General features: G+C 43.8%; 48 protein-coding genes and 1 pseudogene. 20 read left to right on the top strand and 29 right to left on the bottom strand.

The features are described from left to right. Nucleotides 1–54: 54 nt before the first annotated feature. From LIN78_RS00005 to LIN78_RS00015, 3 genes are all read right to left on the bottom strand, one after another. Nucleotides 55–1572, bottom strand: a complete 1518-nt coding sequence (locus LIN78_RS00005; RefSeq protein ID WP_227177284.1) for a SpoVR family protein — start codon at nucleotides 1570–1572, stop codon at nucleotides 55–57. Between the two features lie 11 nt (nucleotides 1573–1583). Next, entirely contained in the window at nucleotides 1584–2858 is a 1275-nt protein-coding gene (locus tag LIN78_RS00010; RefSeq protein ID WP_227177285.1) for a YeaH/YhbH family protein, read from the bottom strand. A gap of 84 nt (nucleotides 2859–2942) precedes the next feature. Continuing rightward, nucleotides 2943–4865 carry a PrkA family serine protein kinase gene (locus LIN78_RS00015; RefSeq protein ID WP_227177286.1) on the bottom strand — a complete coding sequence of 641 codons (1923 nt, stop codon included), beginning with the start codon at nucleotides 4863–4865 and terminating at the stop codon, nucleotides 2943–2945. A gap of 262 nt (nucleotides 4866–5127) precedes the next feature. Between LIN78_RS00015 and LIN78_RS00020 the strand changes: the two genes are divergently transcribed. The 4 genes from LIN78_RS00020 (at nucleotide 5128) to LIN78_RS00035 (ending at nucleotide 9436) form a co-directional block, all read left to right on the top strand. After that, nucleotides 5128–7482 (top strand): heavy metal translocating P-type ATPase, encoded by a 2355-nt coding sequence (locus LIN78_RS00020; protein ID WP_227177287.1) that lies wholly within the window; start codon nucleotides 5128–5130, stop codon nucleotides 7480–7482. A gap of 40 nt (nucleotides 7483–7522) precedes the next feature. Continuing rightward, the gene (locus LIN78_RS00025; protein WP_227177288.1) at nucleotides 7523–7732 is read left to right on the top strand and encodes a heavy-metal-associated domain-containing protein; all 210 of its coding nucleotides are present in this window, start codon (nucleotides 7523–7525) and stop codon (nucleotides 7730–7732) included. Further along, complete coding sequence (locus LIN78_RS00030; protein ID WP_227177289.1) at nucleotides 7719–8051, top strand: metal-sensitive transcriptional regulator; 333 nt, start codon at nucleotides 7719–7721, stop codon at nucleotides 8049–8051. Before LIN78_RS00025 ends, LIN78_RS00030 begins: the two co-directional genes overlap by 14 nt. A 113-nt stretch (nucleotides 8052–8164) precedes the next feature. Next, the gene (locus LIN78_RS00035) at nucleotides 8165–9436 is read left to right on the top strand and encodes an O-acetylhomoserine aminocarboxypropyltransferase/cysteine synthase family protein (RefSeq protein ID WP_227177290.1); all 1272 of its coding nucleotides are present in this window, start codon (nucleotides 8165–8167) and stop codon (nucleotides 9434–9436) included. Between the two features lie 63 nt (nucleotides 9437–9499). On the opposite strand, the gene mnmC is transcribed toward LIN78_RS00035, so the two are convergent. Beyond that, complete coding sequence (mnmC, locus tag LIN78_RS00040) at nucleotides 9500–11500, bottom strand: bifunctional tRNA (5-methylaminomethyl-2-thiouridine)(34)-methyltransferase MnmC2/FAD-dependent 5-carboxymethylaminomethyl-2-thiouridine(34) oxidoreductase MnmC1 (protein ID WP_227177291.1); 2001 nt, start codon at nucleotides 11498–11500, stop codon at nucleotides 9500–9502. A gap of 231 nt (nucleotides 11501–11731) precedes the next feature. On the opposite strand from mnmC, the gene LIN78_RS00045 reads away from it, so the two are divergent. Together LIN78_RS00045 and LIN78_RS00050 are read left to right on the top strand one after the other, a co-directional pair. After that, on the top strand, nucleotides 11732–13675 hold the full coding sequence (locus LIN78_RS00045) for an LTA synthase family protein (protein ID WP_227177292.1): 1944 nt from the start codon (nucleotides 11732–11734) through the stop codon (nucleotides 13673–13675). Nucleotides 13676–13735: 60 nt separating this feature from the next. Next, the gene (locus tag LIN78_RS00050; protein ID WP_227177293.1) at nucleotides 13736–14458 is read left to right on the top strand and encodes a phosphatase PAP2 family protein; all 723 of its coding nucleotides are present in this window, start codon (nucleotides 13736–13738) and stop codon (nucleotides 14456–14458) included. Here LIN78_RS00050 and LIN78_RS00055 read toward each other — a convergent pair. The 7 genes from LIN78_RS00055 to LIN78_RS00085 all read right to left on the bottom strand — a co-directional run bounded on the left by LIN78_RS00055 (nucleotide 14455) and on the right by LIN78_RS00085 (nucleotide 22264). Beyond that, nucleotides 14455–14943 carry a hypothetical protein gene (locus LIN78_RS00055; protein ID WP_227177294.1) on the bottom strand — a complete coding sequence of 163 codons (489 nt, stop codon included), beginning with the start codon at nucleotides 14941–14943 and terminating at the stop codon, nucleotides 14455–14457. The two genes, LIN78_RS00050 and LIN78_RS00055, sit on opposite strands and share 4 nt — an antisense overlap. 28 nt (nucleotides 14944–14971) lie before the next feature. Continuing rightward, a complete protein-coding gene (locus tag LIN78_RS00060) occupies nucleotides 14972–15466 on the bottom strand; it encodes a dihydrofolate reductase (protein ID WP_227177295.1) in 495 nt (164 codons plus the stop codon). A 158-nt stretch (nucleotides 15467–15624) separates the two neighbouring features. After that, a complete protein-coding gene (locus tag LIN78_RS00065; RefSeq protein WP_227177296.1) occupies nucleotides 15625–17241 on the bottom strand; it encodes a methyl-accepting chemotaxis protein in 1617 nt (538 codons plus the stop codon). A 283-nt stretch (nucleotides 17242–17524) separates the two neighbouring features. Continuing rightward, entirely contained in the window at nucleotides 17525–19141 is a 1617-nt protein-coding gene (locus LIN78_RS00070) for a methyl-accepting chemotaxis protein (protein ID WP_227177297.1), read from the bottom strand. 348 nt (nucleotides 19142–19489) lie between these two features. Beyond that, nucleotides 19490–20410 (bottom strand): LysR family transcriptional regulator, encoded by a 921-nt coding sequence (locus tag LIN78_RS00075; RefSeq protein WP_227177298.1) that lies wholly within the window; start codon nucleotides 20408–20410, stop codon nucleotides 19490–19492. Nucleotides 20411–20472: 62 nt separating this feature from the next. Continuing rightward, nucleotides 20473–21279, bottom strand: coding sequence for an alpha/beta hydrolase (locus tag LIN78_RS00080; RefSeq protein ID WP_227177299.1), 807 nt, complete (start codon nucleotides 21277–21279; stop codon nucleotides 20473–20475). A gap of 100 nt (nucleotides 21280–21379) precedes the next feature. Further along, complete coding sequence (locus LIN78_RS00085) at nucleotides 21380–22264, bottom strand: LysR family transcriptional regulator (RefSeq protein WP_227177300.1); 885 nt, start codon at nucleotides 22262–22264, stop codon at nucleotides 21380–21382. Nucleotides 22265–22711: 447 nt separating this feature from the next. Here LIN78_RS00085 and LIN78_RS00090 point away from each other — a divergent pair, with 447 nt between their 5' ends. The 6 genes from LIN78_RS00090 (at nucleotide 22712) to LIN78_RS00115 (ending at nucleotide 31231) form a co-directional block, all read left to right on the top strand. Continuing rightward, the gene (locus tag LIN78_RS00090) at nucleotides 22712–24454 is read left to right on the top strand and encodes a CBS domain-containing protein (RefSeq protein ID WP_227177301.1); all 1743 of its coding nucleotides are present in this window, start codon (nucleotides 22712–22714) and stop codon (nucleotides 24452–24454) included. Continuing rightward, complete coding sequence (locus LIN78_RS00095; protein WP_227177302.1) at nucleotides 24445–25164, top strand: 3'-5' exonuclease; 720 nt, start codon at nucleotides 24445–24447, stop codon at nucleotides 25162–25164. The genes LIN78_RS00090 and LIN78_RS00095 overlap by 10 nt, the downstream gene beginning before the upstream one ends. 488 nt (nucleotides 25165–25652) lie before the next feature. Beyond that, entirely contained in the window at nucleotides 25653–25973 is a 321-nt protein-coding gene (locus LIN78_RS00100) for a DUF485 domain-containing protein (RefSeq protein ID WP_227177303.1), read from the top strand. After that, a complete protein-coding gene (locus tag LIN78_RS00105; RefSeq protein ID WP_227177304.1) occupies nucleotides 25973–27973 on the top strand; it encodes a sodium/solute symporter in 2001 nt (666 codons plus the stop codon). The genes LIN78_RS00100 and LIN78_RS00105 overlap by 1 nt, the downstream gene beginning before the upstream one ends. Nucleotides 27974–28195: 222 nt before the next feature. Then, entirely contained in the window at nucleotides 28196–30163 is a 1968-nt protein-coding gene (gene acs, locus LIN78_RS00110) for an acetate--CoA ligase (RefSeq protein WP_227177305.1), read from the top strand. Between the two features lie 288 nt (nucleotides 30164–30451). Further along, a complete protein-coding gene (locus LIN78_RS00115) occupies nucleotides 30452–31231 on the top strand; it encodes a hypothetical protein (protein WP_227177306.1) in 780 nt (259 codons plus the stop codon). 1 nt (nucleotide 31232) lies between these two features. Here LIN78_RS00115 and truC read toward each other — a convergent pair whose 3' ends face one another. The 15 genes and pseudogenes from truC to LIN78_RS00190 form a co-directional block, all read right to left on the bottom strand. Further along, nucleotides 31233–31994, bottom strand: a complete 762-nt coding sequence (gene truC / locus LIN78_RS00120; protein ID WP_227177307.1) for a tRNA pseudouridine(65) synthase TruC — start codon at nucleotides 31992–31994, stop codon at nucleotides 31233–31235. A gap of 97 nt (nucleotides 31995–32091) precedes the next feature. Continuing rightward, nucleotides 32092–33207, bottom strand: a complete 1116-nt coding sequence (gene dnaJ, locus LIN78_RS00125; RefSeq protein ID WP_227177308.1) for a molecular chaperone DnaJ — start codon at nucleotides 33205–33207, stop codon at nucleotides 32092–32094. A 40-nt stretch (nucleotides 33208–33247) separates the two neighbouring features. After that, on the bottom strand, nucleotides 33248–34339 hold the full coding sequence (locus LIN78_RS00130; RefSeq protein ID WP_227177309.1) for a fatty acid desaturase family protein: 1092 nt from the start codon (nucleotides 34337–34339) through the stop codon (nucleotides 33248–33250). A gap of 167 nt (nucleotides 34340–34506) precedes the next feature. Next, nucleotides 34507–36423, bottom strand: a complete 1917-nt coding sequence (dnaK, locus tag LIN78_RS00135) for a molecular chaperone DnaK (protein WP_227177310.1) — start codon at nucleotides 36421–36423, stop codon at nucleotides 34507–34509. A 138-nt stretch (nucleotides 36424–36561) separates the two neighbouring features. Next, complete coding sequence (grpE, locus tag LIN78_RS00140) at nucleotides 36562–37089, bottom strand: nucleotide exchange factor GrpE (protein WP_227177311.1); 528 nt, start codon at nucleotides 37087–37089, stop codon at nucleotides 36562–36564. 141 nt (nucleotides 37090–37230) lie between these two features. Then, on the bottom strand, nucleotides 37231–37941 hold the full coding sequence (locus tag LIN78_RS00145) for a hypothetical protein (RefSeq protein ID WP_227177312.1): 711 nt from the start codon (nucleotides 37939–37941) through the stop codon (nucleotides 37231–37233). Then, nucleotides 37913–38572, bottom strand: a complete 660-nt coding sequence (locus tag LIN78_RS00150) for a hypothetical protein (RefSeq protein WP_227177313.1) — start codon at nucleotides 38570–38572, stop codon at nucleotides 37913–37915. Before LIN78_RS00150 ends, LIN78_RS00145 begins: the two co-directional genes overlap by 29 nt. A gap of 167 nt (nucleotides 38573–38739) precedes the next feature. Continuing rightward, nucleotides 38740–39453: a tRNA (N6-threonylcarbamoyladenosine(37)-N6)-methyltransferase TrmO gene (gene tsaA / locus LIN78_RS00155; protein ID WP_227177314.1), complete on the bottom strand. Its 714-nt coding sequence runs from the start codon at nucleotides 39451–39453 to the stop codon at nucleotides 38740–38742. Continuing rightward, on the bottom strand, nucleotides 39453–39806 hold the full coding sequence (locus LIN78_RS00160) for a YggL 50S ribosome-binding family protein (RefSeq protein ID WP_227177315.1): 354 nt from the start codon (nucleotides 39804–39806) through the stop codon (nucleotides 39453–39455). The genes tsaA and LIN78_RS00160 overlap by 1 nt, the downstream gene beginning before the upstream one ends. A gap of 60 nt (nucleotides 39807–39866) precedes the next feature. Further along, complete coding sequence (locus LIN78_RS00165) at nucleotides 39867–40604, bottom strand: UPF0149 family protein (RefSeq protein ID WP_227177316.1); 738 nt, start codon at nucleotides 40602–40604, stop codon at nucleotides 39867–39869. Beyond that, nucleotides 40601–42367: a bifunctional isocitrate dehydrogenase kinase/phosphatase gene (gene aceK, locus LIN78_RS00170; protein WP_227177317.1), complete on the bottom strand. Its 1767-nt coding sequence runs from the start codon at nucleotides 42365–42367 to the stop codon at nucleotides 40601–40603. The genes LIN78_RS00165 and aceK overlap by 4 nt, the downstream gene beginning before the upstream one ends. A gap of 101 nt (nucleotides 42368–42468) precedes the next feature. After that, nucleotides 42469–43539: a tRNA 2-thiouridine(34) synthase MnmA gene (gene mnmA / locus LIN78_RS00175; RefSeq protein WP_227177318.1), complete on the bottom strand. Its 1071-nt coding sequence runs from the start codon at nucleotides 43537–43539 to the stop codon at nucleotides 42469–42471. A gap of 89 nt (nucleotides 43540–43628) precedes the next feature. Then, on the bottom strand, nucleotides 43629–44267 hold the full coding sequence (locus LIN78_RS00180) for a hypothetical protein (protein WP_227177319.1): 639 nt from the start codon (nucleotides 44265–44267) through the stop codon (nucleotides 43629–43631). Between the two features lie 2 nt (nucleotides 44268–44269). After that, nucleotides 44270–44713, bottom strand: a complete 444-nt coding sequence (locus tag LIN78_RS00185; RefSeq protein WP_227177320.1) for an NUDIX hydrolase — start codon at nucleotides 44711–44713, stop codon at nucleotides 44270–44272. 58 nt (nucleotides 44714–44771) lie between these two features. Further along, nucleotides 44772–45317: pseudogene (locus LIN78_RS00190) on the bottom strand (rRNA large subunit pseudouridine synthase E); the annotation flags it as partial. Nucleotides 45318–45598: 281 nt separating this feature from the next. On the opposite strand from LIN78_RS00190, the gene icd reads away from it, so the two are divergent. After that, nucleotides 45599–46846: an NADP-dependent isocitrate dehydrogenase gene (gene icd, locus LIN78_RS00195; RefSeq protein WP_227177321.1), complete on the top strand. Its 1248-nt coding sequence runs from the start codon at nucleotides 45599–45601 to the stop codon at nucleotides 46844–46846. A gap of 227 nt (nucleotides 46847–47073) precedes the next feature. On the opposite strand, the gene LIN78_RS00200 is transcribed toward icd, so the two are convergent. Continuing rightward, the gene (locus tag LIN78_RS00200) at nucleotides 47074–47277 is read right to left on the bottom strand and encodes a cold-shock protein (RefSeq protein ID WP_227177322.1); all 204 of its coding nucleotides are present in this window, start codon (nucleotides 47275–47277) and stop codon (nucleotides 47074–47076) included. Nucleotides 47278–47741: 464 nt separating this feature from the next. On the opposite strand from LIN78_RS00200, the gene clpS reads away from it, so the two are divergent. Together clpS and clpA are read left to right on the top strand one after the other, a co-directional pair. After that, nucleotides 47742–48050 (top strand): ATP-dependent Clp protease adapter ClpS, encoded by a 309-nt coding sequence (clpS, locus tag LIN78_RS00205; protein ID WP_227177323.1) that lies wholly within the window; start codon nucleotides 47742–47744, stop codon nucleotides 48048–48050. A 1-nt stretch (nucleotide 48051) separates the two neighbouring features. Beyond that, a complete protein-coding gene (gene clpA / locus LIN78_RS00210) occupies nucleotides 48052–50313 on the top strand; it encodes an ATP-dependent Clp protease ATP-binding subunit ClpA (protein ID WP_227177324.1) in 2262 nt (753 codons plus the stop codon). Nucleotides 50314–50405: 92 nt separating this feature from the next. Here clpA and clpB read toward each other — a convergent pair whose 3' ends face one another. Continuing rightward, nucleotides 50406–52991: an ATP-dependent chaperone ClpB gene (clpB, locus tag LIN78_RS00215; RefSeq protein WP_227177325.1), complete on the bottom strand. Its 2586-nt coding sequence runs from the start codon at nucleotides 52989–52991 to the stop codon at nucleotides 50406–50408. 163 nt (nucleotides 52992–53154) lie between these two features. On the opposite strand from clpB, the gene LIN78_RS00220 reads away from it, so the two are divergent. The 3 genes from LIN78_RS00220 to nadC are packed head-to-tail and all read left to right on the top strand — an operon-like array spanning nucleotide 53155 to nucleotide 55155. Continuing rightward, a complete protein-coding gene (locus LIN78_RS00220; RefSeq protein ID WP_227177326.1) occupies nucleotides 53155–53976 on the top strand; it encodes a class I SAM-dependent methyltransferase in 822 nt (273 codons plus the stop codon). Between the two features lie 13 nt (nucleotides 53977–53989). Continuing rightward, a complete protein-coding gene (locus LIN78_RS00225) occupies nucleotides 53990–54277 on the top strand; it encodes a (2Fe-2S) ferredoxin domain-containing protein (protein WP_227177327.1) in 288 nt (95 codons plus the stop codon). 32 nt (nucleotides 54278–54309) lie between these two features. After that, nucleotides 54310–55155 carry a carboxylating nicotinate-nucleotide diphosphorylase gene (nadC, locus tag LIN78_RS00230; RefSeq protein WP_227177328.1) on the top strand — a complete coding sequence of 282 codons (846 nt, stop codon included), beginning with the start codon at nucleotides 54310–54312 and terminating at the stop codon, nucleotides 55153–55155. Nucleotides 55156–55237: 82 nt separating this feature from the next. On the opposite strand, the gene LIN78_RS00235 is transcribed toward nadC, so the two are convergent. Continuing rightward, on the bottom strand, nucleotides 55238–55720 hold the full coding sequence (locus LIN78_RS00235) for an FKBP-type peptidyl-prolyl cis-trans isomerase (protein ID WP_227177329.1): 483 nt from the start codon (nucleotides 55718–55720) through the stop codon (nucleotides 55238–55240). Between the two features lie 245 nt (nucleotides 55721–55965). Here LIN78_RS00235 and LIN78_RS00240 point away from each other — a divergent pair, with 245 nt between their 5' ends. Continuing rightward, nucleotides 55966–57126, top strand: coding sequence for a cupin domain-containing protein (locus tag LIN78_RS00240; protein WP_227177330.1), 1161 nt, complete (start codon nucleotides 55966–55968; stop codon nucleotides 57124–57126). Then, the gene (locus tag LIN78_RS00245; protein WP_227177331.1) at nucleotides 57116–57622 is read left to right on the top strand and encodes a DUF7931 domain-containing protein; all 507 of its coding nucleotides are present in this window, start codon (nucleotides 57116–57118) and stop codon (nucleotides 57620–57622) included. Before LIN78_RS00240 ends, LIN78_RS00245 begins: the two co-directional genes overlap by 11 nt. Nucleotides 57623–57671: the final 49 nt, after the last annotated feature.

Below are 57671 nucleotides of genomic sequence, written 5' to 3' on the forward strand. Positions count from 1 at the left end.
TCATTTGGCTTGGCGCTTTTTGTATTTTAGCTTGTGATCTATTTTTATTACGCGCTATATCAACTCCTGTGGCAAGGCAGACCGACTTAAACGAATGCCTCCATCTGTATCAATGCTTTCCAGATGTACTGGGAATCCCCATAAATTTGCTAAATGTTGCAACGTTTGCAGGCTGCCATTCCCCAATGGTCTGCGATTATGTTGCTGATGACGTAGTGTTAGGCTTCTGTCTCCACGAATATCAGCAGACCATACCTGAATATTTGGTTCATTTTCAGATAAGTTGTATTGGCTCGCTAACTTCTGCCTGACATAGCGATAACCAGACTCATCGTGAATGGCACTGATTTCAATCTTATCTTGTTGATCATCATCTAATACACTAAATAGCCGAAACTCTCTAATGAGGTGAGGGGATAGAAATTGTCCAATAAAGCTTTCATCTTTGAAATTGCGCATGGCAAAATCTAAGGTGGTTAGCCAATCTGTGCCAACGATATCAGGGAACCAGTATTTATCTTCATCAGTTGGATTTTCACAAATCCTTTTAATATCCTTATACATGGCAAAGCCGAGCGCATATGGGTTAATACCGGAATACCATTTACTATCTACTGGTGGTTGATACACTACATTGGTATGTGACTGTAAGAATTCAATCATGAATGAATCTTCTAGCAGTCTATTGTCGTACATGGTATTAAGGATGGTGTAGTGCCAAAAGGTTGCCCATCCTTCGTTCATTACCTGCGTTTGTCTTTGCGGATAAAAGTACTGAGCAAGCTTCCTGACGATGCGAATGATCTCTCTTTGCCATGGATGAAGTAGAGGAGCATTCTTTTCTAAAAAGTATAATAAGTTTTCTTGCGGCTCTTTCGGGTATCTGCTTTCCTCATGTGAGACATTGCTAACCGTACTTCTCGGTAATGTTCTCCATAGTTCATTGATTTGTGTTTGCAAATAGGCCTCTCGTTCTTCCAACCTTGCTGCTTCTTGCGCTAACGAGAGTTTTTGTGGGCGTTTGTAGCGGTCTACGCCATAGTTCATTAGTGAGTGGCAGGCATCGAGCAAATATTCCACTTTATCAATGCCATGCCGTTGTTCGCAGCCGCTAATAAAGTTTTTAGCATAAACAAGATAATCAATAATTGAGGATGCATCTGTCCATGTGCGAAATAAGTAGTTGTTTTTAAAGAAAGAGTTATGTCCGTAGGCCGCATGGGCAATGACGAGTGCTTGCATCGTCATTGTATTTTCTTCCATGAGGTAGGAGATACATGGGTTTGAGTTAATCACAATTTCATAAGCGAGCCCCATTTGCCCGCGTTTGTATGATTTCTCGGTGCTTAAGAAGTGCTTTCCAAAAGACCAATGATGATAATTGACGGGCATCCCAACTGAGGCATAGGCATCCATCATTTGTTCTGATGTAATGATTTCTAGTTGGTTGGGGTATGTGTCTAACTTAAATGATTTTGCCGTTGCCCTGATCGCTTGGTGATAGTCTTCAATTAACTCGAATGTCCAGTCAGATGGGTTAGGTAGCTTCTTACTTATAATGGCTTCCATCATGCACCTCCGCGCTACGCCTGTTTTTTCTCGAACAGTTTTCGAAATACGGGATAGATATCGCCGGGTTCTCTGATTTTTTGCATGGCAAAGTAAGGCTGTTTTTCTGCCAGTTTTACATATTCATGCCAAAGGTTTTGTTCCGGTCCATCTGTGATTTCTATATATGCAAAGTATTGTGTAGATGGCAGTATTTTCTCGTCTAATAGTTGTCTGCAGACAGGCGAGTCATTATCCCAGTTGTCTCCATCGGATGCCTGTGCGCCATAGATGTTCCAATCCCCTGAAGAAAATCTTTCTGTGATAATTTTTTGCATCATCTTTAGTGCACTGGAAACGACAGTTCCGCCAGTCTCTCGTGAATGAAAGAAGTTTTCTTCATCTACTTCACTTGCTTGTGTATGGTGCCGAATGAAAACTAATTCAATTTTGTCGTATGTCTTCTTTAAGAATAAGTAGAGCAAAATAAAGAAACGTTTTGCCATTTCTTTTCTGGATTCATCCATTGAACCAGACACATCCATAATGCAAAACATCACCGCTTTGCTACTTGGTTTTGGTTGCATCGTTTTGTTGCTATAACGTAGATCTAATGGATCTAAGTAGGGTAGTAAGTCGAGTTTTTTCTCAAGTAAATGAATTTTTTGCCTGATACCATCCTCTTCTGCTTCGCAGATGGCGGTTTCTGGATCTTCTTGTACTTCAGCTAGTTGGTCTTCTAACGCATGTAATTGCGCACGAATTGGTGCGCCAAGCGTTAACCTTCTTCCCATTGCTTGTTTTAACGAGCGAATGACATGAATATTGGTTGGCGTGCCGTCGGTTGAGAATCCTGCTCTCACTGGTTTTGATTCTTCTATACTTTGTAGCTGTTTTTTGGCTAAGTTAGGGAGGGCTAAATCATCAAATAAGAAGTTAAGAAATTCTTCTTTACTGATTTGAAACTGAAAACCATCTTCTCCTTCCCCTTCATTGCTGGCTTCTCCGCTTCCACTTCCACCACCGCTGCCGCCTTGTGGACGATTGAATTTATCACCTTTAAGGTATTCTTCATTTCCTGGGTGTACACGTTCCCATATACCACCATGAGAGTGGGTAAATGTTGGTTCGTTGAGATCTCTTACTGGAATAGAGACATTTTCACCATGATCAATATCGGTGATGCTTCTATTTTTGATGGCATCGTTTACCGCATCTTTAATTTGTTGGCGGTAACGGCGCAAAAAACGATCCCGGTTGACGGCGCTACGATGCCGTCCATTCAATCTCCGATCGATGACGTAAGACATCCTGTTACTCCTTACCGAGGTTGGTGCAAGGCATCTTTCGATGCCTTGCTGGCGCGGGTGACTAGTACAGGTTTGCCATAGGCGTTATGAAGATTTTCTAACGCGTAGATACCATTCACATAGCAGTCTGACTTGTTTCGCGGTGTAGCCTTTATCTACCATTCGGTTCACAAAGTTTTCGTGTTTACTTTGATCTTCTGCACTGGCTTTTGCGTTAAAGCTAATGACAGGTAGGAGATCTTCTGTGTTAGAGAACATTTTTTTCTCGATCACAACACGTAGTTTTTCGTAGCTCGTCCAGACTGGGTTTTTGCCGCCATTATTTGCTCTTGCCCGTAATACAAAATTAACGATCTCATTGCGGAAATCTTTTGGATTACTAATGCCTGCTGGTTTTTCGATTTTCTCTAGTTCGTTATTTAGAGAGGCTCGATCAAAGCTTTCACCTGTATCTGGGTCACGATATTCTTGATCTTGAATCCAGAAGTCGGCAAAGGTGACGTAGCGATCAAAAATATTTTGACCATACTCAGAGTAACTTTCCAAGTAAGCCGTTTGGATTTCTTTTCCAATAAACTCTACGTAACGCGCTGCTAAATATTCCTTAATGAAGGAGATATAGCGTTGTTCAATTTCAGCCGGGAATTGTTCTTTCTCTACACTTCTTTCTAGGACGTAAAGCAGGTGGACTGGGTTTGCAGCGACTTCACTATGATCGTAATTAAATACTTTGGACAGAATCTTAAATGCCCAGCGAGTCGAAATCCCTGTCATGCCTTCATCAACGCCAGCATAATCACGATACTCTTGCATGGATTTAGCACGAGGATCAGTGTCTTTTAGGTTGTCACCATCGTATACCTGCATTTTGCTATAAAGGCTTGAGTTCTCTGGCTCTTTTAGCCGTGTTAATACGGAGAACTGCGCCATCATATTCAATGTGCCAGGGGCGCAAGGTGCTTTCGATAGTGACGAGTTACGAATGAGCTTATCGTAAATTTTGGCTTCTTCTGTCACACGCAGGCAATATGGCACTTTGACAATGTAGATACGATCGAGGAAAGCTTCGTTATTTTTATTGTTCTTAAATAATTTCCACTCGGATTCGTTTGAGTGAGCAAGTACAACGCCATCAAACGGAATCGCACCAAAGCCTTCTGTCCCTTTGAAGTTACCTTCTTGTGTTGCAGTTAGTAATGGATGCAGCACTTTTATTGGTGCTTTAAACATCTCTACAAATTCCATCAAACCTTGGTTTGATAGGCACAAGCCTCCTGAGTAGCTGTAAGCATCGGGATCATCTTGAGAGTAGTGCTCTAGTTTACGGATATCCACTTTACCAACCAAAGAGGAAATGTCTTGGTTGTTTTCGTCTCCCGGCTCAGTTTTTGAAATACCGACCTGTCTGAGAATAGATGGATAACGTTTGACTACTCGGAATTGGCGAATATCTCCGCCATATTCTTGCAGGCGTTTAACCGCCCATGGCGACATGATTTTGTTCAGATAACGTTTTGGAATGCCGTAATCTTCTTCAAGGATGGCGGCGTCTTCTTCTGCTTGGAATAAACCAAGAGGTGATTCATTGACTGGGCTGCCTTTTAATGAATAAAAGGGAACGAGCTCCATTAACTGTTTGAGTTTTTCGGCAATAGAACTTTTGCCGCCACCAACAGGGCCGAGTAAATATAGAATTTGTTTACGTTCTTCGAGGCCTTGAGCCGCATGGCGGAAGTACGCAACAACTTGTTCGATAACATCCTCTGCGCCATAAAAATCGGCAAAGGCTGGGTAAATTTTGACTAAGCGGTTGGCGAATAATCTAGAAAGGCGAGGGTCTTGACGCGTATCGACTAGCTCTGGCTCTCCAATTGCTTTCAGCATACGCTCGGCTGCAGACGCGTATACCATGGGGTCTTGCCGGCAGAGATTGAGATACTCTTCAAGACTGTATTCTTCTTCGCGAGTCCGATCAAATCGGCTGGAAATGCTGCTGAAGATGTCCATGGCTTTCTCCTCGTATGAAAACGTGGGTTACCTGCTAGTTAGTCCTTCTTACTTCAAATTAATTCCCTTAAAACTTTGCTTGCTTGATTGATGTATAGCACAGGTAAATAAAAAAAGGAGGAGTACGACACAGGATTTGTAGCAAAACTTCAATTTTTACATTGGTAAATTTTTTTGTTGTGCTGAGGGTGTGCGATAAAGATATTTTGCCAAATATACCCTGTGGGGGTATATTGGTGGTGTATAGAAAAGAGGTTTTGAAATGAATCAGCAAGTTTCTCTTCCCATTGAAGGCATGACATGTGCTGCATGTGCTGGACGAATTGAACGCGTCTTAAAAAGACAAAAAGATTTAACGATTTCAGTTAGTTATGCCAATGAGTCTGCAGAGATTACATGCGACCCAGAGGAATATCCATTGCCCACTTTGATTAGCCTTATCGAAAAATCTGGATATGGCGTAAAGGTCGCAACTAAACAGTGGTCAATAGATGGTTTGAATGAAGCCTCTGCTGCAACGCGTATTCAAAAGGTATTAGCCGATTTTTCCTATCAAAATTTCGACCTTCATGCTGGAGACGGCGTGCTGAGTGTGACGTGGATTGATGGATTTCTTGAGATTCCTAAACTAGAAGCAGCACTGAAAAAAGCAGGTTTTACGGTGATAGGGCAGGAGTCCGTCGAATTACCATTTTGGCGGCAAAATCGTGACTTATTGTTGTCTGTATTGTTCACATTGCCGTTTATTCCTGGCATGTTGGCGATGCTGTCTGGGCAAATGATGTGGATGTTGCCTGCTTGGGCACAATGGTTGTTTGCCAGCTTGGTTCAGTTTCCAATCGGTAGTCGATTCTATCGTGGCGCATGGCATGCACTTAAAAATGGTGCGGCAAACATGGATGTGTTGGTTGCACTAGGTACGAGTGTGGCTTATGGCTATTCTTTGTGGCTATGGTTGGGTGAAGATAACCCTCATGGGTATTTTGAAGCAGGTAGCATGATTATTACCCTAGTATTGCTAGGTAAAGTGTTAGAGCAAAATGCCAAGCGAAAAACCAGGGAAGCGTTGCAAGCGCTGTTGGGATTACAACCTAGTACTGCAATGTGTTGGGATGATTCCTCTCAATCTTGGCTACAACAATCTATTGAAACGGTTCAAGTTGGCCAGCGATTGTTGTTACGTAATGGTGATGCAGTGGCTGTGGATGGCAAGGTGTTGGATGGTACAGGGCTAGTGAATGAATCAATGTTAACCGGTGAAAGTTTACCAATTGAAAAACAGGTGGGTGAGACGCTTTTTGCTGGTACTGTTTTACAACATGGCGGGTTGACTTATGAAGCGACTGCGGTGGGGGGTAAAACACGATTAGCTTCCATTATTCAGTTAGTGAAATCTGCACAGGGGTCGAAAGCGCCGGTTGAGCAATTGACAGATAAGATTGCTGCTTGGTTTGTTCCTGTGATTGTCCTCATTGGTTTATTCACGTTTTTGATTTCTGGTTTCTGGCATGGTAATTGGCATGATGCGATTATCCCTGCGGTATCTGTTTTAGTGATTGCATGTCCGTGTGCTCTTGGGTTAGCTACCCCGACGGTAATGATGGTGGGATTGGGGCAAGGGGCAAAATTTGGTGTGTTATTTAAAGATGCCGTTGCTTTGGAAATGGCGGGTAAAATTTCTACAATTGCTGTCGATAAAACGGGCACATTAACCAATGGAAAACCAACGGTGGATGGTATTTTCTTAGTTCAACCTGGGTTGACTGAGAATGAGATGATTCAGATTGCCGCGAGTTTGGAACAGCATGCCAATCACCCAATTGCTGATGCGATAGTTGCCGCTGCAACGTCTAGAGGCCTACTTCTGCTTGCCGTTCGGGATGCGGTTCAGATTGCTGGGCAAGGCATCTCTGGGCGTCTGCCATGGTTAGATGAAGATCGCTGTTTTGAGCTGAAAGCTGCAGTGATTGGCCAGAATGAGATGGCTGATCGGTTTATTCATTCGGCAAGAGAACAGGGGGCGACGGTTGTTGAACTGGTGAACAAAGATGCAGATGCCTGCTTGGGGTATATCGCATTAAGGGATCAAGTACGTGAAAGTACGTTGGCGGCGATTCAATCACTAAAGGAAATGCACATTCAAGTTGTGATGTTAACTGGCGATGACCCTAAAACAGCGAATGCGATTGCTAAACAATTAGGCATTGATCGGGTAGAGGCTAAATTATTACCGGAACAAAAATCTGAGCTGATTCGGCAGTTACAACGTGCAAAACAAAAAGTTGGCATGCTAGGAGATGGGATTAATGATGCCCCTGCGTTAGTGACGGCCGATATTGGTTTTGTGGTGATGAGTGGTTCAGATATTGCAAAAAAAACCAGTGATGTGACTTTATCTACACATGATTTAGGGGCATTAACGTCGTCGATTCAATTGTCTAGGGCGGTGATGCGCAAAGTGAAGCAAAATTTATTTTTTGCGTTTATCTACAATATGATCGGTATTCCTTTGGCAATATTTGGCGTGTTGAATCCGATTTGGGCAGCTGCTGCCATGGCGTTAAGCTCTGTTTCCGTGGTGAGTAATGCGTTGTTATTAAAGAGATGGCGTCCTTGATAGGTTGCCTGTGTAAATTTGAAATGAGAAAGGAAATATCATGCAAGCGCTGAAATTAACTGTAGATGGCATGACCTGTGGTGGTTGTGTGGCAAGTGTAAAACGTGTGTTAGAAGCGCAGCCCGGTGTGAGTGGTGTGTCTGTGAGTCTAGAGGCGAAAGAAGCGAAATTTTCACTAGATGATTCGAGTACCACTTTAGATTCGGTTGTTTCTGCCATTGAGGATGCGGGTTTTGATGTCATCCGATAAGACGGAAAACGAAGTTGGATGCAGTAGTTGTGATAGCACGCCGACTAAACACACGCAGCGCGACAATAAAGATAAGCTCATCAAGCGGCTAAATCGTATTGAAGGGCAAGTGCGGGGTATTTCTCGCATGATTGAGGATGATCGTTATTGCATTGACGTGCTGACACAAATCAGTGCAGCGCATTCTGCACTAGATGCGATTGCCAAAGAGTTGTTGGCACATCATGCAAAAGGCTGTGTGAGTAAGGCGATTCAAGAGGGCGAAGGCGAGGCTGCCGTGCAAGAATTACTTCAGGTGATGGAGCGTTGGATTCGTTAGTTCTGAATATGCTTTTTTCTTATGAAGACATGACCATTATGACTTTGAGCTAAATTATCCGCATGCTAGAGTGTCTCCATGTCACTGACATTTGATAATAAGGAGACCTGAAGGTGAAGTTCGATACATTAGCGATTCATGGTGGTTATGATCCTGATCCAACGACCAAAGCAGTAGCGGTACCGATTTATCAGACGACCAGCTATGCCTTTGATAGCACACAGCATGGTGCTGACCTATTTGATTTAAAAGTGCAGGGTAATATTTATACTCGCATTATGAACCCAACTACGTCAGTGCTAGAGCAACGGGTGGCTGCGTTAGAAGGTGGGATTGGTGCCTTAGCATTAGCTTCTGGCCAAGCGGCAATTACGTACGCCATTCAGACGATTGCTGAAGCAGGTGACAATATTATTGCGACAAGTACCCTATATGGTGGTACTTACAATTTATTTGCCCATACCCTGCCACAGTATGGGATTGAGGTTCGTTTTGTCGATTATAAAGACCCGTCCGCAGTAGCTGCCTTGGTCGATGATCGTACCAAAGCCGTTTATGTCGAGTCGATTGGTAATCCATTAGGGAATGTGGTGGATTTTGCTGCATTTGCTGATGTTGCCCATGCAAATGGTTTACCACTAATTGTCGACAACACCGTTCCAACGCCGTACTTAACACGCCCATTTGAGCATGGTGCAGATATTGTGGTGCACTCACTCACCAAATACCTTGGTGGCCATGGTACGAGTATTGGTGGCGCAATTGTGGATAGCGGTAAATTTCCTTGGGCCAAGCACAAAGAGCGTTTCAAACGGCTAAATGAGCCAGATGTTTCTTATCACGGTGTCGTGTATACAGAAGCATTAGGTGATGCCGCTTATATTGCCCGCGCTCGTGTTGTTCCGCTTCGTAATATGGGTGCGGCAATTTCTCCATTTAATAGCTTCTTGATTTTACAAGGCATAGAAACGCTCGCTCTTCGCATGGATCGACATGTAGAGAATGCAACGAAAGTTGCGCAGTTTTTACAAAACCATCCAAAAGTGGAATGGGTGAACTATGCTGGTTTACCTGACCATGAATCAAAGCCATTGATTGATCGCTACTTTGGTGGAAAAGCCTCTGGTCTGCTTACCTTTGGTGTGAAAGGTGGGCGTGAGGCAGGTGGTAAATTCCAAGACGCATTGCAGTTAATTACGCGATTAGTCAATATTGGTGATGCAAAATCATTAGCATGCCATCCAGCATCGACAACCCATCGCCAGTTAAATCCTGATGAACTAAAAAAAGCAGGCGTGTCAGAAGATATGGTGAGATTGTCGATTGGTATTGAACATATCGATGACATTATTGCGGATCTTGATCAGGCACTTGCCGCTAGTTAGTGGCATGATCAAAAACTGCTGATGAAAAAATAGGCTCTTTTAAAGAGCCTATTTTTTTGATGTTTAGTCTGATGATCTCGGAATTGGATTGGGTTTCAGTGGGAACCGAGTGGGTTGCATGGCAACGAGTTGATCGGTTGGCACCGGACAGGGTTCATTCATTAAAAAGGATGCGATGACCTCTGCGGCAATTGGTGCAGTGATTAAACCGCGGGTACCATGCGCTAAACTCGCAAAAAGCCCTGTATGCCATGGGATGTCTTGGTGGCTAAAGTGCTTTAAAGGCTGGGTAATTTTTTTACTCGTAATAATGGAATCCATGTTTGCCATTGGCCCAATGATTGGCGTGTAATCTGGTGTTACCGCCCTGTATGCGGCTCTTCCGCCCATTCCTGCAGGTAATTGATCATTGTTAAGCTGCTCTCTTAATTGTTCGCCTGCTAGTGCATCAAATGCCGTTTTACTTAATCCACTTAATGTGTCTAGATTTTCTAGGTGTGCAGAATGTGTAATGGATAAATCGGTGGCATGAGGGTCAAATGTTGCCCCCATTGCATGCTGTGCATTTCTCTCTGGCGCTAGATAGCCTTCTGCACAAATTACGGTGTTTAACTTTTCACTTTCCGCTGTGGCTGGCAAATAACTCACCTGACCTTTTAAGGTTCGAATAGGTAGTTGAGCAGCTTCTTCAATATGAAGTGCATCATTGGCACAGGCAAGGATCACGATTGGGGCTGAAAGCACCGGTATTTCATTCTGAAATAGTGTCCATGCATTGGCAGAGTGCTGGAGTTTAGAAATCTTTGTGTTTAAGTGAATGCTAATGTTGTCGTGCAAAACGGCTGCGTGACAAAGAGAGGGTGGGTGTACCCAGCCTGCTTGCGGATAGAAAAGGCCCGATTGTTCAATCGGCAAACCTGCGATTTGAGAGGCTTCTTCTTTTGAGATGGTGCGCATTAAGTTATCAGGAAACCCAAGTTCGGATAATCCGGCTATCCGAGTGGTTTCGTCTTCATTAAACGCTAGTTGAATCACACCGCAGGGTGACCATTGCTTTTCGCCCTCTGCACTTTCTAAGGGGAGCCATTGCTTTACCCAACGTTGGCTATATTGAAGCCCACCTAGAATCAGTTGCGCCAATGTGCCCATCTTTGGGGCTAGTCTGGCATAGAGTACACCGGCGGCATTGCCTGACGCTGCGCTGGCAAGTGATGACTTTGCTTCTACAATATCTATTTTCCAACCGCGTCTTGCTAATGAATGTGCCAAGCTACAACCGGCTAAACCACCACCAATAATAATGGCATGGTGTTCAATAGGTTGGGCATGTAAATGTCTATATTGCGCAGTCCAGCTGAGGTTAGGGGTGACTTTTTCTGTCAGCTGACCGCAGATCATTTCCCGTTTTCTGCCATAGCCCGATACTTTACGGACTTCAAAACCTTGTGCTTGAAGTGCTCGCTTAACAAATCCTGCGCTGGTAAAGGTGGCAAAGGTCCCACCTATTTTGGTGAGACGTCCAATTTGCTGCATTACTGCTTCAGACCACATTTCTGGGTTTTTTGCTGGGGCAAAGCCATCTAAAAACCAAGCATCTACTTCTGCATCTAGTTGAGGAAGTGTTTGATTGCTATCGCCGATTAATAGTGTCAGCGTTAGATTGCTAGCACCTGGGTGTAAGCGATGAAAACCGGTTGCGAAAGATTGCCAAGTTTGTATAAGCGCTGCGTATTCTTGCTTTAATTCAGGCCAAGCCTCTGCTGCTTGTTCCATTTCTGCTAGGCTTAATGGAAAAGCTTCGGTGCTGACAAAATGTAGATAGGCGTCTTTCGGTGCGTTTTGTTTCCAGAGTTGCCAAGCGGCGAGAAAATTCAGGCCTGTCCCAAAACCATTTTCTGCAATGGTAAAATGCTCGCCCGATTTGAGTGCTGCAAATCGGCTGCTGAGTTGATTATGGTCGAGATAGACGTAGCGTGTTTCCTCTAAACCGGACTCGCGCGAAAAATAGACATCCCCAAACTGGGTGGAAAACGGTTGGCCATCTTGCCACTCGACAATACTCATCTTGCTTGTCTTTACTTATATGCTGGAATGAGGCGAATTATAACGTGTCCTAAAACCGAATATTCGATATGCATCAAACATCTTTTAAAGATTACTTTTTAATCTTAAGCATTCCTGTTCTAGCCTTAAGGTTGACTTAAGGTTTAGCTGGCATCATGCACGCTGATAAAATTTCTGCTCACCGCTTTTGGCTTTTACACCAAAAGAATTCTCTGAAAAGAGGCTTGTTGAATGAAGAATATAAGCTGGTTTGATCGACCAATCTTCCGACATCGTTTTAGTCCTGTCCTTGTTTTGACACTACTAATAATCGGTGTTTCCTTTATCACACGAATTGCGCTGTTAGGCGATGCCCATAAAGACATGGATTGGTCTGTACTGCATTTGCTGCAAGTATTTGGTATTGGACTTTTTTATGATCTCGTAGCGGTGAGTTACTTTATTGTGCCGCTAGTCATCTATTTATGGTTAATTCCAGAAAAAATTTATCACTCCAAGCTACAGAAGGTATGGCTACACGTAAGCTTTATCGTGATGTGCTACATCCTCATTTTTACCGCAGCTTCGGAATGGGTGTTCTGGGGGGAGTTCGGTTCACGATTTAACTTCATTGCGGTAGATTATTTACTGTATACCCATGAAGTCATTGAAAACATTAAAGAATCCTATCCGGTCGGTAAAATTCTAAGTGGATTAACGCTGATTGCGATTGCGCTTTGGTGGTCTGTTAAACGGGCGATTTCATCATCCGTCATTGATAGCCAAAGTAATTACTTACAGCGCACAAAAGTGGCGGTAGTGTTGCTATTGTTGCCTGTGGCTTCTTTCTACTTGGTCACGAATAAATACAAAGACTTATCAGAGAATGCGGTGACAAATCAGCTTGCAGGGAATGGTATTTATGAGTTTTTCGCTGCAAACCTAAATAACGAACTCGATTACGCTACTTTCTATAGCAACCGCCCAAACCTTGCTGTTTTCCAGCAATTAAGAACGCTATTAAAAACCCCTGAGGCAACTTTCGTTAGTAACGATCCATACAATTTGGCTCGTCAAATCAAGCATGATGGGCCTGAAAAGCGTCTTAATGTGGTGCTGATTTCTATTGAAAGTATGTCCGCTGATTTTATGGATACCTTTGGTAACAATCAGCACATCACCCCTGTGATGGATGATTTGGCGAAGAAAAGTTTGCTGTTCACTAATTTGTACGCATCAGGAACGCGCACCGTCCGCGGTTTAGAGGCGCTATCTTTAGCCCTACCGCCGACACCTGGCCAAAGTATTGTGAGACGTCCTGACAATGAAAACCTATTCTCATTGGGTTATGTCTTTAAACAAAAAGGCTACGATAGTCAGTTCTTATATGGCGGTTATGGCTATTTTGACAACATGAACCAGTTCTTTAGTTCAAATAGCTATCGTGTTGTCGATCGTACCTCTCTAACGGATAAAGATATTCACTTTGAGAACGTCTGGGGAGTGGCAGATGAAGATTTGTTTACGTTGTCGCTGCGTGAGATGGATAAAGCCGTGGCCAATGGAAAGCCATTCTTTAGTCATATCATGACAACCAGTAACCATCGCCCATTTACCTACCCAGATGGTCGTATTGATATTTCGCCTAAGAGCAAATCGCGAGAAGGTGGGGTGAAATATACAGACTGGGCAATTGGTGATTTTATTAAGCGTGCTAGTCAAAAGCCTTGGTTTGATAATACTGTTTTTGTGATTACTGCAGACCATTGTGCGGCGAGTGCGGGTAAAACTTCTATTCCGTTAAACCGCTACCATATTCCGATGTTGATTTATTCACCTAAGCATATTCAACCCGGCAAAATGGAAAGATTAATGGGGCAGGTAGATATTGCACCAACCTTGCTAGGCTTACTCAATTTTAATTATACGAGCCATTTCTTTGGCTACGATATGTACCAATTAGAGCCAGGACGCGAGCGTTTGTTATTGGGTACGTACCAAGACGTTGCTTTGATTCGAAATGGGCAAATGGCCATCTTGTCTCCTAAACAAGTCGAAAAACAAGTAAAGCCAAATTTTGAGGATGGGAGCGCTATACCTGAAACAGTGGATCCAAAACTAGCTCAAGAAGCGGTTAGTTGGTACCAAGGCGCAAGCGAGGTATTTAGACGAAAGTTATCAAGGCATACTCCGTGATAAACTAACAAAGGGTAGCGAAAGCTGCCCTTTGTCTTTATATAAATTAACGCGAACAACATGCAAAAATCCCCATACCACTTTTACATCAAGCAAATCATTGTATTGATTGTCTCTGCGCTAGTGCTGATTAGTCTTTTTGACTTAACACCATTAGATACAATGATTAGTGATTGGTTTTTTGATCCCATCACCAAGCATTTTCCCCTACGAGATCAATGGTTTTTAGAGACTGTTATGCACAAGTGGGTGAAATACGCATTACTCATGTGGGGGGCATGGCTAGTTATTCGATTAATACGTCCTGGTGTTGCAAAGCATTTGGCGAATGAAAAAAGAAGGACAGTGGGGTTTTTACTTGCTAGTTTGCTTTTGGTGCCAACGGTTGTTGGAGTGATGAAGCATTATAGTGAAAGACCTTGCCCTTGGGACTCAACACGCTACGGTGGTGCAATTCCGCATATCACCTTGTTTGAATCACTACCAGCGGGGACAAAATTAGGGCGATGCTTCCCTGGCGGACATGCTTCTGGTGGGTTTGGTTTAATGGCTCTCGTGTTATTAGCGAGAAAGAAATCAAAAATTGCTGCCGTTAGTACATTTGTCGCGACATTTGGTCTAGGCATGCTAATGGGGGCGGGGCAAGTATTAAGAGGCGCCCATTTTGTGTCCCATAACTTTTGGTCTGCTTGGGTCGCTTGGGTGGTGATACTGATATTGTATTGGTTATTTATCGGGCGATATGAGATTAAGCAATCGCGAAGCAATATTTCAGCGATTTAGGCAAATGAGGTTAGCCAAACAAAAATGCCAAAGATCACAATGACAATTTCAATTTGATTAAATTTGTCATTCTTTGGCATTTCAGGAAAGTTGGTATGGTTTACTTGATTGGCTGCTGCTTGCGCTACTAGTAGCGGCAAGATTGAGCAGAAGGTAAGGAAGCGAAGCGGGCCAGCTAGAACCATGGTCGCATTTAGCAAGATCAAAATGACGCACCAGAACATGCTTGCAAGCGGCACAGACTGCTCATTGGCTTCTTGCGCCAATTGAATTCTTCTAAACAAAGGGTAGGAAAATAGTATTCCAAAAATACTTCTTAAAATAGGAATGACACTGCTTTTTTCCTGCTGCTTAATCATTTCCCATTGTTTATAAAACCAATAAACCTCATAAAACCCTAATGTACATATATACATCACTAGCAATTTAAACGTAGAAATTGCATAGAATCGGCTGCAAGTAGGGGTAGATGAGGTTGTGTTCATTCGCTACAAACTTCTGTCAGAAAAACGATTACCGATGGTAGCAGACAAAGTCAAAGTGAATGCCATCATCACTGACATGAGACTCTCTCTGTACTTCATTAAAGCCAGATTGGCTAAAGTCAGGGAAAAATGCATCTCCCTCTGGAGATAACTGTACTTCGGTAATCAGTAGTTCGTCAGCAATCGGCAACGCTTGCTGATAAAGTTCAGCACCACCAATTACAAATACCTGATCTAAGCCTCGGCATGCAGAAAGAGCCTTTTCTAATCCGTGACAAACGGTGACGCCTTCATGTTGCCATGCCATATTACGCGTAATCACTAGATTGGTTCGTCCTGGCAGTGGCTTACCTAGCGAATCGAATGTTTTTCTACCCATAATAACTGTATGGCCGGACGTCATTTTTTTGAAGTACTTTAAGTCTTCAGACAATTTCCATGGCAAGCGGTTTTGAATGCCAATGACACGGTTACTAGCCATGGCGGCAATTAAGGTCAGTCGTGGTTTTTTAGCTGTATTCATAGCCAAATAGCTTACCGGAAACTGGGTGGGAACACTATATACTACGATGCGTTTTACTATGTTGTTCTCGCATTTTTGAGGATACATCACGTTTTTCGTGCGTCGTTACCGCTGAATCTACTTCAACAGCAACAACGCACTGCCAATTTCAGGACTTGTTAGAGTTGATATCCAGCAAGAATTTCAATTTGACGTTTCGCGAGGTCATCTAGTTGATTCGCATTTTCAGTAGTCATGTCTGCCGAATTACTGGTCTTTTCTGTGATCTCTTTGATTTTAGCCAGCTGAATTGCAATCTCTGTGCTGGCATTGCTTTGCTCCGAAATGGCTTCCGAAATATCTTCCACCATTGCACTTGTTTTATCTGCAGCCTGACCAATTTGGATGATGACCGATTCTGTCTGATCTGCTCGTTCGACACTGACATTCACCGAGTGCACGGTTTTATCCATTTGTTGAACTGCAGAACTGGAATGTGCATGCATCGTGCTAATCGTTAGAGCGATTTCTTGTGTAGACGTGGCGGTCCTTTCGGCTAGTTTACGGACTTCGTCAGCGACCACTGCAAATCCTCTGCCTTGTTCACCAGCCCTGGCGGCTTCAATGGCCGCATTGAGCGCTAGTAGGTTGGTTTGCTCTGCTACTTCTCTGATGACCGCAACAACAGTGCCAATTTGATTACTTTGTAGCTCTAATGCTTTGAGCGACGAAGAGGTTTCATTGATGGTGGTGGAAATGTGACGTATGTCTTGAATGGTGTGATTAATCGTATTCACACCTTCATCAGCCATTTCTTTTGATTGCTTGGCAAGTAAAAGGGATTCGTGGCTTCGGTTAGTAATATGGCCAGAACTGTTGGTCAGTTCTTCCACCGTATCTCCTACTTGATTGGAGGCCTCATTTTGTTGATGTGCATTAGCAGAAAGAACTTTTGCGGTGTCTAGTAATTGATTAGCATTGCTTGCAACTTGTTGCGCACCTTCTTTTAGACTCTTTAAGTTAGCATGAAGAGAATCAATTAATTGATTAAACCAATGAATGGTCTCGCCAATTTCATCGTTACTTACAATTTTTGCGCGCTGGGTAAAGTCTTTATGCTGACTTACTCTTGCAATAGTTTCTTTTATGCTGGCCAGCCCATGATTGACTGCTCTAGATAATGCCCATCCGATCAGTAGTACGCCAAGAATAGATATCCCTGCGACAGAGATCATCAGTGTTAGCGACTGAGAGAAGGTATTACTCGCTTTTTCTTGAATCGCTGTCGCTATTTGCTTGCTGTGCTTAATATGTGTTTCCAGCGCGCGTTGTACGCGTTCTGCCGCTTGGCTTCCCTCTGCGACGGCCATTTGTTGGGCGACATCAAACTGTCCCTCTCTAGACTTTTCTAACACGTCACCAATGGTTTTTTGATATTGATTGATTAGCGCAATATCTTGTTTGGTTAACTGTTTGTCTTCGGCATCACTACTAAAGTCTTTATCGTAAATACTTAGCTGTTCTTGTAATTGTTTAAACGTGATGTCTAGTTCTTTCTCGATCTTATCTTGCAAGGTAGAGTTCATCGAAAGCACATGTTGCAAGGCTAGCCCTTGGCTTCGATTGAATTTGGTTGCCACACTACTTAGGGTGTCATAGCCAGGTAATGTTTTATTCGAAATGATCTGGATATTATTGTTAGATTGGTTGATTCCCCATAGCCCCATTCCACAGACGGAAACCAAGCCAACACTTGCAATGGCAAAACTGAAATAGATTTTCTTTTTAATATTCATTCTTTGACTCTCCCCAGATAGAACGAATGACTAATCAGTCAATACTGATTACGGTTGGGGAAATAAAAGCAAGTAATGTGCCTAATGAATATACGTTGCCAACATCCGCGCCAGCCTTATAAGCGCGTTAAACGCGAAGCCTAATCGTTAGCATGTTTATTCGGAAAAACGAATGTTTACGGTTTTGTGCGGTCGGAAAGACGAATGCAAAGATTGAAAAAAGCCCAGTTTTCCGACGGGGATGTCGGTACAACTGGGCTTTTTAGAGGCTATTTAAACAGGATTAGAGTTTGTACTGTGCAAGAATTTCCATCTGCTTGTTGGCAAGCAAGTCGAGTTCATTTGCATTGCTTGCTGTTTGTGTTGCAGAGGTGGTTGCTTCTTCCGTCATTTGAGCAATTCGTTCAATTTGAACGGCAATGTTGGTGCTTGCAGCACTTTGCTCACGGATGGCATCGGCAATATCTCCAACCATCGTGCTGGTTTCTACAGATGCATGTCCAATATCTTCGATGGCACGATCTGCACTATCTGCACGATTCACGCTATTACCTACTAACTTCACAGCCGCTTCCATTTGTTGGGTAGCTTGCTGTGTTTTTATGCGCATAGATTCAATCGTACTTGCGATTTCTTGCGTGGATGTGGCCGTTCTTTCGGCCAACTTACGTACTTCATCCGCTACCACCGCAAATCCACGGCCTTGTTCGCCTGCTCGTGCTGCTTCAATGGCTGCGTTTAACGCTAGCAGGTTAGTTTGTTCGGCAACCTCTTTAATGACTGCAACAACCGATCCAATTTGCGCGCCTTGTGTTTCCAATTCTTTAATCGTGCCAGAGGTTTGGCTAACGGTTGAAGAAATTGTTCGGATATCAGTAATCGTATCAGAAATTGTTTTTGAGCCTTCTTTAGCTAGTTTGCCGGAGTTTTGCGCAAGAGAAAGTGCTTCTTCTGATCTTTCTGCGACATGATTAATGCTGACGGTTACTTCTTCAATGGTGGCAGCAACATTCGCTGCCGCATCGCTTTGTGTCATCGCTGTTTGTGATAACAAACTAGCTGTAGAAGTCATTTGTTTTGCATTCTCTGCGACTTGGCTGGCACCTGTTTGAATTGCTTTTAGGTTAGATTGCAAACGCTCGAGTAATGCATTAAATGCCTTGATTGTTTCGCTGACTTCATCTTTGCCAGAGGCTGGCGCCCGCTTGGTAAAGTCTAGGTTCTGGCTAACGGTATTTACGGTTTCACGGATATGGTTTAACCCTTTAGAAATTGTTCTAAACAATTGGAAACCAAAACCAAGGGTAATAATGGCGGCACCAATCACTACTGCCAAAGTTATGAACAGCCCCGTGTGGTAAGTAGTACCTGCTTTTTCTTTTTGATCTGCAGCTAGCTTTTTATTGTAATCAACGTGTTTACGAAGCGCTTCTGATAAATTATTGCCACTTTGTAATCCTTCTTTGGCAATAATTTGTTTTGCATCATCAAACATCCCTTCTTGGGATTTTTTGATAATTTTGGCGATGGTTACTTTGTAGGCTGATACCGCATTGCGATCGGCGATTAATAGTTTTTTGTCTTCATCATTTGAGACAAGGTTTTTTTCGTAACCGGCTAGAATTTCATCTAACTGTTTAAAGTTATCTTCCAGTTCTTTTTCGAGTTTGGTTTGAACTGCGGTGTCCATCTCCATGACGTGACGCAGCACAATCGTTCTGGCATTGAAGAAGTTAGCATTCGCTTTGTCTAATGCCTCATAACTTGGCAAGGTGTTGTCTAAGATGTAAGCAACATTGGCATTCGTCGTTTGAAGGCCAATCACTCCTGAACCACCGACAAAAATAAGCGAAATTAATGCGATCGCTAGAGTAATGATGATGCGCTTGGCAATGCTCATACAACGGATCCCCTTAGTGGTTATGTGCCGACTTATACAGGCTACACCTGCTAAATCTTTATTTTCAATGGTCCGACTGGTGAAACTGGAAAAAAATATTGATACTTTTTTTCTTCAAGGGACTAGCTTTTAGGGCTGGGTGTTCGCTAGTTAGTAACTCGAAAATAGGAGCAGGACCCCACACAACTTAATTTATATAAGCACACATGTGTGGGTATTCGCAAGGCAATAACGATAGGGGGTTTACAAGGAGGCTATTGTAAATTTTCGTCAGGAATCTTTAAAAAATGGACAGAAATGACGAAAGAATGCAAGTTTTGTCAGAAAAATTCTATTCTTTTCATTTGCTTAAGTGGATTCGATGGCGCGAATACCTTTTAACGATTGAAAGCCTACTTCACGAATAATATTCATAAAATCTTGTACATACGCTTGTTCGCCAAAGCTTTGCCAAGTTGCAGCGTAGAGGTTTCGCCACAACCCTTGTTCACCAATACGTTTGGCTAATACGTAGCCTCTGTCAACATAAGGTTGCACACTCCAGTTTGGTAGCGCAGCTAAACCACGCCGACTAGCGACTAGCTGTAAGATCGCAACGGTAGATTCGGTCGTTCTTCGGTTGGCAGATAACCCGGCTGGTTTTAACACCTGTTGGATGAGGTCAATTAACGCTTCTGGAACGGCGTAGGTAATCAATGTATCGTTCGCAAAATCATCTGCATTTAGTTGCGTGGTGCCAGCTAGCGCATGACGTCTACCGACTAAGCCCACAATTTCAAAACTAAACAGCGGGTAATAGACGATGCCTGTTTTGGCTGGGGTTTCTGTGACGATGGCGACATCTGCTTTTTCATCACTAAGTAAGTTAACGGGGTCTGTATGAAAACCAGACAAAATATCTAGCTCTACTTCTGGCCAATGATCACGTAGTTTATCCATCGCAGGCATTAGCCAATCGAAACAGGTATGGCATTCCACCGCAATACGTAAGTCACCAGCATTACCACTTTTTAGCCTGGCTAGGTCACGTTCGGCAATGGCGGTTTCTGATAGCAGCACATTCGCCAACTGTAATAGCCGTTTACCAGCAACCGTCAGCTTGAGTGGTTGGCTTTTTCTCTCGAATAACCGTAAGCCATAATATTCTTCTAACGCCAGAATTTGGTGCGAAAGGGCTGATTGCGTTAAAAATAGACGCTTAGCCGCAGCAGATAGCGTGCCGGTTTCCGAGAGCGTTTGAATAAGGCGAAGATGTTTTATCTCGAGCATGTCTACAATGAGTGATTAGAATTTGTACTGATTATATCAATATATATGCATAGTTCTAATCATCAGACAGCGTATGTGGTTTTTACCCAGTTAGCGATGGTTGTGGCAACGAGTTCCCAATTATGTTCGAGCATCATGGCATGCCCCATTTCATTAAAGATAATCGGACTTACGCCAAACCGTTCTGCCGTTTCTTTTACTTCATTCTGCGTAAACAAGGCATCTTCACTGGTGCCCATTACTAAGGCGGGGATGTGCGCTAGGCTTGGTTTATTAATCCATCCTGATAAAGATAAATCCCATAATGCACGAGTAGATTCTGGTTGGAACATAGGGATATAGCTATGTAAGACCTCATCAGGCAGATGGTTAGTAAACAATCCTTTTCTTAAAACGGCTAGATTTTCTGCATCTAGTACGCCCCATTGAAGCTGCAATAGTTGCCACCACACATCTGGTTGTTGACCAATGACACGGACACTCGATGCGGCTAGCCCACTAGGTGGCACTGACGCCATTAAAATCGCACCCGGTAGAGTCAATTGTGACAGTACATCTTGCACGACTGCGCCGCCAAGCGAATGACCGGCAAGAATTGGCGCCGAGGGTAAGTGCTTAACTACTGTGAGTACTGCATCGCGGTAATCTTCAATCGATAAAAAGGGGAGTGGTAATGGTGATTTGCTTTGTCCATGCGCAGGCAAACTCACCGCGTAACTCTCGATACCCTGTTTAGCTAGCCATGGCATCAAATAAGTCTGCCAGCAACTAGCAGAACAATACGCACCATGCACAAATAAAATGGGAGGGAGATGACTATCTGCAGATTGGGCAGGTTGATGAAGCACTTCCAGATCAGCAATATTCACGGTTTCCCTTTCTAAGGTAATTTTCTTTATCTGAAGTAGACTGATAGCAATCTCGACATTACAGACGAAAGACGCTTACCTTAGCAAGGGTGAGAGTCAATTATGGGTGAATACCCCATTCATTTTTTACGATTTCTAACATTGAACGCATGATGAGTTCATCACGATGATCAACGTGGGTCACAAAAGATAAATGCGCTGTAATGGCGTGAGGGTGCCAAATTTTTAGTAAGCCATCGGCTTCTGCTTTCACTGCAACTTCATGGCGAAGCAACGAAATACCTGCGCCAGCAGTGACTGTCGCGATAATACTAGACTCATGATCGACCTCAATGTTCTTGTGTGGCGATAAATTGTGCTGGCGGAAAAATTCCTGTTGAATTTTTTCATAGCCAGTAAAAGGGCCACCAGCTACCCAAGGCACCTTATCAGATGAATCTAGATCTAAGCCGTCTAATTCCGCTTCCCAATTAGGTGGGGCAATCACAGAGAAATCTAGTTCACTTAATCTCAACGCAAAAACGTTGCTATAGGGGTTGTTGCCCAGATAAAAGCCGCAATCTAATTCCTTTTTACGTACATTATTGAGTACATGTCCGGAAGCTTGATGACAGGTTTGTAGTTCAAGTAACGGGAAACGTTCTTTTACACCTTTGAACAATCCACCAATCCGCATAAGAACCGGATCTAAAATTGTACCGATGGTTAGCTTGCCCAAGACTTCCATCTTTAATTGCAAAGCTTTGCCTCGCATATCTCTTGCCATGCCGAGGACACGCTCAGCATCTTTGACTAACTCTTGACCAGCAGGGGTGAGTACAACACCGTTAGGCGTACGTGAAAATAGCGGGACAGCTAGCTCTTCTTCAAGCGCCTTAATTTGAGCAGTTACTGCCGGTTGGGATAAATGTAGTGCCTCAGAAGCTTTTGTTAGGTGGCCATGGTGAGCAACCGCAACAAAAGTACGTAACTGATAGAGTTCCACTTCTACAACTCCTTAATCCAGAGAAGATCCTAGCGAATGTCTGGTAGAAAGTAATCATCATTGGGTAAATGATTAATGGGGTAAGCCGGTTGATGGATATACCAACCTAAACCAGATCAAGCCCGTTTTATACATCACAACTTTTCTAATGATTATTGTCATGAATAAACGAGAGATTGCCAGAGTACGTTTGCTGTTTAAGCAATCGACGAATGATGAGCGGCAACCACATTCTGTAGGTAATTTATAGTTATAGCTTATTAGAATAGCAAGTTTGTAGTCTGAAAGACATCAATTCGCTTGATTATTTAAATCATTTAACGTTATTTGCCCAAAAGATAGTCGGGTATTATTGATTTTAAATAATAATAGCAATATATATTAAAGAATATAAACAGCACCTATAGCTGTGTTTGCCACCAGTATGCAAACAATTGGAGACACGTAATGACAGCCCCCAGCTTGCTAGCAGAGCTTGCGAGAGACCTGCAGCAACACGCCCCATTTGATGCCATGCCTGATGAAGATATTCATTGGCTGATTCAGCGCCTAGGTGTCCGCTATTTTCCTGTTGGCAGCATTATTTTATCTGCAGGCTCTGTTCCTGATGGTCTTTTTATTGTCAGAAGAGGAACGGTAAAGTCTGAAGATACAGCGCGTAATGCCGCATTGCATGCATTAGTACATGGTGAATTATTTCCGCTCGGGGCATTGTTAGGACAAAGGCCAACGTTAAGCACATTCCGAGCCGAAACCGATTGCTTTTGTTATTACCTTGCCGCGCCTGATTTTCATGAGCTACGTGCCAAGTCTCAGCGTTTTCAGGATTTTTGTACCAGAAGAATTGCCCATTTGCTCGATTTATCTCGGCAACGACTTCAAACGACCTACGCTAGTCACGTTGTCAGACAAACGCTAGATATCCCACTAAAAGAAGTGGCTCACCCGCCAATTACCTGCCTCCCACATGCTTCATTAAGAGAAGTCTTAATTACCTTAAGGCAAAAGCGGATTGGCTCAATGGTTGTGGTGGATGCGGCTGGTGCTGCAAAGGGAATCTTTACCTTAAATGATTTATTGCGCATCACGATTGATGGTGTAGATCTGGATACAGCCATTTCCAATCACATGTCGACTAAACTAGTGCATCTACCTTCTTGGCACCGAGCATTTGATGCTGCAGTGACAATGGCAAAACATGGGATTCACCATTTATTAGTGATTGATGATGCTCAGTTGACTGGCGTTGTATCTGAAAAAGATCTTTTTGGTTTACAACGTGTCAGTCTAAATCAGCTAGCTGAAACGATTGCACATGCAGATGCAGTGGATGATTTCGAGCAAATTCAGCAAGATTTAAATACCTTACAACAAAATATGTTGGCGCAAGGGGTAACTGCAGGGCAGTTAGCTAGGGGGATGGTGGCACTAACGGATCCATTGGTTCGCAGAATACTACACATCACCAAGCCAGAAGACATCCATGACGATATTGGGTTTGTATGGTTGTTAGGTGATGAGCATGGACGTCAAGAAGTATCCGTTGGGACGGCACCCGCGTTATTTCTAGTATTGAACGATACTCGCCAAGAAAAATTGTTGATGGCCTGGGTTGACCATCTATCAGAATATTTAGCGGCTGTCGGCTGGTCAAATTCGCAGATACAGCTAATGAAATTAGACGCAGTACTACAAACGATACCGACAGATGCCCGCTGGATTATGGGTAATGTTGATATAGCAAGACAGATTCAAGCACAGTCCTCGGTATTGCTACTTGAGCAAGCACCACAGATTCTCTCTACGCTATCAACGCAAAGTAATGAACTGAATATTGCAGAATCAGCGATTCATCCAAAGTTAATCCAACAAGGATTGGAAGTCTTCATTTATATCAGCCGGATACTTGCTGCACTAGAAAACGTCAGTGCGACAAATACCGTAGAGCGCTTGAGTGCGGTGGGTGAGCTGCTACGTTGGCCAACAGAAACTGTATCTGCTTGGTGCGAGGCTTTCCAATTTCTTTGGCTGCTACCTTTGTCTAATCCTCGTTCAGAAGAGGGGCGTGACGAGGTGATTGGTTTAAATGATTTAGATGTACGGATTCTAAAAGAAGCACTTAGACAGGCCAGAAAACTATTAGAGTTTGCGACGAAGCGAATGCAACTTGAAAGTGGCCTATGTCTTTAATCTCTCTCTTTAAAAGAAAAGACAAGCAGGCGTCATCATTAACTGAAGAGCAGGCTTCTCGTCTTTCTTCATTAATAGCGATGCATGCGATCAAAGACTTCCCGACAGATTGGCGCCAGCAGGCATGGGTATCTACAGATTTAGAAACCTCTGGCTTAGATGTAAAGCATGATCGGGTGCTTTCGATTGGTTCGGTTGCCGGTGTGGGTGGGCGTGTCTCTCCAGATGCTAGTTTCGAGGCGATTCTGAGGCAAGAAGAAGCTAGTAGTCATAGCAATATTCTGATTCACGGCATCAGTGGAACGCAGCAAGAAAATGGCGAAGACCCAATTGAGGCACTGCTTAATTTTTTAGCTTTCAGCCAATCAAAATTTCATCTAGGTTTTCATGCGGAATTTGATCGCTTGATGTTACAAAACGCCTGCAAGCGAATATTGGGTATCCAGTTAGATCAGGTCTGGCTAGATTTGGCATGGCTTGCCCCTGCCGTTTACCCTGAGCATGCTAAACACTGTAAATCGCTTGATGATTGGTTGACCGTATTTGGCATCGATGTGTTTGTTCGGCATCATGCTATCGCAGATGCATGGGCAACGAGTTTGCTTTGGCTGGCCTTGCAACCTAGATTGCCGGCAGATTGTTTGACGGGAAATGATGTGCTGCAGTTAGCCAATAAACAAAGAGCACTCGCTCGTTACTATATGTCTTAACTCGTTCTAATTGTACTTAGTTTGTTTGTAAGCGAAGTATAAATTTCGCTTGCTAAGCACCTCTTGCTTTGGTTGTTTTCTGTACGGGTAAAAAACTTTTTTCGATGGTGTTAGCTTGCTAATTATTTTTTAAAATTAGAAAAATGGTTTGTAAGTCATTGAAAAACAATAAATAAATGCTGTTGCATTGCAATATCAGCCAAACAGATAATCAACATCATTTTTTGCAATTAGCATTTTCTTTCCCTTTCCCCACACAATGAAAACACAAAAGCACCAATGTGTTTTTTTCTGAAAAGATTTTATTTAAACCAACATTAATTTGTTATCAAAGGAGGGCTGCAGCAAGTAGCAATAATAACTTTAATTACTTTTCATTCTGTGCTGGATTAGATAGTTAAACAAACTAAATACTCGCCAAAAATGGCATCTATCTAAAACAAATCGGACGATCAGACAGCTGCATTGATTAGGAGGAGACACCTAACATGACTACTGCATACAATTGGGCTGCGATCCAAGCAGATCCACGCTTTCAAGCTTTACACGCCAAAAAAAGTCGCTTCCTGTGGACTTTATTGATTATTTCTATTGTTTATTACGTTTTACTGCCAATTGGCGCTGCCTATTTCCAAGATATTTTCAAAATCCAGGTATGGGGTCCATTAAATGTTGGGCTGACATTTGCCTTGAGTGAATTTATTGTGGCTTGGGGAATTGCAATTATCTATTCGCGTCGTGCGAATAACGAGTTTGATGTGTTAGCTCGTGAAATTGTAGAACAAGCTCACACCATGGGGAGTCGCTAATGAATAAGCTAGCAAAATCATTACTATTAGCCGGAGCCTCTTTACCTGTTTTCGCACATGCTGAAGGTGCGGTTCCTGAAAAATTCCGTTGGTTAACGTTTCTTGTGTTTGGCGCAATTATTGCGCTGACCATGTTTGTTACTTACCTTGCTTCAAAGAAAGTAAAGTCTGCATCTGACTTCTACACTGCTGGTGGTGGCATTTCTGGTCTGCAAAACGGTTGGGCGATTGCGGGCGATTATTTGTCTGCCGCTTCCTTCCTGGGGATTGCTGGCTTAATCTCTTTATACGGCTACGATGGCTTCATGTATTCCGTTGGTTTCTTGGTGGCCTATATTGTGGTGCTCTTAGTGATTGCAGAGCCTTGCCGTAATATTGGTAAATACACCTTGGCTGACATCTTGGCCTACCGTAACGATCCAAAGAAAACCCGTATCTTCGGCGCGTTGTCTGTGATTACCGTGTCTACTTTCTACCTAACAGCACAAATGGTGGGTGGTGGTGTATTGGTAAAAACACTGGTCGGTATTGACTACGAAGTATCTGTGATCGTAGTGGGTATGTTGATGCTGGGTTATGTGTTGTTCGGTGGTATGGTGGCAACCACTTACGTTCAGATCATCAAAGCTATCTTGCTGGTTACCGCTTCTATCATCCTTGTGATGTTAGTGTGGGCGCCATACGGCTTCTCTGTACCTGGATTCTTAAGCGCTGTGATTGGTGACGTCAAAGTACAAGCCCAAGTGGCTAAAGTGCTAGGTGATAGCGCAGACAACATGACTGCTGCACAGCTTGGTCAACGCTTCCTAGAACCTGGTTTGTACTTGAAAGATCCTCTCGACCAAATCTCATTAGGGATGGCGCTAGTATTCGGTACTGCTGGATTGCCACACATCTTAATGCGCTTCTTCACTGTACCAACTGCACAAGCAGCGCGTACATCTGTGATCTGGGCGATGGGCATCATCGGTGGTTTCTATGTACTAACCATCTTCTTGGGTATGGGCGCAGCTACACAAGTTGGCGCAGGCGAGATCGCCTTTGTTGACAAGGGCGGTAACATGGCTGCTCCACTACTAGCTCAGTATCTAGGTGGTGGCGCGGACTCTATGCTAGGTAACTTCATGCTAGCCGTCGTGGCTGCGGTGGCATTCGCAACGATCGTTGCTGTGGTTGCCGGTCTAGTGTTGGCTTCTGCGTCTGCAATGGCTCACGATCTGTATGTTGGTGTGATTCGCCGTAACTCTACTGTTACACCAGAAGAACAAATCAAAGCAGCTCGTATCGCCACACTGTTTGTTGGTGCAATCTCGATCATTATCGGTATCGCTGCCAAAGGACAAAACGTTGCTCACTTAGTTGGTTTGGCATTCTGCGTGGCCGCTTCGGCTAACCTACCTTGCATCTTACTCACTCTATATTGGAAAAAAGCCAATACAGGTGGTGTGATGGCCGGTATGGTGATTGGTACATTATCAGCGATTGCCTTGGTACTGATTTCTCCAAACATGACTTATCCAAAACTGAAATTGGCAGATGCACATAAAGTATTGGAAGGTGATCAAAAACGAGTGAAAGAACTGCAAGAGAAGTTGGCAGCAGCTACTTCTCCTGAAGATCAAGCAAAACTTCAGAAGAAGATTGCAGATGCTTCTATCGGTGCCCCTGCGAAACTAGAAGCAGCTAAAACTGCGCTAGCCACCATGACAGATCCTGTAGAGAAAGCAAAACAGGCGAAGAAAATTGCTGGCCTAGAGAAGAGTATCAAAGCAGCGAATGATGACCTGAAAAAGTTTGAAGGTCAGACAACTAGCATGGTTGGTCTAGAAGAGCCGCTAATCAAGATGAAAAACCCTGGTCTAATTTCTATTCCGCTAGGTTTCTTGGCTGTTATTTTGGGTTCTCTCTTCTACCGTGATGAGAAAGCTGAAGCAATGTGGGATGAAGTGTACGTACGCCAGAATACCGGTATCGGCGCATCAAAAGCTCACCAGCACTAATCAGAAGTAAACAGTAAGAAGGATTGCCCCAAAAGGGCAATCCTCCTCGAAAGAGGTGCTACAGACGAACATGGAGTAGGTTAGTTTGTAGAGGAAATAAGCACTATTCCAGTGTTAGTAATAAATAGTATGAATACAACAAAGTGACGAGAAATGGTTTCTCAGTCACAAAATATCCACCGGATAGTGAACAACATTATAAGTCGTAAGGAGACACTGAACATGAGCGGTATTGATTCCATCCTGACTGAAACACGCGTATTCCCTCCATCTGATGAATTCCGCATCAATGCCAATATTTCTGGCATGGATGCTTACAACACCCTATGTGAACAAGCGGCTTCAGACTATGAAGGTTTCTGGGGTAAACAAGCAAAAGAAAACATTACTTGGTTCAAACCATTTACCAAGGTATTAAACGAAAGCAATGCACCATTTTATAAGTGGTTTGAAGATGGCGAACTAAACGTTTCATACAACTGTATTGATCGCCACTTGCCATTACTGGCTAACAAATTAGCGATCATCTTTGAATCAGATAACGGTACTGTTACCCGTATTACTTACATGGAACTGTATCGCCGAGTGTGTCAGTTCGCTAACGGTCTTAAATCCATGGGGATCACCCGTGGTGACCGAGTTGTGATTTACATGCCAATGAGTATTGAAGCGGTTGTAGCAATGCAAGCATGTGCTCGTATTGGCGCAATCCACTCTGTTGTGTTTGGTGGTTTCTCAGGTAAGAGCTTGCAAGAGCGTATTATCGATGCAAAAGCACGTGTCGTTGTTACTGCAAACGAAGGTGTTCGTGGTGGTAAATTAGTTCCTCTAAAATCTGTCGTAGATGAGGCGCTAGATGGTGGCGGTTGCGAGTGTGTAGAGCGCGTGATTGTATTTAAACGCGCAGTTCACGAAGATGCACCTTGGACCATTGGTCGCGACGTATGGTGGCACGATTTCATCAAAGGTAAGCCAGAGCATTGCGAGCCAACACCTGTTAATGCAGAAGACCCTCTATTTATTCTTTACACCTCTGGTTCCACTGGTAAACCAAAAGGTGTACAGCACAGCAGTGCGGGTTATTTACTCGGTGCAATCAATACAATGCGCTGGACTTTCGACTACAAACCATCGGATATCTTCTGGTGTACCGCAGATGTGGGTTGGATTACCGGCCACACCTATGTTGGTTATGGTCCATTAGCCGTAGGCGCCACACAGGTGATTTTTGAAGGGGTTCCAACTTACCCAGATGCGGGTCGCTTCTGGAAGATGATTGAACAGCACCGCGTGTCAGTGTTCTACACTGCACCAACGGCGATTCGCTCATTGATTAAACTAGGTGCGGATATCCCTGAACAGTACGATCTATCTAGCTTACGTCTACTAGGGACGGTGGGTGAGCCAATTAACCCAGAAGCATGGATGTGGTACTACGAAAAAGTTGGTGGTGGTCGTTGTCCAATTGCGGATACTTGGTGGCAAACAGAAACTGGTAGCCATATGCTGGCACCAATGCCTGGTGCAGTGCCAACTAAACCTGGTTCTTGCACATTACCACTGCCAGGTATTATGGCGGATATTGTGGATGAAGCTGGCTTCCCTGTGGAAGCAGGTAAGGGTGGCTTCCTTGTCATTAAACGCCCATTCCCATCTCAAGTTCGTACATTGTGGAATGATCCAGAGCGCTTTAAAAAGTCTTACTTCCCAGAAGAGTACAACAACAAGTACTACTTAGCAGGGGACTCTGCTCACCGTGATGAGCAAGGTTACTTCTGGATCATGGGCCGGATTGATGATGTACTAAACGTATCTGGTCACCGCTTAGGCACTATGGAAATTGAATCTGCACTGGTTGCAAACCCATTAGTGGCGGAAGCAGCCGTTGTTGGTAAGCCGCACGAAATTAAGGGTGAATCTGTTGTTGCCTTTGTGGTGCTCAAAGGACCACGTCCAAGCGGAGAAGAGGCGAAGAAAATTACTGCCAACTTACGTGAATGGGTAGGTAGTGAAATCGGCGCTTTGGCGAAGCCTGATGAAATTCGTTATGGCGATAACTTGCCAAAAACACGCTCAGGTAAAATTATGCGTCGTTTACTTCGTGCAGTCGCTAAAGGTGAAGAAATCACTCAAGATATTTCTACACTAGAAAACCCAACTATCTTGAAGCAATTGCAAGAAACGCTATAACGCTAGGTAATTACTAGATATATGGGGCAAGGGGTAACTAACCACTACCGCTTGTATATAGACACAAAAGCCGGAACCGTTTATCCGGCTTTTGTGTTTTTTTATTTCTATTTCATAAAAACTGTCTAAACTGAACGGTAGCTGAATCTGTTTTTCCTTCTATCTATCACTTGGAACTTTGCTCAAAAATAGTGCATCAAAGCGTAGCAGTACTTTTTTTGTTGTAAATGAAGATGAAAATAGGCTTTGGGGAACCCCAAACGACTAACTCGTGAAAAAGGTAAGTCTATGGAACAGAATGAACTACTAGACATTGTCACTACCCGTTTACCTGCGCATTGTCATCAGGAGCTAGATTTCGATCTAGATAAATACGGGCGTTTAGGTTGTTGGTTTTATAAATGTTTTATCACGACGAGCTTTGAACCAATTGCCAAAGCGGATGGTTCTGGACTAGTAGGCGTGTCTGCGCGGTTAGATATCCGATTGTTGAACGGAATCGGTATTCCCTATAAAAGTTTTGTATCCATGCTCCGCTCCGAAGTCGCGCAAATTAAGCTAGATTATATTGGTCGATTACTTCATACCATTAATCATGTGATGAGTGAATATGCTCATCTTCCGCTGCATCTTCCGGTCATACCCTCTCAGGAAACTTTGTTAAAAAGACGTCATGAAGCCGATTTCTTGGGGCTGATAAAGTCTTTAAACATGCCGCTTGATCAATATGTGATAGAAATTCCTATTCTAAGTAACACACAGCAGCGCCTTGCCTCTATCGCCACTCGACGCTATAAAAAGCAAGGCTTACAAGTTGCCGTCATGATTAAGCATCGATTCCGTGCCGATGATGCCGGCTGGGGAAACGTTAAGCCTGATATCGTGAAATATCGTTTATCCTTTATGGAAAGAAAACCAGAATGGGTAAACGTCCTAAACGAATGGGCAAATCGATACTTAATTCCGGTCTATCTCAGAGTTAATAATTTGCCGGTAGGATTTCCATTTGTAGATACCCGGATAGATGCCATCCAAACGCCTGATCACTTAGCAGGACAAATGCTTTAACTTAACTGTGCGCTAGATGACATTGCCACTCAAATTGTTGAGTTAATTGCAAAAACTCCCCATTGATGGGGGCTTGGATCATGACCTTTTGCTGAGTAATTGGATGCGTTAAGCTGAGTTCAGTGCAAGCCAATAGCAATCTACCGCATTGAAAGTGCTGCTTAAAGTAGCGGTTATGAACGCCTTTTCCATGATTAGCATCACCAATAATTGGATGGGCGATGTGTTTTAAGTGGCGCCGAATTTGATGGCGCCGACCTGTTTCTGGTTTTAGGCGAACTAGGGCATATCGACTTGTCGGATACTTATCAATCATTACTGGTAACGTAATTGTTGCCAATGTCTTAAAGTGAGTTATAGCAGGTTGAGGCAACAACTCTGCTCGTTCATCATGAAACTCATTGTCGTCGACTTGTCTTGATAGGGCATAGTCGATCGTTCCTTCTACAGGTGGGTGTCCCCTAACAACGGCAAGATACGTTTTATCCACTAACTGTAACTCGAACTGCTTATATAGATCTTTTGCTGTTTCAGGCTGTAAAGCAAATAGCAATACTCCCGACGTTGCTCTATCTAGCCGGTGGGCAGGGTAGACATGACAACCTATCTGATCTCTAAGCATTTGTACGGCAAATTGCGTTTCATGCCGATCAATCATACTTCGATGAACGAGTAGTCCTGACGGTTTGTTAATTGCCACTAGATACTCATCCTGATACAGGATATCTAATGGTCCTTCAAAGGGCGGATTGTCTGAACGCATATTGTGATTGTGTTTACACGAATAATTAAGTTTTAGCACAAGCAAAAACAAAAGGCCATGCAGCTTCGCATGGCCTTTTAGAGTTATCTAGGCTGGATTATTCAAAGAACTCTTTGACTTTATCCATCCAGGATTTTGCACGTGGATTATGTTTGGCAGTATCGCCTTCGCCAATTTGCTCAAACTCACGTAACAGTTCTTTTTGACGGTCGGTTAAGTTAACCGGTGTCTCAACGACAACATGGCATAGTAAATCACCATGGCTACTGCTACGTACGCCTTTAATGCCTTTGCCACGTAAGCGATAAATCTTGCCAGATTGTGTTTCAGCCGTGATTTTGATTTTCGCTTTTCCGTCTAGTGTAGGAATATCAATTTCACCGCCAAGCGCCGCCGTAGCAAAGCTAATTGGCATTTCACAGTGCAAATCATTACCTTCACGCTGGAATACCGTATGTTGTTTTAGATGGATAACAACATATAAGTCCCCTGGTGGACCACCATTTTGGCCATGTTCACCTTCGCCAGATAGACGAATACGATCGCCTTCATCTACACCAGCTGGAATTTTAACGCTGAGTGTCTTGTGCTTTTTCACTCGACCGACACCGCTACAATCTCGGCATGGGTCAGAAACTACTTTGCCAGAACCATGACACGCTGGGCAAGTTTGCTGGATGGAGAAGAATCCTTGCTGCATTCTTACCTGTCCATGGCCACCACATGTTGTACATGTTTTTGGCTGCGTGCCAGGCTTTGCTCCTGTACCATGGCACGTATCACATTCGTCCATGCTTGGAATGCGAATCTGTTTTTCGCAACCACGAGCAGCTTCTTCTAGAGAGATCTCCATGTTGTAGCGAAGATCACTACCACGATATGGGCCGTTCCTACTGCGCCCACCGCCAAAGATGTCACCAAAAATATCGCCAAAGGCATCGGCAAAACCACCAAAACCAGCACCGCCACCGCCCATGCCTGCCTGAGGATCTACTCCGGCATGACCATACTGATCATAGGCCTGACGTTTTTGCGCATCAGACAAAATTTCATAAGCTTCTTTTGCTTCTTTAAACTTGTCTTCAGCTTCTTTGCTATCCGGATTTCGGTCCGGATGGTACTTCATCGCTAATTTGCGATAAGCTTTTTTAATTTCGTCGTCCCCTGCGTCACGATTAACGCCGAGAATTTCATAAAAATCACGTTTGGACATAACTTAAACCACCCAAAACAAAAAATAACTATCGATAGACTTACTGCGAAAGCGCAGGTTTGCCCATGGATTTCAAAAAGCGGAAATGTGCAGCAATCGCTGAACGTACAGAAGGGAAGCATAGATAAGGAACGGAAAACTCCTCACATGTTTCTTTCACAATTCTTCTGATTTCAGGGTAATGCACATGACTAATCTTATGGAATAGATGGTGCTCAACTTGGAAATTCAAGCCTCCCATATAAAAAGAGGCTAGCTTATTGGTTGGCGCAAAATCAGCAGTTGTCTTTACCTGATGCACTGCCCATTCATTTTCCATTTTGCCGCTGTCAGCTGCTGGGGTTGGGAACGATGCACCCTCTACGGTATGGGCTAGCTGAAACACCAATGATAATGTCAGCCCAAATAGCAAATGGATGCCAACAAAGAATAGCAACACTTTCCAGACAGGATGAAACAGCATCGGCAATACTAACGCGTAACCAACATAGGCGCATTTTGCAAATAAGAAATATGGAATCTCCCAACCTTTTCTAGGTTGTAATGGGGTATCACCAATCTTGTTAGTAATGATCTTTTGCCAATCACTATAGAAAGCCAAATATAGCGTCAGTAAGCTGTATAACACTGGTGCATACCAATGTTGGAAACGATGCCAAGGCTTTAGCGGCTGCTCTGGTGAAAGACGCATGAGCGATCCAATCGCGATATCGTCGTCTTTACCTTCGATATTTGTATAGGTATGGTGAAGCATGTTGTGTTTTTGTTTCCACAACATTTGGCTACTGCCAATAAAGTCCATGCTGGCGCCTGCCAGCCAGTTTGGCCATGATTTACGCGAGTAACTACCATGCGCACCGTCGTGCATCACGTTGAACGCGACCATCACAAAACCTTGGACAACACCAAACGCTGCTAACATGCCAGCCCACCAAGACTCCACACCAAAAACAAGGGTGAGATAGCTGCCAATTAGCAACGCATAAGAAAATAGCGTTTTGAAATAAAGAAAGGCATTGCCAGTCTGTTTGATCTCTCGCTCATGGAAATACGCATCTACCCGTGCTTTTAGCGTATTAAAAAATACACCTCTAGGCGGGAAAATAATGCGGGTTGAACGATGTTCACTCACAGGAATCCTTTCTGGCTGATTAAACGGCCTACGAGTGTGGTTTATCTATTGCACCCTACAAACACAAACAACAAGGGAGCCCTTGTTGTTTGTGCGAGGTCTATTAATTAGCCTTCCATTTCTTCTGTAACCACATTGCTGCATCGAAAAAACGGAAGGTGCATTAATTACTTCTTGTCTTTTACTTCTTCGAATTCAGCGTCAACTACATCGCCTTCAACGGTTTTTTCGCCACCAGCAGCAGGCTGCTCTGCACCGCCTTCAGCTTGCGCTTGGGCGTACATCATTTCACCTAGTTTTTGGCTTGCTTGTGCCAATGCTTCAGCTTTTGCGTCGATATCGGCTTTGTCATCACCTTTTAGTGATTCTTCGGTTGCTTTGATTGCTTCTTCAACCTTTGCCTTTTCATCTGCCGCTAGTTTATCACCATAATCAGCAAGTGATTTTTTCACAGAGTGCAATAGGCCTTCTGCTTGGTTACGCGCTTGTACTAGTTCTTGCAGTTTTTTATCTTCTTCTGCATTTGCTTCTGCATCACGGATCATTGCTTCAATTTCAGCATCAGACAAACCTGAGTTTGCTTTGATGGTGATCTTGTTTTCTTTACCGGTTGCTTTGTCTTTAGCAGACACGTGCAAGATACCGTTTGCGTCGATATCAAAAATCACTTCAATTTGTGGTGTGCCACGTTGTGCAGGTGGGATACCTTCCAAGTTGAACTGACCTAAGCTCTTGTTTGCACTTGCTTTTTCACGTTCACCTTGTAGAACATGAATGGTCACCGCGTTTTGGTTGTCTTCTGCTGTAGAGAATACTTGGCTAGCCTTAGTAGGGATAGTCGTATTTTTCTGAATCAACTTGGTCATGATGCCACCAAGTGTTTCGATACCTAGTGATAGTGGGGTAACGTCTAGCAATAGCACGTCTTTCACATCACCCTTCATCACGCCACCTTGAATCGCTGCACCTACTGCAACCGCTTCATCAGGGTTCACGTCACGACGTGGTTCTTTACCAAAGAATTCTTTTACTTTCTCTTGCACTTTTGGCATACGAGTCTGGCCACCAACCAAGATCACATCTTCAATGTCGGTAACTTTTAGACCTGCATCTTTAATTGCGATAGAGCAAGGAGAAATCGTGCGTTCGATCAAGTCTTCAACTAGTGCTTCAAACTTTGCACGAGTCACTTTCATTGCCAAGTGTTTTGGTCCAGTTGCATCCATTGTGATGTATGGCAAGTTGATTTCAGTCTGCTGGCTAGAAGATAGTTCAATCTTCGCTTTTTCAGCAGCTTCTTTCAAACGTTGAAGTGCCATTACGTCATTTTTGAGGTCGATACCTTGTTCTTTTTTGAACTCGGTTACCAAGTAGTCGATTAGACGTTGGTCGAAATCTTCACCACCTAGGAACGTGTCACCGTTTGTGGACAACACTTCGAACTGGTGTTCGCCATCTAGCTCTGCAATTTCAATAATAGAAATATCGAAAGTACCACCGCCCAAGTCAAAGACAGCAACCTTACGATCGCCTTCTTTCTTGTCCATGCCAAATGCTAGTGCAGCAGCGGTTGGTTCGTTGATGATACGTTTAACTTCAAGACCTGCGATACGACCAGCGTCTTTAGTCGCTTGACGTTGGCTGTCATTAAAGTATGCAGGAACAGTAATCACGGCTTCTGTTACTTCTTCGCCAAGGTAGTCTTCGGCGGTTTTTTTCATTTTGCGTAGCACTTCCGCAGAGATTTGCGGAGGAGCCATTTTTTTGTCTTTTACTTCAACCCATGCATCACCGTTTTCAGCTTTTACAATGCTGTAAGGCATCAAGTCGATGTCTTTTTGCACTTCTTTTTCTTCAAAACGACGACCAATTAGGCGCTTGACCGCAAATAGTGTATTACGTGGGTTGGTAACTGCTTGACGTTTAGCTGGTGCGCCAACCAAGATTTCATCATCAGAATAACCGATGATAGATGGTGTTGTGCGTGCGCCTTCTGCGTTTTCAATCACTTTTGGCTGGCCGTTTTCCATCACTGCTACGCAGGAGTTGGTGGTACCCAAGTCAATACCGATGATTTTTCCCATTTTGGAATCCTTCTTGAATCTGTTCGCTAATTTGTTGTTTTGTTTGTGATTTCTCTCACAAACTTTGTCCTTGTAATCAAGATTGGGTGCTTTTGTTTCATTTCAAGCCCCTTTTTACTACAAGGTTATTAAATTTATTTATGGTGCTTTTGAAACGACAACCAATGCAGGGCGAATAACGCGATCTGCTAGGGTATAGCCTTTTTGCATCACATCAATCACGGTGTTTGGTTCTTTGTCCGCAACAGGAACAACTGTCATTGCTTGATGCTTATGCGGATCCAGCTTCTCTCCGACCGGATTAATTTCACGAACGGCAAATTTTTCAAATGCGCCTGAAAGTTGTTTCAAGGTAAGGTCTACACCCGCCTTGATATTTTCAATGCTGCTATTGTCTTTTAGCGCCATTTCTAATGAGTCTTTTACAGCGAGTAGTTCGCTCGCAAATTTCTCAACCGCAAATTTACGTGCTTTATCCACTTCATCTTGCGCACGACGGCGAGCATTATCACTCTCTGCTTTAGCATATAAAACGTCTTGGCGTGCTTTTTCTAGCTCTTCCAATGCGCTTGCCAATTGGCTTTCAATGCTTGGTGTTTCTGTTGCAGTTGCTTCTGCCGTTGGTGTTTCCACCGTTTGATTCTCTTGTTGTGCGTCGTTTGACATACAGCCTCCTTAAAAACCTTACCCTCCATATGGAGATCGGATTGCTGATTTCAAGTGGTTAGCGTGAAAATTTCGACTTGATCGATGTGAAAAAGAAAAGCCACTCTTTTTGAAGAAAAAGAATGGCGCTTTTCATTTGGCTTACTTGGTGGTTTTTGGGCAACTACCTTTTAATTTCCAATTGCTACCTACTTGTTGTAGTACTAAACGTACTTTCGTTTTGTCGTAGTCGCAACTCCAGAGTATCTCGGCTTCGGAATTCGATTTCCATGAAAAAGGCCAATTTCTGGATGTGTCATTCTCTCCATAAACAGGTTGCCCAGGAATTTCATCTGGTAAGCTCCAAAGCATTTTTCCTGTTTTAAGATCCACAATCCCTGCTGTACCATATCCTTCAATCAGATTTACCCAAAGTGCTTTATCTAAGCCTGGTGATAATTTGAATGGGCCACCTAAGGTGATCTCTTTCCCTGATTCAAAAAGTATTTTGGACTGACTTTCTTCATATAACCAGACAGTTAGTGCATGTGCTTTAATTTCTGGCAAATAGTCTTCGTAGGCGTAAGAGATTGCATCATCTCCTTCTGATAGGTTGTTTTTATAGACCTTTTTTCCCTTACTAAGGGGAATTTCAAGCTTAGTACCATTTCGCTTAAAAGTAGACAGCCCAGCTTTTGTAAGACAAGGTTCATGTGCGTCATATTTTGCTTTGTCACATTGCTGATGAATTTTCCCCATTTGCGCAGCGTCAGGGAGGGGCGCAGCAAACACCGTGCTTGATGAGCAAACAAGTAAAGCCAATAGTTTCTTCATTTTTCGTTCTCTATCCATTACTGGCGCAAATTTTACCATCCATCATCCACTTGCCATTTTGTTTTAGGAATCGCGTATTGACGGTTTTCTCTCCCGTACACATCCAAGTGAATTGTAAGCTACCATCTTTTAGCCATTGACCACGGTCAGTATAGGTTGGCATTTTGTTATGTAACGGAGACTGCCAAATTAATTGTAGCGTGTTTAAGTCATAGATTTTGACACTAGGATTGGCTTCAATATTGATTGAGTATCCTAATTCTTTTGTCGGGCTTAGATGAAATGAGCTGGTTTCAATTTTCTTGCCATTGTCAGACAAGAGTACGTTATAGCTTTCTCCTGGGGTCTGTACATTGATGATGTGAAAATGATGGGAAGGGACATATTCTCTGTAACTGTAGAATGTACCATCGTCATTACTTTCGCCTTCATCTTTGAAGGTGAATGCTTTTCCGTTTGTCGTATAGACAACGAGATCATGTCCCTTATTTTTTCTCTCAAAGACATTTACGCCTTGCTTTTTCAGACACATTTCTGAATCGTTCGCTTTTTCACATGCCTTAACAATTTTATCTGCTGTTGTTTGATCCGCAGGGAAAGGGGATGTTGGCGCGGCAGAAAATGCGGTAGTGCTGAAGAGAAGAGCCGAAATAGTGAGTGTTTTTTTCATGTTGAAATCTGTCGTACTTAATTAGAGGTTGATCAATGAAAGCTTTGCCTAGAGATGGACAAATAGAAAGCACGCTTTTTCCATCGCTAGTTGGGTAAATAATAAAATGAATAATGCATATTATATTGCATTTGTCATTTTATGACATGATCAATTTTTAGATGGTTTTATACGAGAGAGATATCAGTGATGATAAGTTGATCTTGTTGGTAGATCCAGCGGATATTTAAATCCATCAGATGGATGCCATACGTTTTGTTTAATTCTTGTGATTTGGCTTGATAGGCTGGGCGAGGATCGTAACCCAAGGCCGCGGTTATCACCGCGCTGAGTTGTGGCCTCGTTTCTTGATACTGGGAAAGCTGAATTGCCGCCTCTGGAGTGTATTGAATATGCGCTTGAACAGGTGGGGCATCTACATAGCCACTTTGCGCATGTGGTAGCGAGTCTGCAAACGTGATGTATGGTTTGATATCGTAGACTGGTGTGCCATCCATCAAGTCGGCTCCACTGATTGTTAGTACGACACCATTCTGAAGGTCGATCGATTCAAGTTTGACGACGGATAATCCGATTGGATTCGGTCGATGGGTGCTTCTACTTGCGAAGACACCAACTCGCTTGTTTCCGCCCAAACGGGGAGGGCGAACCGTTGGATGCCAGCCTCGATCAGACGTTGCATGGAAACCAAAAATTAACCACAAGTGAGAAAATCCACTGAGGGACTGTACAGTTTCGGGCTGGTTAAAAGGTGGATGTAGCGTTAAGGTACTGAAGATATCTTTGGCGAGCCCTGACTGCCTTGGGATGCCAAATTTTTCTTTAAAAGGGGAGTGTACAACCCCCACTGGCGTGAGCGTCAATGAGGGTTGTTGATACATTAGGCGTACCAGGCGTCCGATAGTGCCTCAACAGATACTTCTGTTAATTCTGAGCGTGCTTTTAACCATGCTTCTACCGCAGCACGTTGTTCTTCGCTGACAGAACCCTGTCTTGCATCTAGCATGATGTAGCCTTCTAAACGCAAATCACCCGCTTCTGCTTCAAACCCACCGCCAAATACCAGTTGGTTGCTTTCAATGGCATTTGTTAGAAAGTCATCCAGTAAAACGGCTAGTTGCTGTTCTGTTAAGTCTTTTTGGCAGACCGTAGTGACACCAAAGCCAAACTCTTGGAATTCACCAAGGTGCAGTTTTTTACGTTGGCGGGCATTGTATTTACTTAAACGTGGCATGTTTTTCTTTCAAATTCTAATGGGGAGGAAGAGGGCGGAACCCTCTTTGTATGTCGGTGCTTAGTTTGCTCCGCAGCACTTTTTGTATTTTTTACCACTACCGCAAGAGCATGGATCATTTCTACCCGGTTCTACTGCTGCACGAATCGGTGTGGATGAAAGCTGGGTTGCAAGGGTGTTGGCAAGTTGGAGTTGGCCGTTTGCATCACTTCTCCAGTAACGATATAGAGAAAGTAATAATGCAGGCAATTGCGCAATACGGCGTTTGCGAGCTTTTGGAGTGAGCTCGTCTAACTCGTCATTCCCGGCAAGCTCAACAATTGGAATCAATAGTGGTTCCAACATTTCTTCGTGCTGTTCATTGCTGAACCACGATTTTTCGCAAAGTTCTAAACCAAGTAAAAAGCCAGATGCCCACCATTCGCCATCTTGTGGCGCATCTTCATCATCAGCCGCGCTCTCGTTCCACTCGTCAACTAACGGTAAGTATGCATCCGCTTCATCTGCTACTGCCGAATGAATTTGTCGCGCAATATCCGCGTAATGGCGGCGAAGTAGACCAGTAATTTCAGCTTCTTCATTTGCATCTTTAAATTGTGGCTCATCTCCTTCACCCCAAATAACTGGGATGTAAGTTTCGTGAGAAACCACTTCTGGTCCAACATTTAATGCGCAATAAAATCCATCCACTGCTTCAATCGGTAGGCAGTTTTCTGGCGTGGCATCAGATTGTAAAAAGACTTCTAGTCTTGCTAATTCTTCTTCGCTCAATAGGGAAGTATTGGTTGTATCGGTCATGCAGATTCCTGGTCATGCTTAAATTGTTCGCAAAAGCGTAGTTCCGTTGGGTACGGATAAAAATCGTCTAGTAAGCCATCAATGATACGTTGTTTTTTGCCCTGCCAAAATTTTGCACTTAATAAATCTCGGTGGTGCTTTAGAAAAACTTGTCGTACTTCGGCATTACCCAGCAAAAAGCGGCCAAACTCTTCTGGGAAAACATCATTTCTGGCAACTGAGAACCATGGTTCGCTGGCCATTTCCATTTCTGGATGTGGTGCTTCTGGGATTTCCCGGAAGTTACAATCCGTCATGTATTCAATTTCATCATAGTCATAAAAAATCACTCGACCATAACGTGTGACACCAAAGTTTTTATACAGCATATCACCCGGGAAAATGTTGGCTGTTGCTAGATCTTTGATGGCGTTTCCATAGTCAATCACCGCTTCTTCACGTTGTTCGGGGGTTGAAGCCATTAAATACAGGTTGAGCGGGATCATGCGGCGCTCAATATACACGTGTTTGATAATTAATGTATCGCCTTCTTCTTCAATGACAGAAGCTGCATGTTCTCTTAGCTCTGCTAGCAACTCAGGGTCGATCCTATCTGCTGGAAAGGCGACATCCGAAAACTCTAAGGTATCAGCCATTCGGCCAACACGATCATGCTGGCGAACTAGTTGATATTTGTACTTTACCGTTGCGCGGTCAATTTCTTTGGGGGGCGCAAAACGATCTTTAATAATCTTAAATACAAATGGATAAGAGGGGAGGGTGAATACCAACATCACCATCCCTTTAATACCCGGCGCGATAATAAAGTTGTCGTCCGAATGACGAAGGTGCGTCATCAGATCTCGGTAAAAGCTGGTCTTCCCCTGTTTGACCAAGCCTAGCATCGTATACAGCTCGGATCTTGGTTTATTTGGCATCATGTTACGCAGGAATTGTACATAACCAGATGGCACTTCCATGTCCACCATAAAGTAGGCGCGAGAGAGCGAGAACAAAACCGAAATCCGCCAACTGTCTAAGATGATGCAGTCTAGATAAAGTTTTCCATTCGCATCGTGTAAAACCGGGATGGCAAAAGGATATTCTTGGTTGCCATTGATTGCTCGACCAATGATATAAGCTGCTTTGTTTCGATAAAATGCCGAATAGAGCACCTGAATTTGAAGGTTTACTTCGGCCTCTGGCCAACCATTTAGCTGTTTTTCAACGGCTTGCATGACATAGTCGACATCTCGGTCTAAATCCGCAAATGGTCTATTCCAACCAAAATCCTCAACGATTTTTTTGATGGTACTGCGCATGCCCCGTTCTTTTGGGTAATAGCTAGTATAGGTGGGAGGGACGGACTGTATGTATTCCGTGCTAATGGTTGGGCGTACAAAAATAAAATCGTTATGGAAGTAGTTGCGGTGCAGAATTTTGCAAAAAACAGAGTTAAAAAAAGTTTCTGCTAACTCTGGTTGCTTGTGGTCAACTAGCATCCCAATAAAGAATAGTTTTGCTTGCGCCCATGTTTCATCATCTACGGCTTGGGCATTGAACTCTGCGTGTAAGCGTTCTACCGTTTCATGTACACGTTCGGTGTAAGAGGTAATCCGATCGCGGTTTACTTTTTGAGAGCCATGCCAGTCACCTGCTTCAAAACAGGTTTTTGCTCCTCGGCAGACCTCTCTGAAAATAGTGTAATGGCGATTAAAACCATCAATCAACGCGTTAGCGATGGAATGGGCAACAGAACTACGTTTGGGATCGAGTGGATTCATGATGAGTGCTCACCTGAATGGCAAAAGTGTCCGGTTTGATCGAAATAGTTATTTTTTTATTGTTCAATTGGCACACCACTAAATAGTGTGCCAATGAATCTTTACATGATAATACCACCACCCAAGCATTCTTCGCCTCGATAAAGCACGATGGATTGACCGGGTGTAACCGCCCATTGCGCATCTTCAAAATGCACAGTCATCGTTTCCCCATCAATACGAACAATTTCACAAGCGGCATCTTGTTGGCGATACCTAGTTTTGGCGGCTAGTTTTTCACCTGCTTTGGGTGGTTCGACAGTCCAAGTGAGATCCGTAGCGCTTAAGTCGTTGCTTAGCAGTAGTGGGTGATCATGTCCTTGTACAACGATTAAGGTGTTGTTTGGAATGTCTTTCTGAGCAACAAACCAAGGTGTGCCATCTCCCGTTTTATCTCCGCCAATACCTAGTCCCTTACGTTGACCTAATGTGTAATACATTAGGCCCATATGTTCACCCACTTTGCGACCTTCCGGCGTTTTCATCGGTCCAGGGGTCTTGGGGAGGTATCGATTTAAGAACTCTCTAAATGGTCTTTCGCCGATAAAGCAGATGCCTGTACTGTCCTTTTTTGTCGCGTTCGGCAGTCCAATTTTGGCTGCAATTTCACGTACTTCTGTTTTATGCATGCCACCTAGCGGCATGAGTGCACGTCTAAGTTGATGTTGTTGAAGGCGATACAAGAAGTAGCTTTGGTCTTTGCCCGGGTCAACCCCTTTCAAAAGGCGCGAAACATTCTCTTCATGTACTACTTGTGCGTAATGACCGGTCGCAATGTAGCTCGCGCCTTGCTCAATCGCGTGATCTAAAAATGCCTTGAATTTAATTTCGGCATTACATAGCACATCAGGATTTGGTGTTCTACCTGCTTCATATTCGCGAAGAAAGTAAGAGAAAACGCGGTCTTTGTATTCTTTTGCAAAGTTAACTAGATCAATATCAATACCAACAACGTCAGATACTGCGATGGCATCTCTCGAGTCTTCTTTGATAGAGCAATACTCATCGTCATTGTCATCTTCCCAGTTTTGCATAAAGATGCCATGCACCTCATGCCCCTGAGATTTTAAAAGCCAAGCGGTAACAGAGGAATCAACCCCTCCTGACATTCCAACAACGATTTTATCTGTCATGATATTTCTAAAAAAATAAATAATTACTATATTGCGGGGCTATCACCAATTGGGTGCTCGCTACACGCTTTTTTACAATGGAGCCTACATTAATTGTTAGGAGCCTGTGCTAACGCTGCATTTTCATTTGCTTGGCTTTTAACATAAATGCCATCGCTACCCAACTCTTCAGGTAAAACGCCTGCTTGCCATGCTGCCAATGGGAAAATAGCTGCTGGTTCGCCATTATCAAAGAACCAATCATCGACAACGTAAGTTTCACGCGTAATCGTGTCTTCAATACTCGCAGAGCGATGGTAGTTAAATAAAAGAGGGGCTCTTTCTACAAAATGCAAGATGTTGTGAAATTTTAACCAATGCATTTTTTCCATTAACTGGAGGTAGCTGGTGTTACTTGCTGCGTGGTCATAACAATCCATTTTACCATCTAGCGTAGATTCATCCCCACCATTTCCACCTTTGTCGTTGCGGATGGGGGTTTGTTTTCCTGCAATTCCGGCTAGTTCGCCAATCGTGAGCGCAATGGCCAAGCGCTCAGTTTTAGGATTGCTGACATACTGAAATCGTCGTCCCATGCGCTCTAAATCTGCATTGCTAATGTTCACAAGCGCATGTGTTTTACAGCCATAGTTGTAGCAGATATCGACTGTTTCATCTGCTTTAGCGAGCGCTCCCCAGCCTAATAGTAGCAGGGGAAGTAAGCGCTTTATAGCTAACGCACGCGTCATGGTTAATCTCTAAGAATGGATAGTGGATAACGATGCCCAGCTAAGTAATCCTCAATGCAGGTTAGCACTAAGTGACTTCTTAATTTGGATTGGTTGAGCATCACTTCTTCCTTTGTCAGCCACAACGCACGAATAATTCCCTTGTCTAGTTGGTAGCCAGTTAGTGGTTGTTCTTCCACTGTCCCAATAAAAGCAAAGCGTAGATAGGTTAAGTCTTTTTCAGGTACAGGTAGACGATAAATGCCACTCATCGCTTCTGGTGTAAACACATAAGCGGTTTCTTCTAATGTTTCTCTAATTGCTGCATCAATCAGCTTTTCGCCGTCTTCCAAGTGGCCTGCTGGCTGGTTGAGACGAATGCCCGCTGCTGTCTCTTCTTCCACTAGTAGAAACTTGCCCTGTCTTTCGATGACTGCTGCCACCGTGACGTTTGGTTTCCAAATCATTCTTCTTACCTTTGTTTATCTGCGTAGGTGTTTTTTTACGTGCTGTCGCACTTTGCGGTGGCATATCTACAATTAATGCGCGTTGGTCACCCGGTAATAATCCATCTAAACGCCAGTCACCAATTTGAATACGAATTAAGCGCAGGGTAGGTAAGCCAACTTTTGCTGTCATGCGTCTAACCTGTCGATTTTTACCTTCGTGAATGGTTAACGCTATCCAGCTATCTGGCACACTCTTACGTTCTCGAATCGGTGGATTTCTATCCCAAATTGCTGGTGGTTCTATTCTGATTGCAGTTGCCGGTTTGGTAACAAAATCGCCTAGGTCTAATCCATTTTCCAACTGTTGTAATTGTGCATCGGTTGGAATGCCTTCCACTTGTACCCAGTACGTTTTTGGCAGTTTATTCTCGGGGTCTGTAATTCGGTGATTCAGTGGACCGTTGTCTGTTAGTAGCAACAGACCTTCACTATCTGTGTCTAGCCTTCCTGCCGCATAAACGTCTGGAACTTTAATATAGTCTGCCAATGTTTGATGTTTAGGGTGAGGGCTAAATTGGCAGATCACCCCATAGGGTTTATTCAGCAGAATGAGAGCGGGCATATCGATAGGTATCTAATAAAAAATAGTAGTTAGCATGCTATAAAAACTAGCAGCCAATCGCATTTTACCGGATAATAGATATGTTCTGCTGCTCACAACAAATGTTTCCGCTTTTGTTGTATTTAACACGAGCAGTGATAAGAACCTCCCGCACTCACGGTAAGAACATCAAAATTAAGTCACCAGGTGTAGAGGGTAAGCCCCTTTTTGGTGGCAATACTGCCATCTACCTGGCCGAGAACGTGCAGGGAGTCCTTGACTAACCACACGATGGAGTAGGCATGAGTTCTCAATCCCACATTACGGTTCCTGCTGGCGGCCAGAAAATTGTTCCTGGTCAACCAATTCCGAACAACCCAATTATCCCTTTCATCGAAGGTGATGGTATCGGTGTAGATATCACCCCTGTGATGAAAAAAGTAGTGGATGCTGCGGTTGAAAAGGCTTACGGCGGCGAGAAGAAGATTCACTGGATGGAAGTATTTGCCGGTGAAAAATCAACTCAGTTGTATGGCCCAGACGTTTGGCTACCTGCAGAAACCTTCCAAGCACTGAAAGATTATTCAGTGTCTATCAAAGGCCCAATGACTACCCCTGTGGGCGGTGGTATTCGTTCATTGAACGTTGCATTGCGCCAAGAGTTGGATCTTTACCAGTGCGTGCGTCCAGTTCGCTACTTCAAAGGTGTTCCATCACCATTGAAACAGCCAGAATTGACCGACATGGTTATCTTCCGTGAAAACACAGAAGACATCTACGCAGGTATCGAATGGCAAGCTGAATCTGAGTCTGCAAAGAAAGTGATCGCTTTCTTGCAAAATGAAATGGGCGTGAAAAAAATCCGCTTCCCAGAAACTTCTGGTATCGGTATCAAGCCTGTTTCTCGCGAAGGTACAGAGCGTCTTGTTCGTGCAGCGATCCAATACGCGATTGAAAATGACCGTAAGAGCGTGACGATTGTTCACAAAGGCAACATCATGAAGTTCACCGAAGGTGGATTCCGTGACTGGGCTTACAACCTTGCAAAAACTGAGTTTGGCGCAGAGTTGATCGATGGCGGCCCATGGTGCAAATTCAAAAACCCAACAACTGGCCGCGAGATCATTGTGAAGGATGCAATTGCAGATGCATTCTTACAACAAATCTTGCTACGTCCAGCAGAGTACGATGTAGTGGCAACATTGAACCTAAACGGTGACTATGTTTCTGACGCGTTGGCTGCTCAAGTGGGTGGTATTGGTATTGCTCCAGGCGCAAACATTTCTGACTCTTACGCTGTATTTGAAGCTACTCACGGTACCGCACCGAAGTATGCTGGTCAGGACAAAGTTAACCCTGGTTCGTTGATTCTTTCTGCTGAAATGATGCTTCGCCATCTAGGCTGGAAAGAAGCTGCTGATCTAGTGATTAACAGTATGGAAGCGGCAATTGCTGATAAGCAAGTAACTTATGACTTTGCACGTCTAATGGACGGCGCAAACGAAGTAAGTTGCTCTGCGTTTGGCGATGCAATGATTGCACGTATGTAATCTATTGCCTTGTGCAAAAAAAGAGCCACCTTCGGGTGGCTTTTTTTATTGTTTAATTCGGCACGCACTGCTTCACTGGCTACACTGCTAGATTGTGAAGCGGGATAGGGTGGGAATGCATTAGCGTTCTGTTTTCGGCGCTAGGCAAGCATTGCTAATGCTTGTGATGCGTAGCAATAAAAAAACCCGCTTTTCAGCGGGTTTTAGTCATCAAACTTTGTAATAAATTACGCAGCTTGGATGTTTGCAGCTTGCTTGCCTTTAGGGCCAGTAGTTACGTCGAAACTAACTTTCTGACCTTCTTTCAAGGTTTTGAAGCCTTGCATATTGATCGCAGAGAAGTGCGCGAATAGATCTTCGCCACCATCATCTGGAGTAATAAAGCCAAAACCTTTGGAATCGTTGAACCATTTAACGGTACCAGTTGCCATCTTAATGATGCTCCATCTTACAAACTAATGTTACGGTGTTACAGACTATTATTGCCTGCGCTTACGGTTTGTGTTTCAAGGGCGCGACTGGCAAACCGGTACAACATCTCTTGAAAGCGCAAACTAGTTCCTCATTAAGCGGTATTTCTTTTCTGAAGTCAAGTGCATAAATCGTACTATTTCAGGAAAAATGCATAAACTTGCAAAAAAACCTGTTTGAACTCACTTTTATTGATCAAAAACGACGAAAAAAAGTAGATTGTTAGTACGTTAATTTTTTATCTGTCATTTTTTGTGCAACACATCAAAATAGGGTAGGCAACAACGAAGAAACGCGCTAAATTTAGATGGCGTGCAAAAAATATCTGCATGTAAATTGCGTAAGCAAATTGGATGATAGTTAGGCATATTAGGAAAATGCCTCCTATACTTAAATCAGCAAAGACTAATAAGAAAATTTAACCATGAGCAGTAAATCCAAGGAACTACTTGAAACCAAAGATGACGTAACTAGAGCAGTGCCTCCGCCTTTTTGGAAAGTGGTATTGTTAAATGATGATTACACACCGATGGAATTTGTAGTTCAGGTGCTGCAGCATTTTTTTCATATGGACAGCGAACGCGCAACCCAAGTCATGTTGATGGTGCATCATCAAGGTAAGGGAATCTGTGGTACTTTTACCAAAGATATTGCGGAAACCAAAGTCCAGCAAGTTAGACAGTTTGCTAAAGAGCATCAGCATCCCCTGCAATGCGTGATGGAGGAAAATTAAGATGATCGCGCAAGATTTGGAAGTTACATTGCACATGGCCTTTGTAGAGGCTCGTCAGAAGCGTCATGAATATATTGGCGTGGAACATCTGTTACTGGCTCTACTAGATAATCCTGCGTCTCAGGAGGTGTTAAAAGCTTGCGCTGTGAACATGGATGCTTTGCGTAAGCAGTTGACTGACTTTATTCAGGAAAACTCTCCAGTCGTTCCAGGAACAGATGAAATTGATACTCAGCCGACCCTAGGGTTCCAGCGAGTGATTCAGCGTGCCATTTTGCACGTGCAATCGTCTGGTAAAAAAGAGGTGACTGGTGCAAACGTGCTAGTTGCTATCTTTGGCGAAAAAGATTCTCACGCGGTCTATTACCTTCACCAGCAAGGGGTGACACGCCTTGATGTGGTGAACTTTATCTCTCATGGTATTAAAAAGACCGCAGATCAGTCTGCTCCAAAAGAGCAGCAAGAAAGTGAAGTGGAACAAGAGTCAGGTAGTGGCTCTGCGCTTGAAAACTATACGCTTAATCTAAACGAACGTGCGTTGACGGGCAAAATTGATCCGCTCATTGGCCGCGATCATGAGCTTGAGCGTGTGGTTCAGATTCTATGTCGCCGCCGTAAGAATAACCCGCTGCTAGTAGGCGAGGCAGGTGTGGGTAAAACGGCTATCGCTGAAGGTCTGGCGCGTCGGATCGTGGAAGGTAACGTACCTGAAATTTTGGCAAACGCGACTATTTATTCGTTGGATATGGGCGCGCTGTTGGCCGGTACAAAATATCGTGGCGACTTCGAGCAGCGTTTGAAAGCTGTGCTGAAACAATTAATGGATAAACCGGACAATATCCTGTTTATTGATGAGATTCATACGCTAATTGGAGCGGGAGCTGCTTCTGGCGGTACGCTAGATGCAAGTAACTTGCTAAAACCAGCTTTGGGTAATGGTTCTCTAAAATGTATTGGCGCAACTACCTTTACCGAATATCGTGGAGTATTCGAAAAAGACAATGCATTGTCTCGTCGCTTCCAAAAAGTGGATGTGAATGAGCCAACCATTGAGCAGACAGTACAAATTCTTCGTGGTCTGAAGAGTCGGTTTGAAGAGCACCATGGTATCAAGTACTCACCATCAGCCCTTACCTCTGCCGCTGAACTATCGGCGAAGTACATTAATGACCGTCATTTGCCAGATAAAGCGATTGATGTGATTGATGAGGCTGGTGCTGCTCAAAAAATTCTGCCGAAGTCTCGTCAGAAGAAAACGATCACAAAGCATGAAATCGAAGAGATCATTGCAAAGATTGCGCGTATTCCACCAAAAACCGTTTCTGCAGATGATCGTAATGCATTGAAAACGCTAGATCGTGATCTGAAGAATGTGGTGTTTGGCCAAGATAAGGCCATTGAGGCGTTGGCTGGTGCGATTAAAATGGCGCGTTCTGGCTTGGGCAATCCGCAAAAGCCAATTGGTTCTTTCCTCTTCTCCGGCCCTACAGGGGTGGGTAAAACAGAGGTGGCGCGTCAATTGGCGTATACCCTTGGCATTGAGTTGATTCGCTTTGATATGTCTGAGTACATGGAGCGTCATGCGGTTAGCCGTTTAATCGGAGCACCTCCAGGTTATGTAGGATTTGAACAAGGTGGTTTATTAACCGAAGCCATTACAAAGCATCCATTTAGTGTGTTGCTATTAGATGAAATTGAAAAAGCACATCCAGATATTTATAACGTGCTATTGCAGGTGATGGATCATGGCACGCTAACGGATAACAATGGTCGTAAAGCAGATTTCCGCAATGTCATTATTATCCTGACCACCAATACCGGTGCAGAAATATTGAATAAAGCGACCATTGGCTTTACTTCTACACGTGAAGTAGGGGATGAAATGGCAGAGATTAAACGCCAATTCACACCTGAGTTCCGTAACCGTCTGGATGCAATTATTTCGTTTACAGCACTCAATGAAGAAATCATTCTGCGTGTGGTTGATAAGTTCTTGATGCAACTAGAAGCACAATTGCACGAGAAAAAAGTCGAGGCGCATTACACAGATGCATTGCGTAAGTATCTAGCGAAGAAAGGCTTTGACCCATTAATGGGGGCAAGACCGATGTCTCGTTTGATTCAAGATACGATCCGCAAAGCATTGGCCGATGAATTACTGTTTGGTCGATTGTCTGAAGGTGGGCATGTCACGATTGATGTAGTGGATGATCAAGTAACACTCAGTTTTGACGAAGTAGAAACGGCTGATATTAGTCACTAATTCAACTGTAAAGCAAAAAGCCCGGAAGCGTAACTTCCGGGCTTTTTTGTTTTTATTTGCCAGCCACACGTGGGATGGCAGGCAAATAATGGTTACGATGGTTTACGGAAAACAAGGTGATCATCAACACCAACATCGACAATGATCGTGTCTTTTGCCGCGAATTGACCTGCCAAAATTTGCTTTGCCAGTGGGTTTTCAATTTGCTGCTGAATGGCACGTTTAAGCGGTCTTGCACCATACACAGGGTCAAACCCGGCTTCACTAATTAAGGCAAGTGCTTCTGGAGTGAAGGCTAGCCCCATTTCCATGGCTGCTAAGCGTTTTTCCAATGATTGCATCTGAATCTTGGCAATATTTTGGATATGTTCTTTACCTAGTGAGTGGAAGACGACCACTTCATCGATCCGGTTAATGAATTCTGGGCGGAAGTGTAATTTCACTTCTCCCATCACCGCTTCTTTGACGCTTTGATAGTCTTCACCTGCCATTAGCTGAATGTGCTGAGAGCCAAGGTTCGAGGTCATCACTACCACGGTGTTTTTGAAGTCGACCGTTCTACCTTGCCCATCCGTTAAACGGCCATCATCTAATACTTGCAACAGAATGTTGAACACATCTGGATGCGCTTTTTCCACCTCATCTAATAAGATCACGCTATAAGGCTTGCGACGAACCGCTTCCGTGAGTGTGCCGCCTTCTTCGTAGCCGACATATCCAGGAGGTGCGCCAACTAAACGAGAGACGCTGTGTTTCTCCATGAATTCACTCATGTCGATACGGATGAGGTGTTCTTGGCTGTCGAATAAAAACTCCGCCAGTGTTTTACATAACTCGGTTTTACCCACGCCAGTTGGTCCAAGGAACAAGAATGAGCCATATGGGCGGTTCGGGTCAGACAAACCAGAGCGTGAGCGACGAATCGCATCGGCCACAAGGGTGACTGCCTCATCTTGCCCCACCACACGCTGGTGTAGTTTATCTTCCATGGCTAATAGTTTGTCTCGTTCACCTTGCATCATTTTAGCAACAGGGATGCCCGTTGCACGGCTAACCACTTCGGCAATTTCTTCCGCGCCGACTTGGGTGCGAACGAGTTGATTCTTTTTCTGTGTACCTTCAGCTGCTTCGGCCTGTTTAAGCTGCGCTTCTAGTTGTGGCAATTTTCCATATTGAATCTCACTCATTTTCTGCCAGTCGCCTTTACGGCGTGCGGCATCCATTTCTGCCTTTGCTTTTTCGACTTCTTCTTTTACTGCTTGCGAACCAACTACTTGCGCTTTTTCTGCTTTCCAGATTTCTTCTAAGTCATTGTATTCACGTTGTAAGCGGGTGATTTCCTCTTCTATTAAGCCAAGACGCTTTTGAGAGGCTTCATCTTTCTCTTTTTTCACCGCTTCGCGTTCAATTTTTAGTTGAATCAAGCGACGATCTAATTTGTCCATTGATTCTGGTTTGGAATCAATTTCCATCTTGATACGGGCAGCAGCTTCATCAATCAGATCAATCGCTTTGTCTGGTAAGAAGCGATCAGTAATGTATCGATGAGATAACTCAGCGGCAGCGACAATGGCGGGATCGGTAATATCGACACCATGGTGGATTTCATATTTTTCTTGCAGGCCGCGTAGAATTGCAATGGTATCTTCAACGCTTGGCTCAGAAACCAATACCTTCTGGAACCGTCTTTCTAGCGCGGCATCCTTTTCAATGTACTGGCGATACTCATCTAATGTGGTCGCGCCAATGCAATGTAGTTCTCCACGTGCTAGCGCTGGTTTTAGCATGTTACCCGCATCCATTGCGCCTTCCGCTTTGCCTGCGCCTACCATTGTGTGAATTTCATCAATAAACAAGATGGTATTGCCTTCATCCTTGGCTAGATCATTTAGCACAGATTTTAGGCGTTCTTCAAAGTCGCCACGGTATTTTGCTCCGGCCAATAATGCGGCAAGGTCTAAAACCAATAGTCGTTTAGATTTGAGTGATTCTGGCACTTCCTCATTCACGATCCGCTGTGCCAAGCCTTCTACAATCGCGGTTTTACCGACGCCTGGTTCACCAATTAATACAGGATTATTCTTGGTGCGGCGTTGTAGTACCTGGATAGCTCTACGGATTTCATCATCTCGTCCAATCACAGGGTCTAGCTTGCCTTGGCGTGCACGTTCTGTCAGATCTAAAGTGTACTTTGCCAAAGCTTCGCGGTTTGATTCCGCATCTTGGCTATTGACTTGATCTGAACCGCGAATGGCTTCAATCGCCGCTTCAATAGCAGACTTTACGCCTCCATTGGATTTAAGCAGCTTTCCGGTTTCACCTTTGTCATCTAGCAAAGCAAGGATGAACATCTCGCTAGCGATAAATTGATCGCCACGCTTCATTGCCGCTTTATCCGTTAGGTTAAGCAAGTTGCCAAGGTCGCGAGACACGGTGATTTCGCCACCATTGCCTTCTACTGTTGGTAGACGCTCGATTGAGGAGGCCAATTCTCTTTGTAGCGCAGCGGTATTGACGCCAGCTTTTGCTAATAAGCCTTGAATGCCCGCTTCACGGTCTTGAAGCATGGCAAGTAATAAGTGTTGTGGTTCGATAAAACCGGCATCATTTGCCAAAGCCAAACTCTGTGCGTCTGCAAATGCTTGTTGAAATTTAGTTGTTAGTTTGTCAAAGCGCATGGTTCATACTCCTTGTTAATCTCTTTGAATTACATATCGGGATGTACCAAAGAATTTTCAACAGGGGGAAGTTGACTATTCTCAAAAGTTCTTCAAAGAAGCTTCCTAAACGGGATGAACATCGGTTGTGATAAAATAGCTGCAACTATATGGATGTACTCGAATGACCCAAATACCCGAAATTAAGCCGCAGCAATCGATTGAGCTACTAAAAGCGCTACATATCTTAACGCGTGACGGAAAGCTTAATCAGGACACCCGTCGAAAGTTAAAGCAGGTTTATCACCTGTATCAATTCATTGAGCCGCTCATGGCGGATGTGCTCAACGAACGGCAAACGGTTGTGTTGGCAGATCATGGGGCAGGGAAGTCTTACCTTGGGTTTATTCTTTATGATTTATTTCTAAAAGATAAACCGCTTGGCCATGTGTACGGCATTGAGACTCGCCCAGAGCTGGTTGAGCGTTCTGTGGAGTTGGCAAACCGACTTGGGTTTGATCGCATGGGGTTCTTGAACTTATCGGTTGAAGAGTCGATTACTTCTACAGATTTACCTGCTCAAGTCGACATTATCACCGCCTTACATGCATGTAATACGGCGACGGATGATGCCATTCGCTTTGCATTGGCGAAAGAGGCGAAATACATTGTGTTAGTACCTTGTTGCCAGGCAGAGATGGCAGGAGTATTAAGACAGAAGAAAAATGAGACCTTTGGTAAAACACCGCTTTCTGAAATTTGGCGCCACCCGATTCACACCAGAGAATTTGGTAGCCATTTGACCAATGTTTTACGTTGTTTGTTACTAGAGTCAAAAGGCTATCAGGTAACGGTAACCGAGCTGGTTGGCTGGGAGCATTCAATGAAAAATGAATTAATCATCGCTAAAAAAACCAACAGCGGTAAAGCCAGTGCCAGACAAAGGCAAGAAGCGATCATTGAAGAAATGAACCTAGGTGAACTTCGAGATAGGTTTATTTACTAAGCCGAGTAGCAAAATGAATAAAACGGTGACCTTGCTCGTCTGTGTGAATCAGCGCCTAACAGACCAAAAACCTAGCTGTGGAGCGAGCGGAAGTAAAGCGCTTTTGGCTGCACTCAAACCTTTGGTGAAAGAACATGGTTTGAATGTTGGACCGATCTCTTGCTTAGGCTTATGTGAGAAAGGACCCAATGTCAGGTTGGTGCCTGCTGGCCCCGTTTTTCATCATGTTACTCCAGAAAAATTAAATGCCTTAGTTGTAAAGGCTGTTGAATTTAAAGAAAACTTAGAAAAGCCAGACTAAGTTGTATTGCGTAGCTAAAGGACACTGAATTCATGAGTTATCACCTCCCCCCATTGCATCTGATTGCCGTCCAGGTTGGTCTAGCGCTAGCTGAGGATATTGGTCAAGCGGATTGGACTGCGATGCTTATTCCAGAAGGGCGTCAAGGGGTTGCCTCCGTGATTGTTCGTGAAGAGGCGGTGATTTGTGGTCAAGTATGGTTTGATGCCTGCTGCCAACAGGTTGATCCTGAAATTTCGGTTAAGTGGTGTGTGGCAGAGGGTGAAAAGGTTGCCCCTGAAACCTTAATTTGTGAATTAACGGGGCCTGCAAGATCATTACTAACTGCAGAGAGAAGTGCGCTTAACTTCCTGCAAACTTTATCGGGCGTAGCGACAGAGGTCCGTCGATATGCAGATTTGGTTGCCCATTTGCCTGTGAAGGTGATGGATACGCGTAAAACACTCCCTGGTTTGCGTTTGGCGCAGAAATATGCCGTAAGAGTTGGTGGCGGAGTCAATCAACGTGTCGGTTTGTACGATGGTATTTTGATTAAAGAAAATCACATTATGGCCGCTGGCTCAATTGCTGCTGCAGTGAAGGCCGCCCAAGAGTTAAATGCAGGTGTATCGATTCAAGTGGAAGTCGAAACCCTTGATGAATTAAACGAAGCCTTAGCGGCTGGCGTGAAGTTAATCTTGTTGGATAACATGACGCTAGAGCAGATGAAAGAGGCTGTTCGTGTAACAAACGGACGTGCCCAATTAGAAGCATCTGGTAATGCAACGATCGATAAACTAGTGAGGTTAGCCGAAACCGGTGTGGATCGTATCTCTATTGGTGCATTAACCAAACACGTACGCGCAACCGATTTCTCGATGAGATTTCAGTCCAAGTAATCTATTGCACGTTAAATCGTGAATACAAAAAAGCCAGCTAGAAGCTGGCTTTTTCTTAGACCAAAGAGGCTAGTTAGGCATCTTAGTGATGATGGTCGTGGTTAGGGTCGTGTGCGTGACCGTGCTCTAACTCATCTTTCGTTGCATCACGAACTTCAACCACTTTTGCTTTGAAGCGTAGTGTTTTGCCTGCTAGTGGATGGTTGCCATCAAGCACAACTTGTTTGTTTTCGATAGAAACAACAGTGAAAACCATTAGTTCGCCGGTTTCATCATCGTCAGCTTCAAACATCATGCCAACTTCGATATCTTCTGGGAACAAGTCAGCTGGTTCGCGACGGATCAAGGTCTCGTCGTATTCACCAAATGCGAATTCTGGCACCATGGTCACGTCAATATCGTCACCAACGGTTTTGCCGTGAAGGGCTTCTTCTACTTGAGGGAAAATGCCATCATAACCACCGTGTAGATAAACCATCGGTGTTTCGCTAGCATCTAGTAACTCATCTTGTGCGTCAAACATTTCATAGCTCAGAGAAACGACGCTGTCTTTTTTGATCTGCATTCCAAATCCTTAATAACGGTTTTGATGGAGAAAGTCTCCTCAACAACTTGAATCGCAAACCGTGTTCGTCCGGAAGTGCAGCGTAGTAAAGACCTAAACATCTGGCTTTGCCGTCGAACGGAGTCAATTCAAATAAGATGGTACACATTACACTTTAACATGTGATGACAAAATGTAGGCAAACCAACTGCCGCTATTTTAGCCTAAATCAAGCGGTTTTCTCCTCAAAAATATATAATTGATGCATGAATACACAAAATTTATCTCCTATTCCCGCGCTTGATCAGCCACTAGATTTGCTTGGTGGATTAACGGTTAGGCAATTTTTAGACGAATACTGGCAAAAGAAACCGCTATACATTCCTAATGCGATTGCCGGCTTTGAGGATCTTGTCACCTTTGAGCAATTGGTTCAGTTTGCCGCGCAAGACGATGTTATCTCTCGCTTGGTGACCCACAAGGGCGATGACTGGCAATTAGCTCATGGGCCGCTTGCCAAAAAGCAATTTGCTAAATTGCCAAAATCAGACTGGGCAATGTTAGTGCAAAACCTCAATCACTTATTGCCAGAAGCGAATGCTTTATTGCAAAGGTTTAACTTTATTCCCTATGCACGACTTGATGACTTAATGATTAGTTGGGCGCCAACAGGTGGTGGAGTAGGGCCTCATTTCGATAGCTATGATGTGTTTTTACTACAAGGTAGCGGCGAAAAGCGCTGGCAAATCAGTAGTAACTGTGACAAGGCGTTAATTCCGGATATTCCGCTCAGAATCTTGTCTAACTTTACACATGAACATGAGTGGACATTAAAAGCTGGCGATATGCTTTATCTACCACCGCATTGTGCTCACTATGGCACTCAGTTATCCCCTGGAACGACTTATTCGATTGGATTTAGAACCCCAAGCCATCAAGAATTAGCCACAGAATTTTTAATGTATGCGGCAGATAACTTAAAGATGGAGGGCATGTATGCTGATCCTGACCTAAAGCCACAAACTAACCCAGGTCAAATTGGGGATGAAATGATTGCTAAGTGCCGACATATCCTTTCTCAAATTCAGTGGGATGACGTAGTGATTGGTCAGTTTTTAAGCGGCTATTTGTCCGAACCTAAGCAGCACGTGTGGTTTGAAGAGCCAGAATATGCATTAGAAGAAGATGAATTTGCCGAAGCGCTACAAGCCAATGGCTTGGTTCTCAATGAAAAAAGCACTTGCTTGTATTTTGGTGATGTCGCTAGCTTTAATGGCGAGCCTGTACCGGATGATTTTTCGGCATTAGATGCATTGCATCAAATGGCGGATCGCCGAGGCTTGCCACCGGCAGAATATGATGAACTATTCATTAGCTGGTTGCATGAACTCTATTTGAATGGATGGGTACACATCAATGACGAATGATGCCGCATCTGGGGGTATGGCAACACGTGTTTTAACCACTAGCTATGGTGAGTTAGATGATGCGATGTTGTCGATACTTACCCATGCTAGGCAGCATATCAAAATCTTAAGTATGGCTTGGGATTATCCCCTTTTAGAGCGGAAATCCTTTGCTGATGCGCTAGAAAACTATCTGCGGGCTTCAAGGCTCCACCTTTGCCAGATTGTATTGATGGATGCGACTTCTGCTGAAAGAAATGCGGAAAGATTAAAGCGATTGGTCCGCTTATTTTCTGATCAATTGCAAGTGCATACACCAGGAAGGCAATTAGCAAATATTCAAGACAATTTTATCTTGGTTGATGGCGCTCATTTAGTAAGACAACTGCATTACGCCCAACCGCGTACAGTTGCTATTGGGAATGATAAAAAAGCGGTTAAACCGTATGAATTAGCATTCGAGACGCTTTGGGAGTCATCACATGTAGCTATTCATGCAACAGTGTTGGGTCTATGACAAAGTTTTTAAAAAAAGCTATTTTCTTTTTCAGTAACCATGGTAGAAT

Origin of the sequence: Leeia speluncae, from assembly GCF_020564625.1 — a bacterium.
In the GTDB taxonomy this organism is placed as follows: domain Bacteria; phylum Pseudomonadota; class Gammaproteobacteria; order Burkholderiales; family Leeiaceae; genus Leeia; species Leeia speluncae.

Coding starts and splice junctions, on each gene's coding strand:
- grpE (WP_227177311.1), bottom strand. CDS start 37,089: ATGTCAAACGACGCACAACAAGAGAATCAAACGGTGGAAACACCAACG.
- LIN78_RS00115 (WP_227177306.1), top strand. CDS start 30,452: ATGGAACAGAATGAACTACTAGACATTGTCACTACCCGTTTACCTGCG.
- dnaK (WP_227177310.1), bottom strand. CDS start 36,423: ATGGGAAAAATCATCGGTATTGACTTGGGTACCACCAACTCCTGCGTA.
- LIN78_RS00095 (WP_227177302.1), top strand. CDS start 24,445: ATGTCTTTAATCTCTCTCTTTAAAAGAAAAGACAAGCAGGCGTCATCA.
- tsaA (WP_227177314.1), bottom strand. CDS start 39,453: ATGTATCAACAACCCTCATTGACGCTCACGCCAGTGGGGGTTGTACAC.
- LIN78_RS00050 (WP_227177293.1), top strand. CDS start 13,736: ATGCAAAAATCCCCATACCACTTTTACATCAAGCAAATCATTGTATTG.
- LIN78_RS00030 (WP_227177289.1), top strand. CDS start 7,719: ATGTCATCCGATAAGACGGAAAACGAAGTTGGATGCAGTAGTTGTGAT.
- nadC (WP_227177328.1), top strand. CDS start 54,310: ATGAGTTATCACCTCCCCCCATTGCATCTGATTGCCGTCCAGGTTGGT.
- LIN78_RS00165 (WP_227177316.1), bottom strand. CDS start 40,604: ATGACCGATACAACCAATACTTCCCTATTGAGCGAAGAAGAATTAGCA.
- LIN78_RS00060 (WP_227177295.1), bottom strand. CDS start 15,466: ATGAATACAGCTAAAAAACCACGACTGACCTTAATTGCCGCCATGGCT.
- truC (WP_227177307.1), bottom strand. CDS start 31,994: ATGCGTTCAGACAATCCGCCCTTTGAAGGACCATTAGATATCCTGTAT.
- LIN78_RS00150 (WP_227177313.1), bottom strand. CDS start 38,572: ATGAAAAAAACACTCACTATTTCGGCTCTTCTCTTCAGCACTACCGCA.
- LIN78_RS00235 (WP_227177329.1), bottom strand. CDS start 55,720: ATGCAGATCAAAAAAGACAGCGTCGTTTCTCTGAGCTATGAAATGTTT.
- icd (WP_227177321.1), top strand. CDS start 45,599: ATGAGTTCTCAATCCCACATTACGGTTCCTGCTGGCGGCCAGAAAATT.
- clpA (WP_227177324.1), top strand. CDS start 48,052: ATGATCGCGCAAGATTTGGAAGTTACATTGCACATGGCCTTTGTAGAG.
- LIN78_RS00070 (WP_227177297.1), bottom strand. CDS start 19,141: ATGAGCATTGCCAAGCGCATCATCATTACTCTAGCGATCGCATTAATT.
- LIN78_RS00065 (WP_227177296.1), bottom strand. CDS start 17,241: ATGAATATTAAAAAGAAAATCTATTTCAGTTTTGCCATTGCAAGTGTT.
- clpB (WP_227177325.1), bottom strand. CDS start 52,991: ATGCGCTTTGACAAACTAACAACTAAATTTCAACAAGCATTTGCAGAC.
- LIN78_RS00160 (WP_227177315.1), bottom strand. CDS start 39,806: ATGCCACGTTTAAGTAAATACAATGCCCGCCAACGTAAAAAACTGCAC.
- LIN78_RS00020 (WP_227177287.1), top strand. CDS start 5,128: ATGAATCAGCAAGTTTCTCTTCCCATTGAAGGCATGACATGTGCTGCA.
- LIN78_RS00090 (WP_227177301.1), top strand. CDS start 22,712: ATGACAGCCCCCAGCTTGCTAGCAGAGCTTGCGAGAGACCTGCAGCAA.
- LIN78_RS00010 (WP_227177285.1), bottom strand. CDS start 2,858: ATGTCTTACGTCATCGATCGGAGATTGAATGGACGGCATCGTAGCGCC.
- LIN78_RS00005 (WP_227177284.1), bottom strand. CDS start 1,572: ATGATGGAAGCCATTATAAGTAAGAAGCTACCTAACCCATCTGACTGG.
- LIN78_RS00100 (WP_227177303.1), top strand. CDS start 25,653: ATGACTACTGCATACAATTGGGCTGCGATCCAAGCAGATCCACGCTTT.
- LIN78_RS00025 (WP_227177288.1), top strand. CDS start 7,523: ATGCAAGCGCTGAAATTAACTGTAGATGGCATGACCTGTGGTGGTTGT.
- dnaJ (WP_227177308.1), bottom strand. CDS start 33,207: ATGTCCAAACGTGATTTTTATGAAATTCTCGGCGTTAATCGTGACGCA.
- LIN78_RS00245 (WP_227177331.1), top strand. CDS start 57,116: ATGACGAATGATGCCGCATCTGGGGGTATGGCAACACGTGTTTTAACC.
- LIN78_RS00055 (WP_227177294.1), bottom strand. CDS start 14,943: ATGAACACAACCTCATCTACCCCTACTTGCAGCCGATTCTATGCAATT.
- LIN78_RS00045 (WP_227177292.1), top strand. CDS start 11,732: ATGAAGAATATAAGCTGGTTTGATCGACCAATCTTCCGACATCGTTTT.
- acs (WP_227177305.1), top strand. CDS start 28,196: ATGAGCGGTATTGATTCCATCCTGACTGAAACACGCGTATTCCCTCCA.
- LIN78_RS00185 (WP_227177320.1), bottom strand. CDS start 44,713: ATGATTTGGAAACCAAACGTCACGGTGGCAGCAGTCATCGAAAGACAG.
- aceK (WP_227177317.1), bottom strand. CDS start 42,367: ATGAATCCACTCGATCCCAAACGTAGTTCTGTTGCCCATTCCATCGCT.
- LIN78_RS00220 (WP_227177326.1), top strand. CDS start 53,155: ATGACCCAAATACCCGAAATTAAGCCGCAGCAATCGATTGAGCTACTA.
- LIN78_RS00240 (WP_227177330.1), top strand. CDS start 55,966: ATGAATACACAAAATTTATCTCCTATTCCCGCGCTTGATCAGCCACTA.
- mnmA (WP_227177318.1), bottom strand. CDS start 43,539: ATGACAGATAAAATCGTTGTTGGAATGTCAGGAGGGGTTGATTCCTCT.
- LIN78_RS00145 (WP_227177312.1), bottom strand. CDS start 37,941: ATGGTAAAATTTGCGCCAGTAATGGATAGAGAACGAAAAATGAAGAAA.
- LIN78_RS00015 (WP_227177286.1), bottom strand. CDS start 4,865: ATGGACATCTTCAGCAGCATTTCCAGCCGATTTGATCGGACTCGCGAA.
- LIN78_RS00200 (WP_227177322.1), bottom strand. CDS start 47,277: ATGGCAACTGGTACCGTTAAATGGTTCAACGATTCCAAAGGTTTTGGC.
- LIN78_RS00105 (WP_227177304.1), top strand. CDS start 25,973: ATGAATAAGCTAGCAAAATCATTACTATTAGCCGGAGCCTCTTTACCT.
- clpS (WP_227177323.1), top strand. CDS start 47,742: ATGAGCAGTAAATCCAAGGAACTACTTGAAACCAAAGATGACGTAACT.
- LIN78_RS00075 (WP_227177298.1), bottom strand. CDS start 20,410: ATGCTCGAGATAAAACATCTTCGCCTTATTCAAACGCTCTCGGAAACC.
- LIN78_RS00225 (WP_227177327.1), top strand. CDS start 53,990: ATGAATAAAACGGTGACCTTGCTCGTCTGTGTGAATCAGCGCCTAACA.
- mnmC (WP_227177291.1), bottom strand. CDS start 11,500: ATGAGTATTGTCGAGTGGCAAGATGGCCAACCGTTTTCCACCCAGTTT.
- LIN78_RS00180 (WP_227177319.1), bottom strand. CDS start 44,267: ATGACGCGTGCGTTAGCTATAAAGCGCTTACTTCCCCTGCTACTATTA.